The following is a 56,195-nucleotide window of genomic DNA, read 5'->3' as shown; positions in this document are numbered from 1 at the left end:
TCGCCGGCCGGCCCGGCCAGCAGGTACGGGGCGGTCGCGTACGCGTGGTCGCGCAGCGCGAGCGTCACGAGCTTGGGGGACAGCGGCTTGCCCGTGGCCCACGCGGGGCACTGGTCCTGGCAGCGCCCGCACTCGGTGCACGTCGAGAAGTCGAGCAGGCCCTTCCACGTGAAGTCCTCGATGGCGCCGACCCCGAGCCGCGCGTCGTCGGGCAGGTCCTCGAGCGCGGCCAGGTCGACGGGCGCGCCGTTCACGGTCATCGGCTGGAGCGGGCCGAGCGCGGGCGCGCCGGTCAGGTCGCGGCGGGCGTAGATGTTCAGGACCGCGAGGAACCGGTGCCACGCGACGCCCATCGTGGGCTGCAGGCCGACGACGACGAACCACGACATCGACACGAGGATCTTCACCGTCGCCGCGACCACGACGGCCGCCTCCAGCGCACCCGTCGACGCCCCGGCCCACGCCGAGCCGTACCAGGCGGTCAGCGGGAAGTGCAGCGCCGACGCGAGCGGCAGCCCCTCCTGTGCGGCGAGCGCGTACTCGAGCCCGCGGAGCACGAGCACCGCGAGCACGACGAGCAGCACGGTCGCCTCGACGAAGTACGCGGCGGGCGCGTTCGACCGCGAGAACGGGGACCGGCGCTGCTCCTCCTCGGACTGGCCCTTCTTGGGCTGGATCCGGATGCGGCGGGCGATCAGCGCGAGGATCCCGAGCAGCGACGCCCACGCGATGGCCTCGGTGAGCCACTCCCACGGCGCGAGGTGCCCGAGCAGCGGCAGCGCGAACCGCGGCTCGACGACCTGCCCGTACCCGGTCGCGAGGGTGAAGAACAGGACCGGGAAGGACACCATGACGGCCCAGTGCGCGACCTTCACGACCGGCGTGTGCTGGAACCGCCCGTGGCCCACCATCTCGCGCAGCACGAGGCCGACGCGCGGGCCGACGGGGCGCAGGCGGTCGGTCGGCGTCGGTCCGCCGACGCGCACCGTCCGGACGATCGCCGCGAGCCCGCGGGCGAAGACCGCGACACCGACGACGGTCGCGAGGACCACGAGCACGAGGCAGGTCAGCTGGAGGGCGTCCACGCGGTCACGCTAACCCGTCGGGGGGCGCGCGCCGAGGGACGTTCCGCGTCGCACAGCACCGTGCCCCCCGCCCGTCCATGGGCGAGGGGCACGGCACGTGGGGCCCGCCTGCGGTCAGGCGGCCTCACACGTCACGGAGGCCCCCGCCCCCGTGCCGCTGCCCTGGAACCCGAAGGTCGTGCTCTGCCCCGCCGCGACGCGCCCGTTCCAGGCGGCGTTCGTCACGGTGACCGTCCGCCCCGTGCCGGTGAGCGTCCCGTTCCAGGCCTGCCCGGCGGACGCGCCGTCGGGCAGCGTGACGCGGACGACCCAGCCGTCGAGCGCGGACCGCGCCGAGACGCTGACGCTCGCGACGAACCCGCCGGGCCACTGGCTCGACACCGAGTACGACGCGGTGCACGCGGACGTCCCGGGCGTCGGGGTGACCGTCGGGGTCGGCGTCGCGGTGGGCGTCGGCGTGGGAGTCGGCGTCGGCGTGGGGGTCGGCGTCGGGTCGACGCCGAGCGTCAGGTTCTTCTGCTGCACCCGCCACGGCGACCGGCACAGGCCGCAGTCCGGCCCGACGAAGGCGCGACCGGCCTGCGTGTCGCCCTTGAGCTGCCACCGGAACCACAGCTGCGCCGCCCGGCCGAACTCGCCGCCGTTCGTCTGGTGGTACGTCCCGCCGTGGCCGACGTCGAGGTTGCCCATGAACGCCGGCAGGCCCGCGGGGAGCTTGCCCCAGTCGTCCATCGCGTTCGGGTAGGCGATGTCGCTCGGCCCACCGATGATGTAGACGATCGGGTGGTCGAGGCGCCGGAGCTGGTAGTCGTCGGCGTCGTTGAGCAGGCCGCTGCTGAAGATGCCGGTCGTGGTGACGCGCGGGTCGCCCGAGACGGCGTACGCCTCGACGCCGCCGCACGAGAAGCCCGCGGCCCCGATCTCGCTGGTGTCGAGCCGGTTGTAGAGCGCGCTCCCCGGCCGGGCGTTCTCCGCGACCGCCCAGTCGATCGACTGCGTGAGCCATGCCGACGTCGAGCTGCCGCTGCCGCCCGGGTTGCCGTTGGAGATCACGAGGAAGCCGTGCGAGGCGATCTCCTTCAGGAAGTTCACCGCCGAGGTGCCGTCCGCCGAGCACGCGCCGTTGCTCCAGACGACGACGGGCATCCGCGCCGACGGCAGCGTCGCGGGCCGGTAGATCGTGTGGTTGGGCAGGCTCGACGCGGTGCTGTAGTCGGCCGGGTAGGGCCCCGAGCCGCCGGGCGCCGCGGCGGCGGGCGTGAGGACGGACGTGCCGAGCAGTGCAGCGGCCGCCACGACGGCGGTGAGCACAGCACGGGCGAGTGGTCGCTTCATCGGGACCTCCTGGTCGGGAGCGGGTGGAGCGGGTGGAGCAGGTGTGCTGGGCGAGCCACCGGCCAGGGCAGCAGCAGGGAGTCGCAGCCGCTGCCGCTGCCCTGGCCGGTCGAGGGCTACCGCTGCAGCGTCAGCAGGCCCGGCCGGTACGGCAGCCGGCCGTAGTCGCCACCCGAGCTCGGGGAGCGGCCCTGGTAGAGCAGCCGGAGGTTGCACGGGTCGACCGTCATGGTCTGGTCCGCGCTCACGCGCAGCAGCTCGCCGTGGCTGATGTCGTTCGTCCACGTCGCGCCGCTGTTCGCCTTGCCGGCGAACGGGTTGCTCTCGGTCGCGGCCTGCGGGGTCCACGTGCCGCCCAGGCTCGTGGCCGTGAAGGACCGGAAGTACCGGCCCTGCGACCCGATGGCCTCGACGATCATGAGGTACCGGTTCTGGCCCTGGAGCTTGTAGACCTGCGGCGCCTCGAACAGGTTGTTCGTCGTGTCGGTCATGATCGTCTGGTAGCTCGAGCCGAAGCTGCCGGGGAAGTTCCCGAGGGGCATGCTCGACCGGTAGATCTTGCCGTTGTCACCGGCGAAGAACAGGTACATGTTCTGGTCGTCGGCGATGAGGGTCTGGTCGATCGGGCCGGTGCCCGAGCCGGTGATGCTGCCCGAGAACAGCGTCTGGTGCGGGCCCCAGCTGTTCGGGTTCGACGGGTCCGTCGAGGTCCGGTAGGAGAACGCCGGGCCGCCCCACTGGTAGGCCATGACCCAGATGTTCTTCGGCGCGAAGTAGAACAGCGACGGCGCGACGGCCGTGAACGGCATCGAGTTCTGGCTCGCCGACGCCATCTCCGAGTAGTTCGTGAACAGCCCGAAGTTCATCGAGCCCCACGACGTCCCGTTGTCGTGCGTCGTGGCGTACACGAGCTGCTTGCCGTTGTACGGCGCGACGGTGAAGTCCTTGAGCGACGCCCAGCCGGAGCGCGGGGTCGCGAGCGAGCCCGTCGAGGACCAGCGGTACGACGACGGGAGGTTGCAGGTGCCGGGGTTGGGCGCCGGCGTCGTGGTCGTCGGGGTGGGGTTCGGGTTCGGGTTCGCCCCGCCGACCGGCACGAGCAGCCACTGCTGGTTCGCGCCGCCCCAGCTCGCGTACTGGACGATGTTCGCGCCGTCCGCGGTCGACGCGCCCTGCACCTCGACGGCCTTGTTCGAGTTGCGGTTGATCAGCGTGACCGAGCCGCCGGCCGAGTCCTGCAGCCGGAACTGCTGGTTGGTCTGGTTGCGGTCGGTGTACTGGACGATCGCGCCGCCGTCGGCGGTCGAGAAGTTGTAGACGTCCAGGACCTTGCCCGAGAGGCGCGACTTCACCCTGTAGTAGCCGTCGCCCGCGTCGACGAACTGCCACTGCTGCTGCGCGCCGTCGTTGCGCGTCCACTGCGTGATGCGCGCACCGTCGGCCGTCGAGAGGTTGTACACGTCGAGGGCCTTGCCGCTGCCGCGGTTGACCAGGACGTACGACGCGTTCGTGTCGATCGTCACGGCCGACGCCGCGGGTGCGGTCGCCACGGCCAGCACGGCCGTCGACGCGGCCGTCGCGAGCGCCGCGAACGCGGCGGCCCAGCGCCGTCCGCTCGCCCGTGCGGGGCTGGTCACCCCGGTGGCTGTTGTTCGTCTCACGTTGCTCTCCTTCGAGTCATGGGAGGGGGTTCAGGTCCTGCGGGGGTGCGGCCCCGGCCGGGCGGGCTGCCCGGCCGGGACCGCGGTGCGTCGGGTCAGCCGACCCGGACGAGCTGCCACTGCTGGTTGGCCCCGCCCCAGCTCGTGTACTGGACGATGTTGCCGCCGTCCGCGGTCGAGGCGCCCTGGACCTCGACGGCCTTGCCGGAGTTGCGGTTGACGATCGTCAGGTAGCCGCCCGACGACGTGACCCGGAACTGCTGGTTCGTCTGGTTGCGGTCGGTGTACTGGACGATCGCGCCGCCGTCGGCGGTCGAGAAGTTGTAGACGTCCAGGACCTTGCCCGAGAGGCGCGACTTGATCTTGTAGTAGCCGTTGCCGGCGTCGACGAACTGCCACTGCTGCTGGAGGCCGTCGTTGCGGCTCCACTGCGTGATGCGCGCACCGTCCGCGGTCGAGAGGTTGTAGACGTCGAGGGCCTTGCCGCTGCCGCGGTTGAGCAGCACGTACGACGCGTTGACGTCGATGGTCCCGTTCGTCGGGGGAGCGGTCGTCGGCGGCGGCGTGGGGCTCACCGAGTTCAGCGCGTTGAGCGTCGAGGTGTAGGCGGCCTTCTTGTTGCCCGCCCCGTCGAAGAGCAGCGGGTTGGTGCCGGTGCGCCACGAGTCGGTGTCCCGCACGCCCCACACCGTGATGCCGGTGCAGCGGGCGACCGCGAGGCACGCCCTGGTGACCTGCGCGTACGCGTTGGCCTGGTTCGAGCCCTGCTGGATGTCGAGCTCGGTGATCTGGACGTCGACGCCGAGGTCCGAGAACCGCTGGAGGTTGGCTTGGAAGTCGCCCGGCATGGTCGTGCCCAGGTGCGCCTGGAAGCCGACGCAGTCGATCGGGACGCCGCGCGCCTTGAAGTCGCGGACCATGTTGTAGATGCCCGTGGACTTCGCGTTGATGCCGTCGGTGTTGTAGTCGTTGTAGCAGAGCTTGGCGCCCGGGTCAGCGGCGCGGGCGGCGCGGAACGCGGCCTCGATCCAGTCGTTGCCGGTGCGCTGCAGGTTGGAGTCGCGGCGGCTCCCGCGGCCGTCGTCGGCGAACGCCTCGTTGACGACGTCCCAGGTGTGGATCTGGCCGCGGTAGTGCGTGGCGACCTGGGTGACGTGGTTGATCAGCGCGTTGCGCAGCGCGCTGCCGGACATGTTCTGCATCCAGCCGGGCTGCTGGGCGTGCCACGCGAGGGTGTGGCCGCGGACCTGCTTGCCGTTGGAGCGGGCCCAGGACACGATCCGGTCGCCGTTGGTGTAGGTGAACCGGTTCTGCGACGGCTCGGTCGCGTCCATCTTCATCTCGTTCTCGGCCGTGATCATGTTGAACTCACGGTTGGCGATGCCGATGTAGGTCGAGTCGCTCATGCGGCCCGCGGCGATCGCGGTGCCGAAGTAGCGCCCGCTCTGCGCGGCGGCGGCGCCGAGGGTGCTCGCGGCCGACTGCGCGGGGGCGGCGACCACCAGTCCGGCGACCGCCGTGGCGACGGTCAGTCCGGCGGCGACCAGCGCGTGCCGGGCGCGTCGTGAAGTCGTGTTCATGCGTACCTCTCTCTGAGGGCCGCCGTCGTCGTCGACGTCGGCGCCGCGGTCACCGCAGACAGTTCTCCATCGGTGTAGAAGCGCCGGTGCGGAGGCGGGGACCGTGCGAATGTTCGCGCTCACATTGGCACGGGATGGGCGCAGATCGAAGCGGTTCCGGGCGATATGAAACGATTCTCACGAGGGCAACCGGTGGCCGTGCGGAGGTGCGAGCGCTCCTACGCGGCCGCGCGCGAGCCGAGTGACCGGAAGCGGTTCCAGCCCGCTCCACCCGTGACCGGGTGCATTCCCGCAGGTCGGAGCGGGTCCTCTCCGGTAGATTGCCACCGGCCGAAGGCTCGCTCCAAGGGGCGCGGGGTGCCGGCGACGCGGGGGTCCGACGGGAGGCGCAGTGGCGACGATGGCGGACGTCGCGCGCCACGCCGGCGTGTCCGTCAAGACGGTGTCGAACGTCCTCAGCGGCTACCCGTACATCCGCGACACGACCCGGGCGCGCGTGCTCGCCGCGGTCGACGAGCTCGGCTACGAGATCAACGTGACCGCGCGCATCTTCCGCTCGGGCCGCAGCGGGGTCGTCGGCCTCGCCGTCCCCGAGCTCGGGCAGCCGTACTTCGGCGAGCTCGCCGACGAGATCCTCGCCGCCGGCCGCGAGCACGACCTCCAGGTGCTCATCCAGCCGACGGGCTTCACGCGCGAGGGCGAGCTCGCGGCGCTCAAGGAGCCCCGCCGCGGGCTCATCGACGGGCTCATCTTCAGCCCCGCCGCGCTCGTCCAGGCCGACGAGCACCTGCTCGAGGGCCTCGGCTACCCGCTCGTGCTGCTCGGCGAGCAGATGTTCTCCCCGCACGTCGACCACGTGACGATGCGCAACGTCGAGGGCGCCCGCGCGGCGACGGACCTGCTGCTCGACGACGGGCGGCGCCGGATCGCGGTCGTCGGCATGCTGCACGCCGAGACCGCGGGGACGTCGGCGCTGCGTTTCCGCGGGTACCGCGAGGCGCTCGAGGCGCGGGGGATCGAGGTCGACCCGCGGCTGCTCGGCTGGGCGGACGCCGGCTGGCACCGGGCCGAGGGTGCGCGGGCGATGGCCGACGTCCTCGACTCGGGCGCCGGGGTGGACGGCGTCGTCGCGTTCAACGACGCGCTCGCGATCGGCGCGATGTACGAGCTGCAGGTGCGCGGCCTCGCGATCCCGCACGACGTCGGGGTCGTCGGCTTCGACGACATCGGCGACGCGCTGTTCTCGGTCCCGACGCTCACGACCGTGGACCCCGGGAGGCGCGAGATCGCCCGGGTCGCGGTCGACCTGCTCCGCCGCCGGGTCCAGGAGCGGCTCGGCCCGGGCGCCGAGCGCGAGGCGCCCGTCCTGCACGTCGCGGGCATGCGGCTCGTCGAGCGCGAGAGCACGGCGCGCCGCACCGCCTGACGAGCGGCGCCCGGCGTCGACCGGCGTTGACCGGCGTCGCCCGGCGTCGCCTGGCACCGGCGTCGGCGACGTGCCTCCCCCACGCCGCCCGACGCCGGCGTCGGCGAGGCGCGGTCCCCCGTCGGGAGGGCCGTCCGGGACGCCCGCGGAGGCAGGTCACGAAATCGTTATCGACAGCGGTTGACAGTCGCGGCACCCGGTTGCCAGTGTGGCCGCTCGGACGGCCTCTACACCGGTGTAGAAACGCGACGACGCGTGCCGCTCCGCAGGGTGCCGACGAGTCGGCGCCGGCTGCATCACTCGACGAGGAGTAGGAAGGCAGCTCGGATGAACATGAGGAAGATGCTCACCGCATCGACCGCCGTGCTCGTGTGCGCGGCAGGGCTCACGGCGTGCGGCGACGGCGGCGGATCGGCGCAGGAGGACGGCGGCGACGTCTCCATGACGTTCTGGCACAACGCGTCGACGGGTCCCGGCAAGACGTTCTGGGAGGAGACCGTCGCCGACTTCGAGGCGGCCAACCCCGGCGTCACGATCGAGATCCAGTCGATCCAGAACGAGGACCTCGACGGCAAGCTCCAGACCGCGCTCAACTCGGGCGACGCGCCCGACGTCTTCCTGCAGCGCGGCGGCGGCAAGATGGCCGCGATGGTGCGCGCCGGGCAGCTGCTCGACCTCTCGGACCTCGTCACCGACGAGACCAAGGGCCTCATCTCGGAGGGCTCCTTCAAGGCGAACCAGATCGAGGGCAAGACCTACGCGATGCCGATCGCGGTCCTGCCCGGCGGCATCTGGTACAGCCAGGACCTCTTCACCGCGGCCGGCATCACCGAGCCGCCCGCGACGCTCGACGACCTCGACGCGGCGGTCACCGCGCTCAAGGGCACGGGCGTGGCCCCGATCGCGCTCGGCGCCAAGGACGCGTGGCCCGCGGCGCACTGGTACTACTTCTTCGCGCTCCGTGCGTGCAGCCCGGACACCCTGGAGTCCGCGGCCGAGTCCATGACGTTCGACGACCCGTGCTGGGTCGACGCCGCCGAGAACCTCGAGGCGTTCGTCGCGACCGAGCCGTTCAACGAGGGCTTCCTGACGACGGCCGCCCAGCAGGGCGCCGGCTCGTCGGCGGGCCTGCTCGCCAACCACCAGGCCGCGATGGAGCTCATGGGCGCCTGGAACCCCGGCGTCATCGGCTCGCTCACGCCCGACGAGAAGCCGCTGCCCGACCTCGGCTGGTTCCCGTTCCCGGAGGTCCCGGGCGGCGAGGGCGAGCCCGGCTCGATCCTCGGCGGCGTCGACGGCTACAGCTGCTCGGCGAAGGCCCCGGAGCAGGAGTGCGCCGACTTCCTCAACTTCATCGCGCGCACCGACGTCCAGGAGGGCTACTACAAGGCGTTCAACGCGCCCCCGGTGAACACCGAGGCGCAGGCCGTCATCGAGGAGCCGTACCTGAAGAGCGTGCTCGAGTCCTACAACTCGGCGCCGTTCGTCTCGCAGTGGCTCGACACGATCTACGGGCAGAGCGTCGGCAACGCGCTCAACGTCGGCGTCGTCGACCTGCTCGCGGGCAAGCGCGACGCCGCCGGGGTCGTGGAGGCCGTCAACGACGCCGCCGCGAAGTCGTAGGGGCAGCGACGCCCATGACCTCCACGCGCGAGAGCTCGCCCCCCGCGAACAGCTCGCCCGTCGGCCTGCCGGCCGGCGGGGGCGTCACCTCCTCGGTGACGCCCCCGCCGCGCCGCGGGCGCCGCGGCCTCGGGTGGCGCGAACGCCTCGAGATCGCGGCGCTGACGGGCCCGGCGCTCGTCGTCTTCCTCGGGTTCGTGATCTTCCCGGTCCTCATGGCCGCCTACTACGGCTTCTTCCGCTGGGAGGGGTACGGCGTCCCGACGGACTTCGTCGGGCTCAAGAACTACGTGACGATCCTGACCGACCCGCTGTTCCACGAGGCGCTGCTGCACAACGCGACGATCGCGGTGCTCTCGCTCGTGCTCCAGGGCCCGGCCGCGCTGCTCGTCGCGCTGCTGCTCAACCGCCGGATGAAGGGCCAGTCGCTCATCCGCGTGCTGATCTTCGTGCCGTACGTGATCTCGGAGGTCGTGGTCGGCACCGGCTGGAGCCTCATGCTGCAGAGCCGCGGCGCGCTCAACGACGTCCTCGGGCGGATCGGGCTCGGGGCGCTCGAGAGCGAGTGGCTCTCCGACCCGGACCTCGCGATCTGGACCCTCATGGGGATCATCACGTGGAAGTACATCGGCTTCGCGGTGATCCTGTTCCTCGCCGGGCTGCAGGGCATCCCCGAGGAGCTCCACGAGGCCGCCGCGATCGACGGCGCCTCGTACTGGCAGGTGCAGCGGAGCATCACGCTGCCGCTGCTCGCGCCGACGCTGCGGATCTGGGCGTTCCTGTCGATCATCGGCTCGCTGCAGCTGTTCGACCTCGTCTACATCATCTGGGGCCAGTACATCGCCTCGACCGCGGGCACCTCGACGATGGCGACCTACATGGTGTCGTTCGGGCGCAACGCGGGCAGCTACGGCTACGGCAACGCGGTCGCCGTCGTCCTCTTCCTCATCTCGCTCGCCGCCGCCCTCGTCTACCAGCGGACCGTGCTGCGCCGCGACACCGAGGGTGCCCTGACCGGAGGTGCCCGCTGATGGCCGCCACGCTCTCGGCCCCAACCCTGCCCGCCGAGCGCGAGCCGGTGCGCCGGCGCACGGGCGGTGCGCCGCGGTGGGGCAGCCCGGGCGTGTACGCGTTCGCGGCGCTGCTGATCATCGCGATGCTCGCGCCCGTCGTGTACATCGTGATCGGCGGGTTCCGGACCAACGCCCAGATCACGTCGGACCCCGCGGGGATGCCGAGCCCGTGGCGGCTCGACAACTACGCCGACGTCCTGAGCGGCGGCGTGTTCTGGCGCCAGGTGCTCAACTCGACGATCGCGGCGGGCGCGACGACGCTCGGGGTCGTCGCGCTCGGGCTCATGGTGAGCTTCGCGCTCGCGCGGTACCGGTTCCGGGGGCAGGGCGTGATGTACGCGCTGTTCGCGGCCGGGCTCATGTTCCCGCTGACCGTCGCGATCACGCCGCTGTACATCCTGGTCCGCACGCTGGGCCTGATGAACGACCTCGGCGGCGTGATCCTGCCGCAGATCGCGTTCGGGCTGCCGACGACCGTGATCATCCTCGTGCCGTTCCTGCGGGCGATCCCCGCGGAGCTGCAGGAGGCCGCCGCGATCGACGGGTGCAGCCGCCTCGGGTTCTTCTGGCGGATGGTCCTGCCGCTCTCGGTGCCCGGGGTCATCACCGTCGGGATCCTCGCGTTCATCGGCAGCTGGAACAGCTACCTGCTGCCGCTGTTCGTGCTCAACGACTCCAGCGCGTTCACGCTCCCGCTCGGCGTGCAGGCGTTCTCGTCGGAGTACTCGGTCGACACCGCGAAGGTGCTCGCGTTCACGTCGCTCGCGATGCTGCCGGCGCTGGTGTTCTTCAGCCTGTTCGAGCGGCGCATCGTCGGCGGCCTCACGGGCGCGGTGAAGGGCTGAGCCGATGACGCTGACCGCGACCCACCTGTTCACGATCGACGCCCTCCTCGGGCCGGTCGTGGACGTGGGGGCGACGCCGACGGGCCACCGCCGGGTCATCCCGATCCTCGGCGGCGTCGTCACGGGCGGCCTCGACGGGACGCTGCTGCCCGGCGGGGCGGACTGGAACCTCGAACGGCCCGACGGGTCGTGCGAGCTGTGGGCGCGCTACGAGCTGCGGCTCGGCACCGGGGCGGTCGTGTCGGTCACGAACACCGCGGTGCACGAGGCGGGCGCGCCCGCACCGGTCCTCACGACACCCCGGTTCGACGTCGGCGCGGGCGGTCCCGTCGAGCTGCGGACCGGGGTGTTCGTGGGGCTCCTCACCCTGCGGCCGGGTGCGCAGCGCGTGCTCGTCGAGGTGCACCGGGTCGGGGTGGCCGGGCGCGCGTGAGGCGCCGGTCAGCGCCGGGCGATCGCGTCGAGCGCGAGCCGGACGACCTCCGCGCCGGCCTGCACGACCCCGGGCGGGTGCGCCCCGAACGTGTCCCGGATCGCCGCCGCGCGGTCGAGCGACGGCGTCGGCGGCTCGGGGAGCGCCGCGAGGTAGGCGTCGAGCACCGTGGTCACGAACCACGTCGGGACGCCGAGCCGCGCGACGTCGCCCGCGTCCGCCGGCACGCCGTCGACGACCGCGCACGCGAGCGTCAGCGCGGTCATCGCGGTGTCGAGCGTGGCGGGTCCGGTGCGCGCGATCGCCCAGTCGATGACCACGGGCTCGCCGCGCACGAGCACGACGTTCGCGGGGTGCAGGTCGAGGTGCACGACGACGTGGCCCGGTTCGCGCGCGGGCGGCCCGAGGTCCGTGGGCAGGCCGTCCACGGGGACCCGGTGCAGGTCCGCGTGCAGCCGGGCGAGCAGCCGGCCGGCGTCCCCGGGCTCGACGGCGCCGGCGAGCGCGGCCTCGACGAGCGTCGGGCCGTCGAGCCGCTCGAGCACCATGCCGGTGAGGCGGCCGTCGGCGTCCGGGCGGACGGCGTGCACGTGCGGGACGCGCACGCCGTGCCGGGCGACGTGCCGCATGACCGTGACCTCGGTCGTCACGTCGCGCGCGTCGTCGTACCGGCGCAGCACGCGGCCGGGTCCGAGCTCGTGCACGGTGGCCTCGCGGCCGCGGGCGAGCAGCGGTCCGGGGGGTTCGTCGGTCACCGGCGGGAGGTCGCTCACCTGCGGACCGTAGGCCTGCGAGGGGTCCGCGGTCGACGCGTTTCCGGCGCGCGGCGGGCCGGGGCGCGGCACGCCGTCAGGGCGTGAGGTCCCACAGCAGCCGGTAGTACGCCGTGCGCTCCGGGTCGGGGGCGACGCCGTACGCGTCGAGCAGCACGTCGTCGAGCCCGGGGCCGTAGTTCCACTGCGTGCTCCAGGTCGCGATCGCGAGGTCGGCCCACCGGTCGGCCACGCCGAGCGTCCCGAGGTCGACGTGCGCGGCGAAGCGACCGTCGTCGTCCAGCAGCGTGTTGGGGACGCACGCGTCGCCGTGGCACACCACGAGCCGGTCGACGGTCGGGACGTCCGCGAGGCGCGCCGTCGCCTCGGCGACCGTGAGGTGCGCGTGGTCGGGGTGCCACGTCGCCGGGTCGTCGCGGCCACCGGTCAGCGCGCGGGTCAGGCGGTCGCGCACGTCCCACGCGAACGGGCAGTCCTCGACGGGCAGCCGGTCGTGCAGCGCGCGCAGCCCCTCGCCGAGCGCGCGGACCGCGACCTCCGGCCGGGCGACCCACCGCGGGTCGACGGCGCTGGTCCCGTCGAGCGCGGCGGTCACGAGCCACGAGCCGTCCGCGTCGGACCCCGCGTCGAGCACCCGCGGGACCGGCGTGAACGGCGCGGCCCACGCGAGCCGGACCGCCTCCGCGGACAGGTCGGCCCGTGCGCCCGCGGGCAGCCACTTCACGAACCGCCGCTCGCGCGCACCGGTGAGCTCGAACGTCAGCCCGCCGAGCTCGTTGCGCCAGACGGCGCGGACCGCGTCGCCGCGGGCGAGGTCGGCGACCACGGGCGGGACGGCGACGTCGTCGACCGGGATGGAGGCGATCACGGCGCCCAGCGTGCCATGCGGGCACCGGGAACCCGGCGTGCGGCGAGCCGCCCGCCGGGGGCCGCCACCGTCCACTTGGTAGACTTCACACATCCACCCGTGAGCGCACCGCTGCAGGCCTCCGTGCCGCGCGCGTGCTCGACCGATCCGCTGACAACACCACACACCGGTTCCGGCGCACGTCGCCGGGCGTGCCGGACCGACCGACCACCCGCCCCTCAACAGGACGGAGCCGGACGTGCTGCTGCTGCTCGCTGTCCATCTCGCCGCAGCCGTCGTCGCGCCCGTCCTCGTCCGGTGGATCGGGCGCAAGGCGTTCTGGGTGCTCGCGCTCGCACCCGCGTCGGCGACGGTGTGGGCCCTCACGCAGACGGCCGCGGTGCAGGCCGGCGAGGGCCCGGTCGAGGTCGTCCGGTGGATCCCGTCGCTGGGCCTCGAGCTCGCGTTCCGGCTCGACACGCTCGGCTGGCTCATGACGCTGCTCGTCGGCGGGGTCGGCGCGCTCGTGCTGGTCTACTGCTCGGCGTACTTCTCCCCGAAGGCCACGGGTCTCGGGCGGTTCAGCGGCGTGCTCACCGCGTTCGCGGGCGCGATGCTCGGGCTCGTCACGGCCGACGACCTGCTGCTCGTGTTCGTGTTCTGGGAGCTCACGACCGTCTTCTCGTACCTGCTGATCGGGCACTACAACGACCGCAAGGCGTCCCGGCGGGCGGCGATGCAGGCGATCGTCCTGACCACCGCGGGCGGCCTGACGATGCTCGTCGGCATCATCCTGCTCGGCGAGGCCGCGGGCACGTACCGGCTCTCCGCGGTGCTCGCCGACCCGCCGCAGGGCACCACCGTGACGGCCGGCGTCGTGTGCCTGCTCGTGGGGGCCGTGACCAAGTCCGCGATGATCCCGCTGCACTTCTGGCTGCCGGCCGCGATGGCCGCGCCGACGCCGGTCAGCGCGTACCTGCACGCCGCCGCGATGGTCAAGGCCGGCATCTACCTGATCGCGCGCTTCGCCCCCGCGTACGCGGACCTGACCGCGTGGCAGGTCGTGGTGCTGACCCTCGGGTGCGGGAGCCTGCTCGTCGGCGGGTACCGGGCGCTGCGCCAGCACGACCTCAAGCTCGTGCTCGCGTTCGGGACCGTCAGCCAGCTCGGCCTGCTCGTGGTGCTCGTCGGGTTCGGGACGCGCGCGACGGCGCTCGCGGGGCTCGCGATGCTCGGCGCGCACGCGATGTTCAAGGCGGCGCTGTTCCTCGTCGTCGGCGTGGTCGACGCCGCGACCGGGACCCGTGAGCTGCGCCGGCTGTCCGGCGTCGGGCGGGCGCTGCCGATCACGGCGCTCGCGGGCGGGCTCGCGACCGCGTCGATGATCGGGCTGCCGCCGTTCGCCGGGTACGTCGCGAAGGAGGCCGCGCTCGAGGCGATCGCGCACCACGAGGGCGGGCTCTCGGGGCAGGTCGTCTACTGGGCGGTCGTCGTCGGCTCCGCGCTCACCGTCGCGTACGGGCTGCGGTTCTTCTGGGGCGCGTTCGCCACGAAGTCCTCGGTCGCCCACCCGCCCGTGCACGACGCCGGCTCCGGCGCCGCCCCGGACCGCGCGACGGCTCCCGACCGCGACGGGCCCGCGGTCCCCGCGACGATCACGCGCCCGTCGCTCGTGCTGGTCTACCCCTCGCTCGTGCTCGCGGTCCTGGGGCTCGCCGCCGCGGTGCTGCCCGGCCTCGGCGAGCACCTGCTGTCCCCGTACGCCGACGGCTTCGCGGGCGAGCCCGGTCACCTGGTGCTGTGGGCGGGCGTGACGCCGACGCTGCTGACGACCCTCGGGATCGTCGCCGCGGGCGCGGGGCTGTTCGCGGCGCGCGGGCCGGTCGAGCGCCTCCAGGCGTCCGTGCCGCCGGTGCCCGAGGCCGACCACCTCTACCGGCGCCTCATGCGCAAGCTCGACGACCTCGCGGCCGACGTCACGGCGCTCACGCAGCGCGGTTCGCTGCCCGTCTACCTCGGCGGCATCCTGCTCGTCTTCGTCGGCGCGGTCGGCGGCGCGATGCTGACCGTGACGTCGCTGCCCGAGAGCACGCGCGCGTGGGACCACCCCGCGCAGGCGCTCTTCGGCGTGCTCGTCGTCGTCTCCGCGATCCTCACCGCGCGGGCCCGCCGCCGCCTCAAGGCCGTGATCCTGCTCGGCGTCAGCGGCTACGGCGTCGCGGCGCTGTTCCTGCTGCACGGCGCGCCCGACCTCGCGCTGACCCAGGTGCTCACCGAGACCGTGACGCTCGTCGTCTTCGTGCTCGTGCTGCGCCGGCTGCCCGCGTACTTCTCGGACCGCCCGCTCGCCGCGAGTCGCTGGGTGCGCCTCGGGATCGGGCTCGCGGTCGGTCTCACGGTCGGCGGGCTCGCGCTCGTCGTGCCGGGTGCCCGGGTGCACGTGCCCGTCTCCGACCTGTTCGCGGCCGAGGCGTACGAGTTCGGGGGCGGCAAGAACATCGTCAACGTGACGCTCGTCGACGTGCGCGCGTGGGACACGATGGGCGAGATCTCGGTGCTTCTCGTCGCCGCGACCGGCGTCGCGTCGCTCGTGTTCCTGCAGAAGCGGTCGGGCGCGATCTTCCGGGCGGACGAGGCCAACGAGGGCCGGCAGGTCTGGGCCATCGGCGGCCAGGACGCCGCCGCGGCGCTGCGCCAGCCCGCGCACGCCCCGCTCCCGCCGACGCCGTCGGGCGCCTACCCGGGGCTCGCGCACGGGGTGCGCCGCACGGGCGAGCGCTCCAAGGAGTGGCTGCGCGCGGGCCGCACGCTCGCACCGCGCCGACGCTCGGTGATCTTCGAGGTCACGACGCGCCTGCTGTTCCACACGATGATCGTGTACTCGGCGTACCTGCTGTTCTCGGGCCACAACGCGCCCGGCGGCGGGTTCGCGGCGGGGCTCGTGACCGGCGTCGCGCTCGTCGTCCGGTACCTCGCGGGCGGCCGCTACGAGCTCGGCGAGGCCGCGCCGGTGCAGCCCGGCCTCCTGCTGGGCAGCGGCCTGTTCCTCTCGGCCGGCGTCGGGCTCGTCGCGCTGCTCGCGGGCGGCTCGGTGCTGCAGTCCTGGATCGTCGACATCCACGTGCCCGTGATCGGCACGATCCACCTCGTGACGTCGCTGTTCTTCGACGTCGGCGTCTACCTCGTCGTCGTCGGCCTCGTGCTCGACATCCTGCGCACGCTCGGCGCGGAGATCGACCGCCAGGCCGAGGCCGGCGAGCACACGGGCGGCTCGGAGGACCACACGCAGGCCGGGTCCGCGGGGCAGGTGTTCGGCGCCGGCGCGCAGGGCACGGCCGACACCGACGGCATGATCCGCACCGCCGAAGCCGACCTGGAGGTGCAGCGCTGATGCCCCTGAACCCCGACACGAGCCCGAACCTCACGCTCGTCCTCGTGATCACCGCGCTCGTCACCGTCGGCGTCTACCTGCTGCTCGAGCGCAGCCTCTCGCGCGTCCTGATCGGCGTGATCCTGCTCGGCAACGCCGCGAACCTGCTGTTCCTCGTCGCGGGCGGTGCGGCGGGGCGGCCACCGCTGGTGGGGAGCGCGGAGCCGTCGGAGATGAGCGACCCGCTCCCGCAGGCGATGGCGCTCACCGCGATCGTCATCACGCTGGCCATGACCGCGTTCCTGCTGGCGATGGCGTACCGCTCGTGGCAGCTGCACCGCCACGACGAGGTCCAGGACGACGTCGAGGACCGCCGCATCGCCCGGCTCGCCGCGCGCGACGAGCGCGCCACGACCGACGCCGACACCGAGGACACCCGCTCGACGCTCGACGAGGAGGCCGCCGAGACGCGCGACGAGACCGACGACGCGCCGTCCGAGCGCACCACCCCGGTGGAGGTCCCGTGACCGGCGACCCGACCTGGCTCGTCCCGCTCCCGGTCGTCCTGCCGCTGTTCGGCGCCGGGCTGGCCCTCGCGCTCTACCGGCGGCCCCGCGCGCAGCGGGCGATCAGCGTCGTCGTGCTCTCGCTCGTGCTCGCGGTGTCCGTCGCGCTGCTCGTGCTCGCCGACTCGGGCCCGCTCGTGATCGACGTCGGCGGCTGGGCCGCGCCCGTGGGCATCGACCTCGTGGCCGACCGGCTCTCGGCGCTCATGCTGACGGTGTCGAGCGCGGTGACCCTCGCGGTCCTGCTCTACTCGCTCGCGGAGGGCGAGGCCGACGGTGACGAGGCGGCCCCCGTCTCGATCTACCACCCGACCTACCTCATCCTGACCGCGGGTGTCGCGAACGCGTTCCTGTCCGGGGACCTGTTCAACATCTACGTCGGCTTCGAGATCCTGCTCGCGGCGAGCTACGTGCTCCTCACGCTCGGCGGCACGGGCGAGCGCATCCGCGCGGGCAGCATCTACGTGGTCGTCGCGCTGCTGTCCTCGGTGCTGTTCCTCATCGCGATCGCGCTCGTCTACGCCGCGACCGGCACGGTCAACCTCGCGCAGCTCGCCGTCCGGCTCCCCGAGATCGACCCGGGCGTGCGGCTGCTGCTCCAGGTGATGCTGCTGCTCGCGTTCGGCATCAAGGCGGCGATCTTCCCGCTGTCCGCGTGGCTGCCCGACTCCTACCCGACCGCGCCCGCACCCGTCACCGCGGTGTTCGCGGGCCTGCTGACCAAGGTCGGCGTGTACGCGATCATCCGCACGCAGACCCTGCTGTTCCCGGAGGGCCGCGCGGACGACGTCCTGATGTGGGCCGCGCTCGCGACGATGGTCGTCGGCATCCTCGGCGCCGTCGCGCAGGACGACATCAAGCGTCTGCTGTCGTTCACGCTCGTGAGCCACATCGGCTACATGATCTTCGGGATCGCGCTCGCGACGCAGGCCGGGTGGAGCGCCTCGATCTACTACGTCGCGCACCACATCACGGTGCAGACCGCGCTGTTCCTCGTCGTCGGGCTCATCGAGCGGCACGGCGGGTCGACGTCGCTCGACCGCCTGGGGGGCCTCGCCAAGCTCGCGCCGGTGCTCGCGCTGCTGTTCTTCGTCCCGGCGATGAACCTCGGGGGGATCCCGCCGCTGTCCGGGTTCCTCGGCAAGGTCGGGCTCCTGCAGGCCGGCGTGCAGGTCGGCACGCCGCTCGCGCTCACGCTCGTCGTCGGCGGCGTGCTCGTGTCGCTGCTGACCCTGTACGCGCTGGTCAAGGCGTGGAACAAGGCGTTCTGGCAGACGCCCCCGGTCGAGCCGCCGCGCACGCCGCTGCCCCTCGGGATGATCGGCCCGACGGCCGCGCTCGTCGGGTTCGGTCTGCTGCTGACCGTCGGGGCTGGGCCGCTCTACGGCTACACCGACCGCGCCGCCCTGACCCTCCAGGACCGCTCGGTCTACATCGCGTCGGTGCTGCCCGACGGCGAGCGCGGGCAGGGCGAGTCGGCCGAGGTCGCCGAGGAGGCCGAGGACGCGGAGCACGACAACGCGCCGGGTGCGGGCGACGGGACGGCGGGCGACGGGACGGCGGGCGACGCGGCCGGGACGGAGGCGGCGGGGACCGCCGCCGACGGGCGCGTGGGCGCGGGTGCGACGACGGACGGGGGACGGCCGTGAGCGCGGGGCGGTGGTCGGTGCGCGCGCAGTGGGGCACGACGCTGTGGCTCGCCGCGGTGTGGGTCCTGCTGTGGGGCGACCTGTCCGTCGCGAACGTGCTCGTCGGGCTGCTGCTCGGGTACCTCGTGACGCACGGGCTGCGGATGACGCCCATCGACTTCCACGGCCGGCTGCACCCGGTCGGGCTCGCCCACCTCGTCGGGCGCTTCCTGCTCGACCTCGTCCGCGCGTCGTTCGAGGTCAGCGTGCTCGCGCTGCGGCCCCGGCACGTGCCGCGCGGCGCGGTCATCGGCGTGCACCTGCGCAGCCACTCCGACCTCTACCTGACGATGACCGCCGAGCTCTGCTCGCTCGTGCCCGGCTCGCTCGTCGTCGAGGCGCACCGCGTGACCGGGATGCTGTACCTGCACGTGCTCGACGTCGAGCAGTCGGGCGGCATCGAGGCGGCGCGGCGGGTCGTGCTCGACCAGGAGGAGCGCGTGCTGCGCGCCTTCGCGTCCGACGAGGAGCTCGCCGACGCGGGCCTGACCCGGCGCCCGGGCGCGCGCGGCGCGGCCGGACCCACGAGCACGGAGGTGCGCGCATGAACGACGTCGTGGTCGCCGTCTGCGCGGTGCTGCTCCTGACCGGGGCGGTCCTCGCGGTCGTCCGGGCCGAGCGCGGGCCGTCGATCCTCGACCGGACCGTCGCGCTCGACATCGTGCTGACCATCATGATCGCGGGCGGCGCGCTCTACGCGAGCCTCGAGCGCCGCACCGACATCGTCCCGGTCCTCGTCGTGCTCTCGCTCGTCGGGTTCGTCGGCTCGGTGACGGTCGCGCGGTTCGCCTCGATCGAGCCTGCCGGCGAGGGGCGCGTGCGCACGCGCGAGGAGATCGCCGCGGAGGAGGCCGAGCGCCGCCGGCTCGAGGAGGCCGACACACGGGGAGACCGGCGCGACCGGGGGGAGGTCCGATGAGCGCGGGCACGTGGGACACGGTCGCGGACGTCCTCGCGTCGGTGTGCATGCTCGCGGGCGCGTTCCTCGCGTTCGCCGCCGGCGTCGGGATCCTGCGCTTCCCCGACCTGCTCTCGCGGATGCACGCGGGCACCAAGCCGCAGACCCTCGGGCTCGTGCTCGTGCTCGTCGGCCTCGCGCTGCGGCTGCGCTCGGGCGGTGCGGTGTGGGCGCTCGTGCTCGTGGTGCTCTTCCAGATGCTGACCGCGCCGGTCGCCGCGCACATGGTCGGCCGCGCGGGCTACCGCACCGGCAAGGTCCGCACCGACCTGCTCGTCGTCGACGAGCTCACGCGCGACCAGGCCGACGCCAACGCGTCACGCGACGCGGCCGCCGCGGGGGGTGCAACGAACGCGGTCACCGCCGCGGAGAACCTCGACCCGCGCAGCCGCGAGCCGCACGGCGGCGAGCCCGAGCTGTACGGGATGGAGCCGCACCGCGGGGAGCGGCACCGCGCGGAGCCACCCCGTGCGGAACCATCCCGTGCGGAGCAGGACGGGGCGGAGCGGCCCGCCGAGCGGTAGCCGCGTCAGGTCAGCGGCTCGGTCCAGAGGTACAGGCTCAGGTCCTCGCGGTCCGCGACCTTGACCAGCGCCAGGACGTCGGTGAGCACCGAGAGCGCGTTCTCCGGTGTGGTCGCGAGCTCCTCGGACGCCGCCCACCGCTCGGCCACCTCGGAGATCGCGTCGGGGTCCTCGTGCGTCGCGAGCTCGAGCAGCACCTCGACGAGGAACGGCGGCAGCTCGACGAGGTTGTCGTAGTCGAGGTCGACCTCCTGGCACTCGAGGTCGCCCGTCCCGAAGTGCACGACGTCGCACGCGATCTCGCCCAGGATCTCGAGGTCGAGCGGCGAGATCTCGGTCAGCTCGAGCCGGGGCGCGTCCTGCGGGTCGGACCCGCCGTCGAGCGCGGTCGCGTGCGCCAGGGCACGGGCGTGGTCGGAGGCGAAGAGCTCACTCAGGACGGCCATGGCGACAGCGTGCCACGGCTCAGCCGCGCACCGACAGACGACCCTCGTCGACACGGTTCGCGAACTTGGCGGTGCCGCGCGTCGCGAGGACCCGCACGAGCGCGACGACGGCGCCGGTGATGACCGCGGCGACCGCGACCTCGACGAAGCGCGCGTCGCCCTCGTCCTCGGCGTCCGGCGGCTCGTGCCCGAGGATCGCCTTCCACGCCGTGCCGACCGCCTTGTGCGCGACCCACGTGGCGGCGAGCGCGGTGGCGCCGCCGGTGATCGTCGCGACGGTCGACTTCGTCTTCTTGGTGGCCACGGAGGTCCTCCTGGGAGCGGCTGGGGGTGGCTGCCAGGCTAACGCGGTGGCGTGCTCGCGTCCTGCGCTGGGGACGCGTCGGCGCAGGTGGGGACGTCGGCGCCCGTGCTCACCGGTCGCGCGGCTCGCCTCGCTTCTCCGGGGGCAGCTCGGCCCAGGCGCCGTCGGACATCCCCGCGTCGGGCACATCCGCCCCGGGTGCCGCGTCGGGCGCCACGGGCGGCGTCGGGGCGGAGCCCGGCTCGATCGGCGGCTCGCCCCCGTCGAGGATCAGCTGCCCCGCGCGGACCTTGGTCTCGTAGACCTCGGTGGACCAGAGCTCGCTGAGCGCGACGGCGTCCTCGTAGGTGTAGCCGGCGGCCCAGAACGCCTCGGCGGGGTCGTCGCCGACCACCGGCTCGCCGAGCCCGAGGTCGACGGGGGTGCGCGTGACGTCGCCGAGCGGGAGCGCCTGCCCGTCGAGCAGCAGCTGCCCGGCCTTGGCCTTGGTCTCGGTGATGTCGAGGTCCCACAGCGCGCTGAGCGTCTCGACGTCCTCGACGGTGTGCCCCGCGCCCCAGAACGCCTCGTACTGCGCGCGCGTGTAGCCGGCGGGCATGAAGGACCAGTCGACCCCGACGGCCTGCGCCACGTTCTCGACCGCGCGCGCGACCTCGGAGTACGGGTTCGACGCGGCGGCCGCACCGGCACCGGCGACGGCGATCGTCGACCCCACGACGCCCGCGAGGACGGCCCGGCCGCCACGCCGCCGGAGCGCGCTGACCGACGAGCCCGCCGGCCCCGCAGGTGCGTCGGCGAGGCGTGCCTCGATGCGCGCGGCCACGACCGACGGGTCGGGGTGGGTCGCCGCGCGGGCCCGCAGCGCCTCGGTGATCCGCCGGGCGAGCTCCTCCTCGTCGGAGGCGGGGAACCCGGGGCCGGGCGCGCCGGCGGGGCGGCGCGGGCTGTCGGGGGAGCCGTCCGTGCGGGCTCGGGGGTGGTCGCTCATGACGTCTCCGGTGAGGTTGTCAGGTCGGTGCGCCGCAGCGTCGCCAGCGCGCGCGAGGCGTGCGAGCGGACGGTCGCAGGGGTGGTGGCCAGGACGCTGCCGATCTCGGCGTCGTCGAGGCCCTCGTAGTAGCGGAGCACCAGGACGGTGCGCTGCCTCGGGGGGAGGCCCGCGAGCAGCCGCCACATCGCGTCGTCCTCGACGACGTGGTGCGCGTGGTCGCGCTGCGGGTCGGTGTGCGCGGCGAGGACCTCGTCGTCCGCGGGCCGCACGGTGCGCACGTGCCAGCGGCGGCGCCACGACAGGTGCTCGTTGGTGACCATGCGGCGCAGGTACAGGTCGGGCCGGTCCATGAGCGCGATGCGGGCCCAGCGCACGTGCGCGCGCAGCAGCACCTCCTGGACGAGGTCCGCGGCGGTGTGCCCGTCGCCGGTGAGCACGGTCGCGTACCGCAGGAGCCCCGGGAGGTGGGTGCGGACGACGTCGTCGAGCCGGCGCTCCGTCGTCCCCGCCCGCCCGGCGGTGGCGGGCAGGGCCGTGACGGACGCCAGGGCCGCGCCGTCCGCAGGGTCGTCGTCGCCCCCGTGGTCGCCGCCGCGCGGGCGGTCCCGCGCGGCGTCGCCGAGCGCGCGCACGGGCGGGCCGTGCTCCCCGTGGTGGCCGCGCACCGGCCGGAGCACGGGCACGGCGGCGCTGTCGGGTCCGGACACCCGCGTCCACGCCGTCACGACCGCACCCCCGCGAGGTCGAGGAGCGCGCCGCGCGGGTCCGCCGCCGCGCCCGCGTCGGGCCGGGGCAGCGGCCGGGGGTCGTGGCAGCGGGTCAGCAGCGCCTCGACGAGGGCGGCGCGACGCACCACGGCGTACCCGTCGACGTCTCCGGGCAGGATCCGCACCTCCAGGGTGTCGCGCTGCGGGCGAGGGCTCACGAGCTGGGTGAGGTTGACGTCGGCGTACTTGGTGAGCCCGGCGGACCGGGCCACGGCCTGCAGGCGCGCCCACCCGGTGCGGCCCTCGGAATCCTCCCAGGGCAGCTCGACGAGGTCGAGGAGCGCCTCGGGGAGCGGCGCGAGCCGCCGGCACGCGGGGTTGGTGCCCAGCGCGGCCCACAGCACCTCGCGCCAGTGCCCGAAGAGCCGGACGACGTTCGCGAAGCTCGCGGGCCGGCGGAACGGGGCGCCGTCGACGTGCAGGTGCACCGCGGCCTCGTGCGGCACGGTGAACCCGAGCTCGCGCGCGGGCACGAGCAGCCGTTCGAGCGCCTCGGCGTGCCCGGCCACGAGCGGCGGCGTCACGACCTCGCACGGACGCTCGCGCCCGGGCGGCAGCGGGAGGACGACCGCGACGCTCGCCCCCGTCGCGTCGTTGAGGCGTGCGGCGGCGGGGAAGACGTCGGCGCTGACCCCGAACAGCGCCGCCGCGCCGTCGAGCACCGAGCTCAGCGGCGCGTCCGGGTCGGCGTGCCGCTCGACGAGGCGCAGCAGCCGCGCGTCGTCGCACAGCACCCGGTACCAGCCCCGGTGGCCGGGCAGCCCGCGCACCCCCGCGAGGTCGGCCTCGATCGTGATGTCGTCGACGAGGCGCGCGACCGGCTCCCCCTGCGGGCCGACCACGTCGAACGCCGGCGACAGGTGCCGGAACACCCCGACGCCCGGGACGGCCGACGGCTCGCTGTCCCCGTGGAACGAGCGCCGCACCCGGCCCCCGCACCGTGCGGCGATCTCGTCGGCGAGCACCTGCCGATCGGAGCCGGGGGGCGCCAGCAGCTCGATCTCGAAGCCGGTCCGCAGCGTCAGCTGGTCCATGGGCTCGTCTCCTCGGGGGTCGGCGGCGGGGTGCCGGGTCGTGCGGTGGCAGGGCACCCCGCCGCGGGTCGGGCGGTGACGTCAGGACGCGGGCGTGCTGCCCGGCGCGATCGGCAGCTCCTGCTCGTCGAGGATCATCTGGCCCGCGCGGGCCTTGGTCTCGTAGACCTCGACGGACCAGAGCTCGCTGAGCGCGACGGCGTCGTCGTAGGTGTAGCCGGCGGCCCAGAACGCCTCGGCCGGGTCGGTCCCGGTCACGGGCTCGCCGAGCTCGACGTCGACCGGCGTCCGGGGACCCTCGAGCGGGAGCGCCTGCCCGTCGAGCAGCATCTGCCCGGCCTTGGCCTTGGTCTCGGTGACGTCGAGGTCCCACAGGGCGCTGAGCGCCTCGACGTCCTCGACGGTGTGCCCCGCACCCCAGAACGCCTCGTACTGGGCCTGGGTGTAGCCCGCGGGCATGAACGACCAGTCGACCCCGGCCTCGGCGAGCGCGCCGGCGACGGCCCGGGAGACCGACGAGGTCGGCGCGACGGCCATCGCGGCACCGGCACCGGCGACGGACAGCCCGGCGGCGACGACGCCGACCGTGACGAGGCGGCGGCGGCGCGGGCGGGAGTCGCGGGGGGTGGGGGTGGTGGTGGGGTTGCTCACGGTTCCTCCTGGGGGAGCGGGTGATCGGTACCCCCTTAGAACGCGGCTCGACGCCGTGCTGTGGAGCCGCGGGCGCGTCCGGTTCGTGACGGTCGTGCGGAGGAACGGCGAAGACGCGCGACGTGCGGACCCCGGGCGGTCGTCGCGTCCGCCCGGCGCCGTGCTCGCCGCGGGCGGGTCAGGCCTCGGTGGGCTCGACGAGCCGGGCGGTGCTGTTGCGCACCACGAGGCTCGTCGCGAGGTCCATGCGGGTGCTGACCGAGGCGCCCTCGCGGGCCCGCAGCACGAGGCGCGCGGCCTCCTGCGCCATGTTGCGCAGCGGCTGGTGCACGGTCGTGAGGGCCGGGCTCGACCAGCGGGCGACGGCGACGTCGTCGTAGCCGACGACCGAGAGGTCCTCGGGGACGCGCAGGCCCTGGCGCCGGGCGGCCTCGAGGACGCCGAGCGCCTGCAGGTCGCTGCCCGCGAAGATCGCGGTCGGGCGCCGGTCCGCGGGCAGCGCGAGGAGCTCGGTCGCGATGTCGTGGCCGCCCTGGACGTGGAAGTCGCCGAAGCGGACGAGCGTCGGGTCGACGCCGTGGCCGGCGTTGCTCATCGCGGAGCGGTAGCCGTCGAGGCGGGCGAGGGAGCACATCATGTCCTCGGGCCCGGTGATCATCGCGATGCGGCGGTGGCCCAGCTCGAGCAGGTGGCGCGTCGCGGCGAGGCCGCCGGACCAGTTGGCGGAGCCGACCGAGGGGACGTCGGGGTCCGGGTCGCCGGCCGGGTCGACGACGGCGAAGGGGATCGCGCGCGAGCGGAGCTGGTCCTTGACGCCCGCGGGCAGCGAGGAGAACACGAGCACGACGCCGAGCGGGCGGCGCTGCAGCACGCCCTCGAGCCACTCGGGGCCGGGGGCGTGGCGCGTGCCGCTCTCGGTGAGCACGACGCTCGCGGAGGCCTCGCGCGCGACGTCCTCGACGCCGCGGATGAGCTCCATCGCCCAGATGGTGTCGAGCTCGTGGAAGACGAGCTCGATGAGCGGCGCGGCGCTCGACGGGCTGGTCCGGCGCCGGTAGCCGTGCCGTCCGAGCAGGCCCTCGACGCGCTCGCGCGTGGCCTCGGAGACGTCGGCGCGGCCGTTGAGGACCTTCGAGACGGTGGAGATGGAGACGCGGGCCTCGGCCGCGACGGCCGCCAGGGTCACGCGGTCGGCCCGGGCGTCGATGGTCATGCGCCCCAGGGTAGCGGCCCGGACAGCACGGGAGCGGGAACTTTCGAGCGCGGACGCGTCCTTGACGCTGTTCCGCGGCGCTGACTACGCTCCGGGAGGTCTGGCAAGTTTCGGCGCGAGTCTCGAAACGTTCGACGGCCGACGCCGGGCATCTCCCGCTGCTTCCCCTGTGATGCGGAAGCGGTTCGACGCTCCCGCGTCGTACTGTCGGACCTCACGAGTCCGCTCGCTCCGCAGGGGTCGGTCGCGCCCGGGCACAGGCCCCGCGCACCGGCGGAAAGTAGCGTCATGCACACGAAGCACGAGAGCGGGACCCGCACGTCCCCGGCCACACCCACGGACGCGGCCGTGCCCGTGTGGGCCGACGCGTCGGTCCCCACCGAGGACCGCGTCGAGGCGCTCGTCCGCGCGATGACGCCCCGCGAGAAGGTCGCCCAGCTGGTCGGCGTGTGGGTCGGCGCGTCCGCGGAGGGCGGTGAGGTCGCCCCGCACCAGCACGACATGGAGGAGGGCGTCGACCTCGACGCGCTCCTGCCGGACGGGCTCGGCCAGCTCACGCGGCCGTTCGGCACGGCGCCGGTCGACCCCGCGCTCGGGGCCCTGTCGCTGCTGCGCACCCAGGAGCGGATCCGCACGTCGAACCGCTTCGGCATCCCCGCCGTCGCGCACGAGGAGTGCCTCGCGGGCTTCGCCGCGTGGGGCGCGACGGCGTACCCCGTGCCCGTCTCGTGGGGCGCGACGTTCGACCCCGACCTCGTGCGCCGCATGGCCGACGCGATCGGGCGCGACATGCGCTCGGTCGGCATCCACCAGGGGCTCGCGCCCGTGCTCGACGTCGTCCGCGACGCGCGCTGGGGCCGCGTCGAGGAGACCGTCGGCGAGGACCCGTACCTCGTGGGCACGATCACCACCGCGTACGTGCAGGGACTCGAGCGCGCCGGGATCGTCGCGACGCTCAAGCACTTCGCGGGGTACTCCGCGTCGCGCGCCGGCCGCAACCACGCGCCCGTCTCGATGGGTGCCCGCGAGCGCGCCGACGTCGTGCTGCCGCCGTTCGAGATGGCCGTCCGCGAGGGCGGCGTCCGCTCGGTGATGGCCGCGTACACCGACACCGACGGCCTCGCCTCGCACGCCGACCCCGAGCTCCTGACCGCGCTGCTGCGCGACGCCTGGGGCTTCACCGGCACCGTCGTCGCCGACTACTTCGGCATCGCGTTCCTCAAGCTGCTGCACGGCGTCGCGGGCACCTGGGCGCACTCCGCGGCGCTCGCGCTCGAGGCCGGCGTCGACGTCGAGCTCCCGACCGTCAAGACGTTCGGCGAGCCGCTGCTCACGGCGCTCGAGAAGGGCGAGGTCGACGAGGCGCTCGTGGACCGGGCGCTGCGCCGCGTCCTCGCGCAGAAGGTCGAGCTCGGGCTGCTCGACGCCGACTGGGACCCGGTCCCCGAGGTGCTGCGCGGGCGCGACCTGACCGACACCGAGGCGCTGCGCGGCACCGTCGACCTCGACCCCGAGGGCAACCGGGAGATCGCGCGCACGCTCGCCGAGGAGGCGGTCGTGCTGCTCCGCAACGACGGCACGCTGCCGCTCCGTCCGGACGTGCGTAAGGTCGCCGTCGTCGGCCCCACCGCCGAGGACCCGATGGCGGTGCTCGGCTGCTACTCGTTCCCGGCGCACGTCGGCACGCACCACCCCGAGCTCCCGCACGGCATCGCGCTGCCGACCCTCGCGGAGTCGCTGCGCGCCGAGCTCACGGGCGCCGAGGTGTCGGTCGCGCGCGGCTGCGACATCGACACCGATGACGCGTCCGGCTTCGACGAGGCGGTCGCGCTCGCGACGGGCTCCGACGTCGTCGTCGTGGCGGTCGGGGACCGCGCCGGGCTGTTCGGGCGCGGCACGAGCGGCGAGGGCTGCGACGCCGAGACGCTGCGGCTGCCCGGCGTGCAGCAGGACCTCGTCGACGCGCTGCTCGCGACCGGCACCCCGGTCGTCGTGGTGGTTCTCTCGGGCCGCCCGTACGCGCTCGGCGCGGCGACCGGCTCCGCCGCCGGCATCGTGCAGGCGTTCTTCGCCGGCGAGGAGGGCACGCCCGCGATCGCGCGCGTGATCTCCGGCGCCGTCGAGCCGCAGGGCCGGCTCCCGCTGAGCGTCCCGCGCTCGGAGCACCTGCAGCCGACGACGTACCTCGCGCCGCCGCTCGGGCGCCAGAACGGGGTCTCGAACCTCGACCCGACCGCGGCGTTCGCGTTCGGGCACGGCCTGACGTACACGTCGTTCGCGTGGTCGGAGGTCGAGCTCGACTGCCCCGACGTCCCGACCGACGGCGCCGCGACGCTGGCGTTCACGCTGCGCAACGAGGGCGGGCGCACGGGCACGGAGGTCGTCCAGGTCTACCTCCACGACCCTGTCGCCACGGTCGTGCGCCCGGTCCAGCGCCTCGTCGGGTACGGGCGCGTGGTGCTCGCCGCGGGCGAGGAGACGCGCGTGCACGTGCGGGTCCCCGCCGACGTCGCCGCCTACACCGGGCGGGACGGGCGCCGGGTCGTCGAGCCCGGCGAGCTCGAGGTCCGGCTCGGTGCGTCGAGCGCCGACACCCGCCTGACCGCGACCGTGACGCTCACGGGCGCCGAGCGGGCCGTCGGCCACACGCGCGAGCTGCACGCGACCGTGGGGTTCGGCGCGGCCTGACCCGCGACGGCCCGCGCCGGCCCGGGACCCCGCGCACAACGGGGTCCCGGGCCGACGTGCGTCCGGTCCGGCGCGGGGCGGCCCTGCTCGCCCGGCCGGCGGGCACCTCGGGCGCGGCGACTCGCGGGCGCGGCGACCTCGGCCGACCCGGGCACCTGCGGGTGTCGAGGGCGACCTCCGGCGGTCGCGGGCGCCGGCGCCCGGCCCGGTCAGCCCGCGATCCCGGTCGCGAAGCCGTCGAGCAGCCCGCTCCAGCCGTCGGGCGCCCCGAGCGACGCGCGCATCTCCGTCGCCCGCTCCCCGTAGGCCTCGAGGCCGCGGTGCTCGAAGTCGACCCGCGTCGCCGGGGCGCCGTCGGGCCCGCTCTCCGGCGTGAACCGGACCTCGATCTCGGTGACGAGCGCGGCGTCGAATGCCCAGTCGGCCCCGACCTGCCAGGCCAGGACGACGCGTCCGGGCGGCTCCCAGGCGATCACGTGCCCCCACTCGCACTCGGTGCCGGCGGCGTCGCGCTCGAACCAGCGGCCGCCCGCGCGCGGCTCGACGACGACGTCGACGAGCGGCTGCTCGCCCAGGTGGTAGTCGGCCCTCCACCAGCGCGCCATCCCTGCGGTGAAGACGTCGAACGCGCGCTCGGGCGGGGCGGCGACGGTCAGGGTGCGGACGATGGGGTCGACGGTGGTCGTGGTGCTGCTGACCTGCTCCTCGGTGCTCATGGGCTCTCCTGCGGTGCGGCGGGGTCGTGCTCGACGGCACGGGCGAAGGCGGCGAGCGAGTCGTCCCAGAACCGGTCCAGGTAGGCGCGCAGCGTCGCGAGGCCGCGGGCGTCCAGCCGGTACACGCGCTGGGTGCCGACAGCGGTGTCGGTGACGAGGCCCGCGTCCTTGAGCACGCGCAGGTGCTGCGAGACGGCGGGTCGGCTCACGGGCAGGCGGGCGGCGAGCTCGCCGACGGCGTGCGGCCGCTCGGCCACGAGCTCGAAGACGCTGCGCCGCGTGGGATCGGCGAGGGCGTCGAGCACGCCTCCGTAAGTCGTCACGAACGGTAAGTTACGGCTGACGAATGCGTGGCGTCAACGGGTCGGGGCGTCCGACTCTCGTCGAGGCGGCGACCTGGGTGAAGTCGACCGGGCCGCCCGCGGTGCGCCGGGTGACCTCGCCCACACGGCGGCCGCCGGGCCTCCGGCGTGCGGTACAACGTGACGCGTGACCACCCGGCCCGCCCCGCCCGCCCTGGACGGCGGTCCGCACGCGCCCGACGCGCACGTCTCGCCCGACACCCCCGGCGCGCGCGACCCGCACGGCGCGTCCGACGCCCCCGCAGCGCGCGACACACGTGGCGCGCCCGACGCGCACCGTCCCCTCGACTGGCCCGACGAGCCGGAACGCCCCGACGACGTCGACCGGCGGCCGCCCTCCCGCGCCGAGCGGCGCACCGCGTGGTGGGACCGTGCGGTCGCGACCGTCGGGCTCGCCGCGCTCGGGCTGTGCATCGGCGCGCTCGCCCTCACGGCCGGCGACCTCGCTCCGCGGGACGTCGCCCGTGAGCTGGCCGCGACCGGCGTGCGCGCCCAGGTCCAGCGGGTCACCGTGCGGCCCGCCGAGGAGCCGGGCGGCCGGCTCGCCGTCACGTTCGAGGCGGGCGGCGAGACCGTCGTCGCGAACGCCGTCGGCTCCGGGACGGAGCGGGCCGACGAGGACCCCGCGACGATGGTCGTGCTGCACGACCCCGACGACCCGACCCGCGCGATGCTCGAGGAGGACGTGCGTCACCTCGCCGACGAGGCGCTCCCGGACGGGCTCGCGACCGCCGCGCTCCTCGCCGCCGTGGCCGCGGGAGCCGCCGGGCTGCGGGTCGTGCGCGCCGCGCGGGCCCGGCGGCGCGGGGGCCACCTGCGCGCCGTCGACCCCGCCGCGGTGGCCGCCGTCCTCGTCGTCGCCGCCACGGTCTCGGGCGTCGTCGTGGCCGGTGAGCACGTGCCCGCGGCCTGGAGCTGGCTCGGGTTCCCGGTGTCCCTCGCGGTCACCGTGGTGGCCGTGCAGCTGGGTGTTAGGGTCGCGCTGAACGACAGGGGAGCGCCTCGGCCCACCCGCCCGTGACCGGCCACCACCGGCCCCCGGGCGGCCCGGGTCCCGGCGCTGAGAGTGCGGTCCGCCGCAGACCCTCGAACCTGATCCGGCTCGCACCGGCGTAGGGAGTCGGGCTTCTCAGTCCTCGCCGTCGCCGTGCCGCACGGCCGCCCCCGGGCAGCCGGACCGCGCCGGCCCGGCGACGACCCCCTCCTGCATCCCATGAGGAGGAGCACCACGCATGGCACGCACCACCCCGCGCACCCGGCTCGCCGCTGGAGCGCTCACCGTCCTCGCACTCGCCGGCTGCTCGGCGATCGGTGCGGACGACGGGCCCGACGACGCCACCGGTGACGCGACCGGCGCCTCCGATGGGACCGTCACGCTCGTCACGCACGACTCGTTCGCGCTGAGCGACGGCATCCTCGCGCAGTTCGAGGAGGAGACCGGGCTGACCGTGAAGCAGGTCGCCCCCGGCGACGGCGGCGCGCTCGTCAACCAGCTCGTGCTGACCAAGGAGAACCCGCTCGGCGACCTCGCCTACGGCATCGACACGACGTTCGCGTCGCGCGCGATCGACGAGGGCGTGCTGCTCCCGTACACCTCGCAGGCGCCCGCGGCGGTCGACGCCGCCCAGCACGCCGTCCCGGGCGACGACGAGGGGCTGCTCACCGCGGTCGACTTCGGTGACGTGTGCCTCAACGTCGACCACGCCTGGTTCGCCGAGCGCGGCGTCCCCGAGCCCGTGACCCTCGACGACCTGACCAAGCCGGAGTACAAGGACCTGCTCGTCGTGACGAACCCGGCGACGTCCTCGCCCGGGCTGTCGTTCCTCATCGCGACGATCGCCCAGAAGGGCGAGGTGCAGTACCAGGACTACTGGGCGAAGCTGCGGGCCAACGGCGTCAAGGTCGCCGAGGGCTGGTCGGACGCCTACTACACGGACTTCTCCGGAGCCGACGGCAACGGCCCGCGCCCGATCGTCCTGTCCTACGCGTCCTCGCCGCCGTCGACCGTCCCCGAGGGCACCGACGAGCCGACCACCGGCGCGCTGCTCGAGACGTGCATGCGCCAGGTCGAGTACGCCGGCGTGCTCGCGGGCGCCGAGAACGTCGAGGGCGCGCAGCGGCTGCTCGACTTCCTGCTCTCCGACGCCGTCCAGGCCGACATCCCCGGGTCGATGTACATGTACCCGGTGAGCTCCGCGGTCGACCTGCCCGCCGAGTGGGAGCGGTGGGCGCCGCTCGCGACCGACCCGGCGCCGATCCACCCGAAGGACATCGAGGCGAACCGCGAGACGTGGATCGCCGGGTGGACGGACGTCGTGATCGGCTGATGCTCCACCCCGGCCGCGACCACCCCCGCACCCGACGGAGCCGGCTGCCCGCCGGGTCCGCGGCGCTGTGGGTGCTCGCGGCCGGGCTGCCGCTCGCGTTCCTCGCGCTGTTCTTCGTGTGGCCCGTCGCGACGCTCGTGGCGCGCGGGTTCGTGGCCGACGGCGCGCTCGACCTCGGCGGGTTCGCCGACGTGTTCTCCCGCCCGCGGACCTGGCGGATCCTCGGGCTCACGCTCGCGCAGGCCGGCGTCGCGACCGCTCTCGCGGTTCTGCTCGGGATCCCCGGCGCGTACGTGCTGTTCCGGTGCCGGTTCCCCGGGCGCGGGGCGCTGCGGGCGTTCGTCAGCGTGCCGTTCGTGCTGCCGACCGTCGTCGTCGGCGTCGCGTTCCGCGCGGTGCTCGCCGAGGGCGGGCCGCTCGGGGCGCTGCACCTCGACGGCACGTTCGCGGCGATCGTCGCGGCGCTCGTGTTCTTCAACTACACCGTGGTCGTGCGGACCGTCGGCGGGCTGTGGGAGCACCTCGACCCGCGCGCCGAGCAGGCCGCCCGGGCGCTCGGCGCCTCGCCGGTGCGGGCGTTCGTCGAGGTGACGCTGCCCGCGCTCGGGCCCGCGATCGCCTCCGCCGCGTCGCTCGTGTTCCTGTTCTGCTCGACGGCGTTCGGGACGGTCCTCGTGCTCGGCGGCCTGCGCTACGGGACCATCGAGACCGAGATCTGGGTGCAGACGACGCAGTTCCTCGACCTGCGAGCCGCGTCGGTGCTGTCCGTCGTCCAGCTCGTCGTCGTCGCGGGTGCGCTGACGCTCGCCGCCCGGGCCCGCCGGCGGCAGGAGCGCGCGCTGCACCTGACCGCGACCGCCGGTGCGGCTCACCCCCTGCGGCTCGGGCGCGGGCACGGCGTCGACACCGCGGCCGCCGCCGTCACCGCGCTCGTGCTCGTGGGGCTCGCGCTGCCGCTCGTGACCCTCGTCGTGCGCTCGCTGCGCACGCCCACCGGCTGGGGGTTCGGGAACTACGTGGCGCTCGGCACGACCGGCGGGGGAGCGGGTGGGGGGAGCGCGCTCAGCGTCACCGTGTGGGACGCGGCGCTGACCTCCCTGCGCACCGCGACCGACGCGACGGTGATCGCGCTCGTCGTCGGCGGGCTCGTCGCGCTCGTCGTCTCCCGCCGCCCGCGCGCCCGCACCGCCCGGCGGACCGTCTCGGTGCTCGACGCGCTGTTCATGCTGCCGCTCGGGGTCTCCGCCGTGACGGTCGGCTTCGGCTTCCTGCTCACGCTCGACCGCCCGCTCGGGCTGCCCGTCGACCTGCGCACGAGCGGGCTGCTCGTGCCGATCGCGCAGGCCGTCGTCGCCGTGCCGCTCGTGGTCCGCACCGTGCTGCCCGTGCTGCGCGCGATCGACCCGCGGCTGCGCGAGGCCGCCGCGACGCTCGGCGCCGGGCCGGGCCGGGTCCTGCGCGCCGTCGACCTGCCCATCGCCGCGCGGGCGCTCGGGCTCGCGGTCGGGTTCGCGTTCGCCGTGTCGCTCGGGGAGTTCGGGGCGACGTCGTTCCTCGCCCGGCCGGACCGTCCGACGCTGCCCGTCGTCGTCTACCGGCTCATCGGGCGGCCCGGGGAGCAGAACTACGGCATGGCGCTCGCGGCGTCGGTGCTGCTCGCGCTGCTGACCGCGGGGATCATGGCGCTCGCGGAGCGGCTGCGCGGGTCGGTCCGGGGGGGAGAGCTGTGAGCGGCGGGCCGGGTGCCGGGGGCCTGCGGGTCGACGGGCTCGTCGTGCGCTACGGCGCGGGCGACCGCGCGACCGTGGCCGTCGACCGCGTGACGCTCGGGATCGCGCCCGGCGAGGTCGTCGCGCTGCTCGGGCCGTCGGGCTGCGGCAAGTCCTCGCTGCTGCGCGCGGTCGCGGGACTCGAGCCGGCCGCCGCCGGGACGGTCACGTGGGACGGCGCCGACCTCGCGGGTGTGCCCGTGCACCGGCGCGGGTTCGGGCTGATGTTCCAGGACGGCCAGCTCTTCCCGCACCGCGACGTCGGCGGCAACGTCGAGTTCGGGCTCCGGATGGCCCGCGAACCCCGCGCCGAGCGGGACGCCCGCGTGCGCGAGCTGCTGGCGGTCGTCGGGCTCGCGGGCTACGAGCGGCGCGCCGTCGCGACCCTCTCCGGCGGGGAGCAGCAGCGCGTCGCGCTCGCCCGTGCGCTCGCGCCGCGGCCCCGGCTGCTGCTGCTCGACGAGCCGCTGTCGGCCCTCGACCGCGCGCTGCGCGAGCGCCTCGCCGACGACCTGCGCGCCGCGCTGACCGCGACGGGCACGACCGCGCTGCTCGTCACCCACGACCACGACGAGGCCTTCGCCGTCGCGGACCGCGTCGCCGTGATGGACGCCGGCCGCCTGCTCCAGGTCGCCCCGCCCGCCGAGCTCTGGCGCCGTCCCGCGAGCCGGCGCGTCGCGGAGTTCCTCGGGTACGAGGCGTTCGTCGCGCTCGACGACCCGGCCGCCGCGCCGCTGCGGGCCGCGCTCGCGTCGGCCGGACGGGAGGCGACGGGTCCGGGGGGCTCAGCACCGCGACTGGCCGCGCTCGTCGAGGGCGCGCTCGTCGTCGCACCCGACGGAGGCGACCCCGGCCTACCGCGGGACGGTCACGGCGGTGGCGTTCCGGCGGGGTCGCGCCGAGCACGCCGTGGATGTGCCCGACCTCGGCCGGGTCACGGTGCTCGCACCGGCGGGCTCGACCGCCGCACCGGGGACGGTGCTCGCGCTCGCGGTGGACCCCGACGGGGTCGCGGTCCTCCCCAGCTGAGCCCCCGCCGAGTCAGCGGAGGGCGCGCTCGAGGAGCGCCCGGTGCCGCAGCATCCAGGACGCGTCGCGCGCGCCGGGCTTCGACGGCGCGAGATCGTCACCCGGGCGACGGCTCGGTGCGCTGGTGGGCGGCCCGCGCTACGGTCGGAGGAGCCCGCCGACTCGACGAGGAGTGCGTGATGACGACCATGCGCCTGGAGCACCGCCAGATCGTGTCCATCGACATCAAGGCCGACGCGGCCGTGGTGTGGGAGCACCTGCGCGAGCCCGCGAAGATCCGCCGCTGGTTCGGCTGGGACTACGACGGGCTCGACGCCGAGATCCGGCAGATCTTCGTCGACGAGGCGCGTCCCGCCGAGACGAGCGCGGTCGACGAGCCGGCCCAGCCGGTGCGCAGCCTCACCTGGAAGCACGGCGACCTCATCACGGTCACGCCCGTCGACGAGGGGCGCAGCCACCTGACGATCGCGCGCCAGCACGACGGGCTGCACCGGTACGACGGCGTGCGCGACGAGATGGACGAGGGCTGGATCGCGTTCGCGCAGCAGCTCCGCTTCGCCCTCGAACGGCACCCCGGCCAGGAACGCCGCACGCTGCGCGCCGAGGAGCTCGACGCGGGCGGCCCACAGGACCGTCTGCTCGACCGCGCCGGGCTGCACGGGGTGCGCGGGATCCCGCTCGGCGGTCACGTCGAGGCGCGGCGGCCGGACGGCTCGCCCCTCGGCGGGACGCTGTGGCACCGCACCGAGTTCCAGGTGGGCATCCAGCTCCACGGGCTCACCGAGGCGCTGCTCGTGATCGAGGAGACGCCCGCCGCGAGCCGCCCGCCGCACGGGCTCGTCACGGCGACGCTGTCGCTGTACGGGGCCGACGACGCGCTCGTCGCGGAGGTCGAGCGGCGCTGGTCCACGTGGTGGGGCGCGCGCCGGGCCTGAGCGCCGTTCGTGCACGTCCGCCGACGTCGGGTCAGCCGAGCTTCGTCTGCCACTCGCCCGAGCCGCCGGCCGGGCGGAACCCGAGCGTGACGTTGATCGAGAGCATGAACGAGTTCTCCTCGGCGTTCCACGTGCCGATGCGCCGTGCCTCCGGCTGCTCCACGGCGAGACGCTCGAGGTTCGCGGTCTTGACGAGCATCCCGAGGCGTCGCCCGCGGTGCTCCTTGAGCACGAGGGTGTCCTCCTGGTGGACGTACTCCCGGTTCCAGGCCGGCGAGCCGAACGAGGTGTACGCGGCGAGCGTGTGCGTCGGCACGTGCTCGGCGGCGGTGACGCGGAACTCCATGCCGCGCTCGGCGAAGTCCTGCTCGTAGACGCGGATGCGCTCGGCGTCCCACGCGTCCTCCTCGAGGTCGAGCCCGCCCGCCGGGGCGTCGGTGCTCATGCGCGTGTTGAGGACGGCGAACTCGTCGACCCACTCGTCGGGGCAGTGGTTGCCCCACGTGACGATGCGGTACTCGTCGCCGGCCACCGCCTGCGCCGCGGCCCGGTGCTCCGCGAGGAAGGCCGGGTCGACCGGCACGTCGAGCACCGAGTAGCGGGCGACCTGCTCGAGCGCGAACCCGTGGGCGACCGCGAACCGGACCCCCGCGTCGTCGGCGCGCACCCGGCCGGTGCCGGTCGAGGGCGCGAGCGTGCCCGGGCCCTCGTCCGGCTCGGACCGCTGGTCCGTCGACGTCTGGAGCGTCGTGCGGCCCGCGGCGGTGGCGACCTCGACGACCGCGTCGTACAGCGCCGAGCCGATCCCCCGGCCGCGGGAGCCGGGCCGCACCGACACGAAGAAGATGCCGAGATGGAGGTTGTCGGCGAGCGGCAGGAGGAGGATCGCGGTGCCGAGGACGCGCGCAGGGTCGCCCGGATCGGTGTCGTCCCCGGTCACCGCGACGAGGCGCACGCGGCGCACGTACTGCTGGTGACGCATCGCCGTGAGGATCTCGTGCGGGCTCTGCGCGTGGTCGAGGTTGCTCCACGCGTCGCGCACCGACTCGTGATCGGCCTCGATCGACCCGTGGAGCAGCCACGCCTCCGGTGCGTCGAGGGAAGCCGGGACGGGGACCTCGCGGATGCTCCAGTCGCTCATGCCGCCAGGGAACCACCGGCGGTTCGCCGGGGTCCACGCAATTGCGGACGGTCGGGGAACGGCTGCCCGTCGGGGCGGCCGGCGGGGCAGCACCTCCCGCGCGTCCGGTGGCCGCACGGCCGCGCTGCTACCCGGCGCGCGGCCACCGGCGGGCGGGCGGCGGCGGGTCACGGGCCGGTCGCGGCGAGCCGTCCTTCGAGGTGACGGCGCTCGACCGGGTTGTGCACGAGCGCGAGCGCCGCGCGGAACGACGCGGCGGCCTCGGCCGGCCGGCCGGCCCGCGCGAGGAGCTCGCCGCGCACGGAGGGGACGCGGTGGTGCGTCGGCAGAGCGGCGTCGAGCCCGTCGAGCAGCGCGAGCCCGGCCTCGGGACCGGCGGCCTCGGCGACGGCGACCGCGCGCGCGAGACGGACGACGGGCGACCCGGTGAGGGCCTCGAGCTCGGCATACAGGTCCGCCACGACGTCCCACCGGGTCGCGTCCGGGGTCGGCGCCGTCGCGTGCTCGGCGGCGACGAGCGCCTGGAGGCGGTACTCCTCGGCCTGCCCGGCGCCGGGCAGGACGCTCCGCAGCACCGCGACGCCCTCGGCGATCTCGTCGGCGTGCCACCGGCCCCGGTCCTGGTCGGGGAGCAGGACGAGCGCGCCCGCGTCGTCGAGCCGGGCGTCGCGGCGCGAGTGCTGGAGCAGCAGGAGCGCGAGCAGCGCACGGACGACCGGGCGTCCGGGGAGGAGCGCGTCGAGCACGCGCACGAGCCGGATGGCCTCGTCACCCAGCGCGGTGCGCAGCGGGTCCGGCTCGTCCGTCGGGTGGTACGCGGCCGTGAACACGAGGTAGAGCACGGTCGCGACGACGTCGAGGCGCTCGTCGAGCCGCTCGGGCGGGGGCGTCGCGAACGGTATGCCCGACGCGGCGAGCCGCTTCTTCGCGCGCGTGAGCCGCGCCGCCATCGTCGACTCCTGCACGAGCAGCAGGCGGGCGATCTCCGGCGTCGCGAGCCCGGCGACGAAGCGCAGCGTGAGCGCGATGCGGGCCTCGGGGGCCAGCGCCGGGTGGCAGCACGCGAACACGAGCCGCAGGCGGTCGTCGCTCACGTGCGCCCCCGGGTCGGTCGTCTCGGCGGCGAGCGCGCGGGTGCGCTCGTCGACCACCATCAGCGGCTCCTTGCGCCGGTGCACCGCCTCGGCGCGCAGCCGGTCGAGCACGCGCCGCCGGCCCGCCGTGAGCAGCCACGCGCCGGGGGAGGACGGGACGCCGTCCTCCGGCCACCGCCGCGCGGCCGCGACGAACGCGTCGGCGAGCCCGTCCTCCGCGAGGTCGGGGCGGCCGAACTGGCCGATGAGCAGCCCGAGCACGGGCGACCAGTGCTCCCGCCAGGCACGCTCGACGGCGTCCGCGACGTCGTCGGCGACGGCGTCGGGCGTGACGGGGACCGGCGTGCCGGCGCCCGCGGCGTGCGGCGTCGGACGGCTCCCCGCCGCCGACGCCGCACGCCCGGCCCGGGGTCCGCCGGTCACCGGGGCGCCACCGGACGTCACACCTCGATCGTCGGGCGGATCTCGATCGTGTACTCGGGGAGCAGCCGCACGAGCTCGCTCACCACGTCGAGGTCCGGCGCGTCGACCAGGTAGAAGCCGCCGAGCTGCTCGGCGGTCTCCGCGAACGGGCCGTCCGTCACGGTCACGTCGTCGCCGTGCCGCCGGATCGTCGTCGCGGCGTCGACCGACGCGAGCCCCTCGCCCCCGGCGATCGTGCAGCCGTGCGCGGCGACCGCCGCGGAGAACGCGTCGTGCTGCCGGAACACCTCGGCACGCCCGTCCGCGTCGAGGCCCGCCCAGGCCCGCTCGTCCTCGTAGAGCAGGACGAGGAACCTCATGCGTCCGCCGTCGCGCGCGCGGCGACGTCGGCGCCGGCCGCCTCGGTCTCGCCCTCGGTGACGACGGGACGGATCTCGACCGTGCCGTCCTCGGGGCCGAGCAGCAGCCCGGCGACGAGCCGCGCGAGGTCGTGCACGTCGTCGGTCCGGACCTGGTAGTACCCGCCGAGCTGCTCGACGGTCTCCAGGAACGGGCCGTCGGTCACGACCGGGGCGCCGCCGACCTCGGGGACCCGCACGAGCAGCGACGTCCCCGCCGGCGCCAGCTCGGCGCCGCCCGTGATGGTGTGCCCCCGCTCCTCGCACTGCTCCACGAACCGGCCGTGCGCGGCGTACGCGGTGGCCCGGGCGGCCTCCTCGGCCTCCGCCCACACCCGCTCGTCGCCGTGCAGCAGGACCACGTACTCCTGAGCCATGATCGGTCTCCTCGCGTCCGCGGGTGCTCGGAGGGCACCCGTCACCAGCATGACGCGCGAGCCCCCGCCGGATCGACAGCCCGGCGCACCGGATCTCGCGGCGCCCCCGACCTGGGGTCAGCCGCGCAGCGAGCGGGCGAACGTGCGGATCCGCTGCGCGTCCCCGGGGAACCACGACGACCACAGCGGCGTGAGCGGGTGCCACACCGCGGCGTGGCCCGACGTGCTCGTGAGCTCGGGGCGCCCACCGAGGACCGCGGCGAACGCGAGGCACAGCGTCGGCGCCCACCCGGACCGGTACGCACGGGTCGTCGCCGCGGCCGGGGCGTCGAGCAGCGTCGGCTCGAGGTCCGTGAGCTCGACGACCGAGCGCAGCGCCGCATCGCGTGGGGTCTCGCCGGGCTCCACGGCGCCGCCGGGCGGGACGAGCCCGCGCCACGGGTGCTCGACGAGCACGACGTGCGTCAGGGACCGGTCGAAGACCCACACCTCGGCGTGCAGCGCGGGGCGCTCGCGCAGGAACGACGTGCCCGGCGCGTCCTGGGCGGACGCGGAGGCGTCCTCCCCGGTGGGCCGGGAGCCGGTGCGCGCGGCGGACGCCCGGCCCGCGGGCAGCGAGCCGGGGCCGGACGCCCGGCCCGGGTCCGGCGTCGGGCCGGCGGTCCGGGCGGACGGGTCGGAGCCGGTGCCGCCGGGCGCCGGACGCGGGTGGGGGGTCAGGGTCTTCGACGCGCTCACGGGCTCCCTGTCGGTCAGGTCGGTCGTGCGGATCGGTCGTGCGGCCGGCGCGGCGCTCCCCTCGCCACAGCCCGGCGCGACGACCCTAGGCCATCCGTGTGACGGTCGCGGAAACCTCGCCCGGGCCGTCGGCGCTGTCCGGTTCGGCCGGGTCTATCCTGAATTGCTCACGGGCATCGTCCCGGTGCCCGTACGACGGGGAGGTCGTGCGATGAGGCGGACATCCGTGCTCGCGATCCTGCTGCTGGTCGGCTCGTTCCTGCTGGTCCCGGCGTCGCCTGCCGGGGCCGCGCCCTACTGCGGCATCCGCTGGGGCTCGCTCACGAAGTCCACGCTCTCGCTGGCGCCCGCGCACGTCGTCGACGTCCGGACCGGCCGGCACGCCTGCTTCGACCGGCTCGTCGTCGACCTCGACGGCGCGAGCGGCGGGTACCACGTCGAGTACGTCGACGAGGTCCGGGCCGACGGCTCCGGGAACGTCGTACCGACGCGCGGCGGCGCGTCGCTCCAGATCACGGTCGGGAACCCGTCCTACGACGACGACTACAACCTGACGTACGCCCCGGCCGACCCCTCGGAGCTCCGGGACGTCAGCGGGTACCGGACGTTCCGCCAGGTCGTCTCGGCCGGCACGTTCGAGGGGAACACCGACATCGGGATCGGCGTCCGCGCCCGGCTGCCGTTCCGGGTGTTCGAGCTCGCCGGGCCCGGCGCGGGGACGAGGATCGTCGTGGACGTCGCGCACCGGTGGTGACGGCGGCGGGGCGCGCGGCCGGTCTCGCGCCGGCGCGCGGGGGGCCGGCCGGGCGGGGGCGCCGGCTGCGTGTGGGTGGCGCCCGCTAGCGTCGGCGGTGCTCGAGGGTGGCGTCCGTGCGGCTGCTCGCAGCAGCACGGACGGCGTCCGGCGGCGGGGTCCGACGACGGTGCCCGGCGGCGGTCTCTGAGGACGGTGTCCGGCGACGGCAGCTGACGGCGCCGTCGAGCGGCCGTGTCCGGCGACGCCGGCGCGTCGGCGGGACGACACAGGGGAGCGTGGCGCGTGCGGTTCGGGTTCGTGGGGAGCTTCGGCTCGGTGGCACAGACGGTCGCGCTCGCGCAGGAGGCCGAGGCGCACGGCTGGGACGGGTTCTTCACGTGGGACGGCATCAGCGTCGGTGAGCTCGACACGTGGGACCCGTGGACGCTGCTCGGTGCGCTCGCGGTGAGCACCGAGCGGATCCGGCTGGGGGCGATGATCTTCCCGCTCGCCCGGCGCCGACCCTGGAAGGTCGCGCGCGAGACCGTCACGGTCGACCACCTCTCGGGCGGCCGGCTCGTGCTCCCGGTCGGGCTCGGGGCGGTGGACGACGGCGGGTTCGCCGGCGTGAGCGGCGAGACGACGAGCGCCCGCGGGCGGGCCGAGCGGCTCGACGACGCGCTCGCGATCCTCGAGCGTGCCTGGAGCGGTGAGCGGTTCTCCTACGCGGGGACCCACCACACGGTGACCGACCTGGTGTTCCGCCCCCAGCCCGTGCAGCGCCCGCGGATCCCCGTGTGGGCGGTCGGCGCGTGGCCGAGCGAGCGGTCGATGGGCCGGGCGGCGCGCTGGGACGGCGTCATCCCGCAGGGCCGGACCGGGCCGGTGACACCGGACGACGTGCGCGCGCTCGTGGCGTGGACCGACGAGCGGCGGCGCGCGCTCGCCGCGGCGGAGCCGGAGCGGTTCCTCGGGGACTTCGACGTGGTCGTCGAGGGCGTGCTGCCCGAGGGCCCCGACGCGGCCGCGGCGCACGCACGCGCGTACGCGGACGCCGGTGCGACGTGGTGGGTCGAGTCCCGGTGGGACGCGCAGCGCGACACCCCGGAGACGTTGCTCGACCGCGTACGTCAGGGGCCGCCCCGGCTCTGAGCCGTCCCGGATGCGGACGTGCCCGGATGGGGGGGCGGACGGGTGTCGGCGGTGTGCGGGTGTCGGAGCGGTGCCGGGTCTCGGCAGGCGTCCGGTGGCGGGCACGCCGACCGCCGGTGGCTTCCCGTCCGCGTCCTGCTGCGCCGGCCGCCGCCCTGCTCGCGGCGTCTCCGCCCGCCGCCGGCTCGGGTGCCGTGCCAGTCGTTGCTCGCCTGCCGGTGGCGGCCGGTTCACCCGGGCGCGTCTGGTTCCGTCGGCGTGTCCGGTGGACCGGTGCGTCGTCGTCCTCAACTTCCCGCCGCCCCCGCCGATGAATTGAAGCATCAAGCAGCACATGCGGCGCGGCTCTTTCCGGGGCCCGGGCGCCTCGGACCGAGTGGGGGCAGAGATGACGAACGGAACGATGGTCGAGCCAGGCCGGACGGTGGCCGGCGTGCAGATGCTGACGCCGCGCGAGCGGGTCGTGCTCGCCGAGCTCGCGGAGGACGTGACGCTCGAGGAGATCGCGTCGCGGCTGTGGGTCAGCCGGAACACGGTCAAGTCCCAGCTCCGCACCGCCTACCGCAAGATCGGCGTCTCCACGCGCGCCGAGGCCGTCGCCTGGGTCGAGGCCTCCGGCCTGCGCTGAGCCGTCACCGGGCGCGCCGTATCACCGCGCGCCCGGCGCCCTCCTCCTGCGTGAGTCGCCGACCACGGCAGGAGACGGACATGCCGCTCACGCACGGCTACGGCGTCGTCATCGGGACCCGGCACAGCTACTACCGGGACCCGGTCAACGACCACGGCCAGTACTTCCACGGCAACCTGCGGGTCGCGACGCCGGCAGGGCTGTACCACTGCGCGATCGACGTCGACAGCAAGTCCGTGCCGAACGGCATTCGCTGGAAGCTCGTCGAGCTCGACGGGTCCCGGCTCAAAGACCTGCACGCGCTCGCCGACGGGTGGCACCCGCTGGCCCCGACGCCGGCGTCCGGCGCGCTCGACTACATCCGCAACCCCGACCTGCGTCCCCGTCGGCTCGGGTGCCTGCTGGGACCGCTGCTCGAGAAGGTCCGGTTCGTCGTCGCGCCCACGAGCGAGCTCCCGTGGAGCGGCGGGACGAGCCTCGACGCGCTCGCGGTGCTCGAGCCGCTGATCGCGCAGTCGGTCCGGGTGCTCGTCCTGGGGGAGCCGTTCCACGACGGCACCCGCGGCGTGCACAACATCCACCAGAACCAGGGCGACCCGATCGGCTCGCCGTGGTCGCGCGAGAACGGCATCTGGCAGGACGGCGCGACGGTCGTGCGCCGCGGCGACGGCACCTACGCGGTGTTCTGCACGAAGTTCTCGACGCAGGTGGACGTGACCGACGACTCCGGGCGGCCGTTGCCGTGAGCCGGCCGGCCGCTGCTGCGGCCGAGCAGAACATCTCCGCGCGGGTTGTCCATCTGCGCCCTGCCCGTTCGTCGACCAGGTGTCGGCCGAACCGCACCGCGCGGCGCGAGGCGCCCCGTCCGGGCGTCGACGGCCGTCTCGCGCAACTCACGTGCGCGGTGCACTTGACCGGTACAGACAGCCCCGCTACTTTAGCGGTACAGACACGTTCGAAGGAGACCACGATGATGGAGAGCCCGCAGCTCGCCCTGCTCCTGTCCCGCAGGGCGGTCCTGCACGAGTCCCACAGCGCGCGCCCCGACGCGCCGGTCGTGCCGCCGCGTCCGCGCCGCGAGCGTCCGCCGGTCGCCCGCCGGACCCGGGGCGTGCTCGCCACGGCGCTGCACCATCTGGGCGACGCCGTCGCCCCGCGCTGCACCCCTTCCGGTGCGCACCCCGCGCACTGACCCGTCGGGCCCGGGCGCACGCGCGACCGCGACGGCCGCGCGCGACCCGGGCCCGTCGGGCGCCACCGCGGCGACCTACCCTGGACCCCATGACGGGGAACCGGGTGGCGCCGTGGGGCGCGTGACGCTCCAGACGGTCGCCGAGAAGGTCGGCGTCAGCAGGATGACCGTCTCCAACGCCTTCTCCCGGCCCGACCAGCTCTCGGCCGAGCTGCGGCGCACGATCCTCGCCGCGGCCGACGAGCTCGGCTACGTCGGCCCCGACCCGGCGGCCCGCGCGCTCGCCCGCGGCACGACCGGCGCCGTCGGCGTCCTGCTCACGGAGTCGATCGGGACCGCGTTCCAGGACGAGATCGCCACCGGCTTCTTCGGGGCCCTCGCCGAGGAGCTCGCGCCGACCGGGCTCGCCCTCGCGCTGCTGCCCTCGACGGGCTCCGCGGCGATGATCCCGGCGCGCGACATCCCGATGGACGGCGCGCTCGTGTACTCGTGCGCGGGGGACACCCAGGCGCTCGACTGGCTCGTCAAGCGCCGGCTCCCGCTCGTGTTCGTCGACCAGCAGCCGCTCCCCGGCTCGGGCAGCGTGCTGCTCGACGACGTCGGCGGCGCGCGGCTCGGCGCCGAGCACGTCCTGGCGCTCGGGCACCGCTCGGTCGCCCTCCTCACCCAGGGGTACGGAGGCACGCAGGGGCTCGTCGAGCCCGAGCAGGCCGGCACGACCTACGTCGACACCGCGCGCGTCGAGGGCTGGCTCTCGGTGCTGCGGCCCGCGGGTGTGCAGGTCAGCGCCGCGCAAGTGCCGGGGAACACCGAGCCCGACGCCTACGAGGGTGCCCGGCTGCTGCTCGACACCCCCGACCGCCCGACGGCGGTGCTCTGCTTCTCGGACCTCATGGCGCTCGGCGTCGTGCACGCCGCCCAGGACCTCGGCCTGCGCGTGCCCGACGACGTCTCCGTGGTCGGCTTCGACGACAGCGCCCTCGCGAGCCGCATGCGCCCCGCGCTGACGACGGTCCGGCAGGACCTCACCGCGAAGGGCCGGGCCGCCGCCGGTGCGCTCACCCGCGCGATCGAGCGGTCGCGCGCGGGGGAGCCCGCCGAGCCCGAGAGCGTCGTGCTGCCGACCGAGCTCGTCGTGCGCCGCAGCACCGCGCGGCCCCCGGCCTGACCGGCCCGGTCCGGCGTCCCCGCCACCCCGCGCGGTGTGAGGTGTGTCTCGTTCCTGAGAACCGCCGCACGGCTTTCCTGTGAACCGGCCCCCGAGCGGTCGCCGCGCCGCGCGCCCGCGCGGACAGTGAGGGCATGAGCGACACCTACGACGTCCTCGTCATCGGCGCCGGTCCCGCGGGCACCTCGGCCGCGCTGCGCGCCGCGGAGCTCGGTGCGCGGGTCGCGGTGGTCGAGGCGCGGCGCACCGGCGGCACGTGCGTCAACACCGGGTGCGTGCCGACCCGGGTGCTCGCCAAGACCGCGCGCCTCATGCGTGAGGTCCGCACGGCCGACGCGTACGGCATCACGGTCACCGAGCAGACGATCGACTGGCCGACCACGGTCGCGCGCGTGCGCTCGACCGTCGAGCGGGTCCTGGCGGCGAAGGACGAGCCGGACCGGCTCCGCGCCGCCGGCGTCGACCTCGTGCTCGAGGGCCGCGCGAGGTTCGTCGGCCCGCACGAGGTCGAGCTCGAGGCGTCCGGGCGGACTCTGCGCGCCGAGCAGGTCATCCTCTGCGTCGGCGGCCACTCGCGCCGCCTGCCCGTCCCGGGCGCCGAGCTCGCGACGCTCCCCGAGCACGTGCTCGACCTGCCGCGGCTGCCCCGCCGCGTCGCCGTGGTCGGCGCCGGGAACACCGGCGCGCAGCTCGTGACGATCTTCAACGCGTTCGGCAGCGACGTCACGCTGCTCGAGGTCGCGCCCCGGATCCTCGCGCAGACCGACGCTGCCGTGTCCGCGGCCGTCGCACAGGCGTTCACCGAGCAGGGCGTGCGCGTCGTCACGTCCGTCGAGGGCGTCGAGTCGCTCCGCCAGGCCGACGACAGCTCGGGGATCGTCCTGACCTGGCGCGCCGAGGGTGCCGAGCACCGCGGCACGTTCGACGACGTCATCATGGCGACGGGCTGGCCCGCGTCGGTCGAGGGCCTCGGGCTCGACGCCGCGGGCGTCCAGGTCGAGCGCGGGCGCATCGTGGTCGACGAGTACCTGCGCACGAGCGCGGCGCACGTCTTCGCGGCCGGCGACGCGAACGGTCAGGCGATGCTCGTCCAGGCCGCGCACGTCGAGGCCGAGGCGGCGGCGCGCAACGCGGTGCTCGGCGCGACCCGGCGCACCCCGCACCACCTCCTGCCGGCCGGCGGGTTCACCGACCCGGACTACGCGGGCGTCGGGCTCACCGAGGACCAGGCGCGCGCCCGGGACCGCGACTGCGTCGTCGCGCACGTCGCCTACGACACCATGGAGCGGCCGATCATCGACGACCGCCCGCGCGGGTTCCTCAAGCTCGTCGCCGACCGCCGCCGCGAGCTGCTGCTCGGCGCGCACGCGGTGGGGGAGAACGCGGTCGAGGTCATCCAGGCGGTCACGACCGCGATGGCCGCGGGCGTCGACGTCGCGACGCTCGCGCGCGTCGAGTTCGCGTACCCGACGTACAGCGCCGTCATCGGCGTCGCGGCGCGGCAGCTCCTCGCGGTCACGCCCGCCGAGGTCCTCCTCGCCGGCGCGGGGGCACGCGGCTCCGCCTGACGGCGCGCCGCGGCGGGAGCCCACCTCGCGACGGCCGGGTGTCGATCGGCGTCGACGCCGCGCGTCATGCTGGTGAAGGGCACCCACCGAGCGCCCTCGGAGCGAGGGGACACGACATGACCACCGAGTACACCGTCCTGCTGCACGGGAACGAGGCCACGTGGGTCGCGATGGACGACGAGCGCGCGGCGACCATCGACCGGCAGCACGAGGACTTCACGGCCGCGTGCGCCGAGCGGGGCCACCGCATCACGTTCGGCCGTGAGCTGCGGCGCGCGAGCACCTCGACCCTCGTGCGGCTGCCGGCCGGCGAGACCCGGCACGTCGTCACCGAGGGCCCGTACTCCGAGACCGTCGAGCAGCTCGGCGGGTTCTACGTGATCGAGACCGAGGACCCCGCGGACCTCGTCGAGCTCGTCGCGGGCCTCGTCTTCCCCGGCGACGGCACGGTCGAGCTGCGCCCGGCCGTGCGCGACGAGGACCGGGTCGCGTCGGCGTAGGGCGACACCGCGGGCGGCGGCCCGCCCGGACGCGGCGATGACGACGGCGGGGCTGTCGCGCCGGGGACGACGACTGCGCGGCCACCGGGCCGGGGGGCGACGACCACGCAGGTCCAGCGGGGGAACCGTGGCACGGTGACCGGACAGGGGCGATGACAGCGCGGCAGCCGTCCTGGGGACGACTGCCGCGCTGCCGGGTCCGACCCGGTCAGCCCTCGGGCGCCGGGGGCGGCGGGGTGCTGCCGGTGCCGGGCTCGCCCGCGAGCACGAGGTAGAGCTCGCGCCGCGCGCGGTCGATCACGGCGAGCGCCTGGGCGGTCTGCGCCTCGTCGCCGGTGCGGGCGACCTGCCCGGCGGCGGCTCCGAGCGCCTCCAGCGCCTCGCGCAGGGCCCGGCCGGGGTGCACCGGGCGGTCCTGGGCGTCCTGCCACGGGCTGCCGAGCTCGTCGGCGTGGTCCGTGACGTAGGCCTGGCCCGCGTCGGTGAGCCGGGCCAGCTTGCGGCCCTGCTCCGCGGTGATCGTGACGAGGCCCTCGTCCTCGAGCATCGCGAGTGCCGGGTAGATCGCGCCCGGGCTGGGACGCCACCGCCCGCCGGTGCGCTCGCCGATCTCCTGGATGAGCTGGTAGCCGTGCATGGGCTGCTCGGCGAGGAGCAGCAGGACCGCGGCGCGGATGTCGCCGCGACCGGCCCGTCGGCCAGGACCGCGGCCCGGTCCGCGGCCGCGCGGGTGCGGGCCGAAGCCGTGCTCGGGTCCGAAGGGACCGCCGCCGGGGTGGCCGTGGCCGAAGGGCCCGCCGGGCCCGCCGCCGTGGCCGAACGGTCCGCCGGGGGCGCCGTTGAACGGCCCGCCGGGCCCGCCGGGCCCGCCGAACGGTCCGCGGAAGGGTCCGCCTCCGCGCCCGCCGAACGGGCCGTCGCCGCGATCGGGGCCGCTGCGCCCGCCGGGTCCGCCCCGACGGTCGGGCTCGGCCGCGGAGTCGTCGACGGGGAAGCCGGGGAACCCGCCGCGGTTGCGGCGCGCGCGCCACGTCCGCCCGGTGACGGCGTCGGCGGGGTCGGGGCCGCGACGCTCGGCGCGGTCGGAGGGGAGGTCTCGGTGATGGTGGTGATGGTGTCGCACGGGATGTCTCCTGGGGGTTCGTGGGTGCCGCGGACCGGGTGGTCGCGTCGGCGGGTGCGGCGCGGGGCGCGAGCGTGGTCGCTCGGCTGCCTCGGGCGCCGGAAGGGAGCGGGTGCTCCGTCCATGCAGTAACGATATATCGGTGACAGAACGCTGGCAAGTCTTTCGACCGCGCGGACGTCCGCCCTGCGGAAGCCGTGGGCTCTGCGTCGCCCGATCGGCGCAGGCCGGCGCAGGACCACCCGTTCGCCGAGGGGCAGGTCGCTCACGTCGGAGCTGCACTGCCGATGAGGCGTGCGCACGTCCGCACCCGAGGAGCCCCCATGACACCCCGCCGCACCTGGACCGGAGCCGCTGCCGCGGCCGCGCTCGTCGTCTCGATCGGCCTGGTCGTGGTCGGCGGCGGGGGTGACGCCGTCGCGGTCGCGGGGGACCACGGCGAGGGCGACGGCCTGAACCGGTACGTCGTCGCGCTCGCAGGGACGGACGCCGTCACCGCCGCGGCGCAGGCGCTCCCACCGGCCGCGGTGCCTCCGACGCCGCCGGGCCCGGACGTCCCCGAGGTGCCGACCGGAGTCGCCGACCACACAGCCGTCCTCCCGGTGCCCGCGGACGCCGGACGCGAGCCCGCCCCCGTCGTGCCCGGCCGGTCGCAGGGCACCGGCGCCGTCGACCTCGCGCGCCTCGGCACGGCAGTCGGCCTGCTCGGGTCCGACGGCCGCACGGCGCACGTCGACGGGCGCTCCTACTACGTGGTCGGCGACGGGGCGGTCGACGTGACGCCCGGCGCGAGCGGCGAGGTCGTCCCCGCGCCCGCCGAGCCCCGTCCGGCGCCCGCGAGCCCCGCGCCCGCGAGCCCCGCCCCCGCGAGCCCCGCCCCCGCGAGCCCCGCGCCCGCGACGACCGCCGCCGCACCCACGACCGCCGCCGGACGCAGCACCGCCGCGCCCGCCTCGACCGACCCGTCAGCGCCGACCGGCGCGCCGGAGCCCGCGCGGACCCCCGTCGACCCCGGGGTGCTGGCCGCGCTCGAGGCGCGCCCCGGTGTCGCCTCCGCCCAGGTGCTCCACGACAACCGCGTGCTCGTCGCCACGTCGCTCGACCTCACCGGGGTCGCGGCGCTGCCCGAGGTCCTCGAGGCCGAGCCGTCGGTCACCGGCACGGTCTTCGCCGAGGACCCGATGTACGCGCCGTACGGCTGGAACCTGCGCAACACCGGGTCGAACGCGTACGGCCAGCAGGCCAGGGCGGGCGCGGACGTCGACGCCCCGACGGGGTGGGCGGTCGCCCAGGGCCAGGACACCGTCGTCGCCGTCGTGGACACGGGCTTCGACACCGACCACCCGGATCTCGTCGGCGCGCTGTGGACCAACCCGGCCGAGGCGTGCGGCTCGGTGGACACCGACGGCAACGGCAAGGCCGGCGACTGCCACGGCTGGAACTTCTACGCGAACAACGCGGACCTCGACAACGGGACGATGGGGTCGCACGGTGTCGGCGTCTCCGGCGCCGTCGCGGCCCGCAGGGACAACGGCCACGGCACCGCCGGTGTCGCACCCCGGGCGCAGATCATGCCGCTCGTGGTCGGCGGCGGCAGCAGCGTCGACATCAACGCCGCGATCGCGGCGTTCCGGTACGCCGCGGACCACGGGGCGGACGTCATCAACGCCTCGTTCGGGGGTGCGTTCGGCGGGGCGACCCTCGCCGCGATGCAGAGCGCGGTCGACTACGCGACGTCGAAGGGCACCCTCGTCGTCGCCGCCGCGGGCAACGACTCCGGCGACCGGGACACGAACGTGTTCTACCCGGCGAGCCTCACCAACCCCGGTGTCATCACGGTCGGGTCCTCCACCGCGACGGACACCGCCTCGACGTTCAGCGCGTACGGGCGGACGTCGGTCGACCTGTTCGCCCCCGGCGAGCTGGTGCTCACGACCCATGACGACGGCGGCTACCGCCTGGTGAGCGGCACGTCGATCGCCGCACCTCACGTCGCGGCCGCTGCCGCGCTGTACCGCAGCATCGACCCCGGTCTCACCGTCGCGGAGCTCAAGGCACGCATCCTCGCCGACGCCGAGCGCCTCCCGGCCTTCACCACGCGGTCCGTGACGGGTGGGCGGCTGACCGTGGGCAGGCTCGCCGGCCCGAGCGCCGACGACGTGGAGTACACGTTCTCGGGCATGGTCGCCGAGGCCGGCACCGTGGAACCGCGCGTGGAGCTCGCGTCGACGGCCGGGGCCGGGACGTACGCGGTGACGTTCGGGCTCGCGATGCGCCACGAGGGCCAGGTCTGGGCGGTCGCCGACGAGGACGTCACGCTGGACGGCACGACGCTCACGACCGACGACGCCGGCCAGGTCACCTTCGACCTCGGCAGCAAGCCGTTCCTCGGCACGAGCACCCTCACCCCGTCGCTGACCCTCGGGGCCGGCGAGTTCGCCCTGACCGCGCACGTGCTCAAGGACGGGCGGCCGCTGACCCGTCCGCACGCGGCACCGCTCGTCGTCGCGCCGCCCCGCGTCCCCGCCACGCCGGCGCCGACGACGCCTCCGGCCCCGGGTGCGACGCCCGCACCGGGCACGACCCCGGCGCCCGGCGGAGGCCAGCCCGCCCCCGGTGGTGCGACTCCGCGGCCGACCGCTCCCGGTGCCACCCCGGCCCCGGCCCCGAGCACGCCGCCGGTCGGCGGTCCGGCTCCGGCACCCGCGGGCCCGCGCCCGACCCCCGGTGCGACATCGACCGCGACGCCACGCCCCGTGCCGACCTCCGCGCCCGCGCCGGGCACGAGCCCGGCCCCGAGGGCGACACCGCGACCGAGCTCGGCGCCCCCGACCGGCCCGACCCCGGCACCCGGGGCGACGGCGACCCCCCGACCCGCCCCGTCGGCGAGCAGCTCGCCGACCCCCGGCCCGGCGCAGCCGACGGTGCCCGCACCCGGCTCGGACGCGAAGCACTACGACGCGGTCGGGGCCTTCCAGGTCACGCGGATCTCACCGGTGCACGTGAGCACCGCCGGCGGGACGACCGTGACGGTGAGCGGCACGGCGCTCGAGGCGGGCGTCAGCGTCCGGATCGGGGCGACGCGCGTCGCCGACGTGCTGAGCAGCTCCGCGACGGCGGTCGTCTTCCGGGCGCCCGCCGCCCTGGCAGGGACGTACGACGTGACCCTGTTCAAGAACGGCCGCTCGAGCGTCCTCAGCCAGGCGCTCGTGTACGGGGACGGCGCAGGCCCGCAGCCCGGCGGCGGCACGACCCCCGCCCCCGGGAGCGGTCCGTCACCCGCTCCGAGCACCCCTGCCCCGGCGCCGACGAGCCCGCCGGGCGGCGGCACACCGGCTCCGGGCGTGACCCCGACCCCTGCGGGACCGACGCCGACGCCGACGCGCCGCGGCCCCAACGGCGAGCGGCTCGTCCACAACGACTCCCTGGCGGCGCTCGCGGGCCTGTGGGCGACGGACTGCTCGGCCGGCTGCCGCGGCGTCCAGGTCTAGCTCCCGCACGCGCACCCACCGGGGCCGGTCGCCTCCGGTGGGTGGGTGCGTCGCGGGGGGCTGCGGGGGCTCAGCCGCGCAGCAGGGCCAGCACGTCCTGCGCGCCCGAGCGCGCCTGCGCGAGGACGGCGGTCCCCGCCTGGCTGAGCACCTGGGAGCGGACGACGCGCGACATCTCGAGCGCCACGTCCGCGTCCTGGATGCGGCTGCGGGCCGCCGCGAGCTGCTCGGCCGCAGCGGCCGCCGCGTCGGCGGCCGGCTCGAGCCGGTTCTGCGCCGCACCCAGACCGGCGCGGACGGTCGAGACGGTCTCGATCGCCCGGTCGATGGCCTCGAGCGTGAGCAAGGTCCCCGACGTGACGACCGTGAACCGCTCGCCGGCGGACGTCGGGGCGGTCACGGAGAACGCGCCGTCGGTGCCGACCGTGACCTGGGCCCGGGCAGGTGCTGCTCGAGCGCCGACCGGAGAGCCGTGGCCACGGTCGACGGATCGGACCCGGGCGCGAGCGAGGTGCCGACCGTGGCCAGGTCGAGAGCCGGTCCGCCGCCGAGCGCGATGGACCCCGGGAGGTGCGCGAGGTCGACGACGCCCCGGACTCCCGCGGGTGTGCCCGGCACTGCCGGGACGGTCGGCTCACCCGGCGCCGACACGCTCGGGACCCCGTCGACGACGACGGGTGCCGGCACCGGTGCGACCGCGCGCAGCACGAACCCGCCGGGCGCGACCTCGGCGACGACGACGCCGTCGAGCTGCGGCGTGCCGTTCACGGCGGCGACCAGACCGGCGACGCCCGTGACCCCGGCCAGGTCGACGGTCACCCCGCCGACGCGGAGCGGTGCCCCACCCTGCTCGGCGGCCGCGACGAGGGCCCCGACCGCGGCGTCGTCGATCTCGACCAGGGCGGTCGACGGCGTGCCCGGTCGCCCCGGGACCTCCGCCACGCCCGGGGTGAGCCTCGCACCCGAGATACTGCGGCCCGGCGCCGCTCCGGCTGCCGCGCCGGGCCTGGGTGCTCGACGTCGCGGGTCCCGCCGGCGCGTGCAGCATCGCCGCCCGCTCGCTCGCGGACCTCGCCGTCGTGGGCGCGGTCGCCGGGTGGCCGCCACCGCCGGGCTGGCCGGCACCGGCCCTCGTCGTGCGCCCGCGACCGGGGCCCCGGGGCAGGTAGGCGCCGCGGCGCGGACCGGTCGTGTCGGTCGGTCCTCGTACCGTGCTCGGCACAGGTGGCAGCCGCGGCACCGGGGGGAGCCGCGCGCCGCGTCGCGTATCACGGGCCCGCGCCCGGCGTCCTCCCTGCGTCGCCGCCAGACGACGCCCCGACCGTCCGCCCAGTCCAGGAGCCGAGCATGTCCAGCACACCCGAGAAGGCCAGGTTCTGCACCGACCGCATCCTGTTCCGTGACCAGCAGCGCCTCCAGCGCACCGTCGACGTCGACGGGCGTCTGCAGGCGATCACCCTGCTGCACAAGCTGTGGATCACCGGGTCCACGCTGCACGTCCGCTTCCTCGGCGGGACGCCCGCGCAGCGCCAGGTCGCCCGCGAGCAGGCCGGGTGGTGGACGGAGCACGCCAACATCCACTTCGTGTTCGACGACGCGCCCGACGCCCAGATCCGCATCGCGTTCGACCCCACCGACGGCGCGTGGTCCTACGTCGGCACCGACAACGTCACGATCCCGCCGGACGAGCCGACGATGAACCTCGGCTTCCTCGACGGGGGCACCGCCGCGCACGAGTTCGGGCACGCGCTCGGCCTCGCGCACGAGCACCAGAACCCCGACGGCGGCATCCGCTGGAACGAGCCCGTCGTCATCAAGGACCTCATGGGCCCGCCCAACAACTGGAGCCCGGAGACGATCCGGCACAACGTGCTGAAGAAGTACACGGCCGACCAGGTCAAGGGCACGAAGTTCGACCCGAAGTCGATCATGCTCTACTTCTTCCCCGCCCGGTGGACCCTCGACGGGGTCGGCACCGAGGCCAACGAGGTCCTCTCCGAGGTCGACAAGGCGTACATCGGCAGCACCGACGCGTACCCGAGGACGATCAAGCCGCCGGAGCTCCAGGCGACCGAGCTGCTCGTCGACGCGGCCAACCGCACGCCCGCCTCGATCGGCGCGGCCGGCGAGGAGGACCTGTACAAGTTCACCGTCGCGACGGCCGGCACGTACGTCGCGAACACCCGCGGGCCGACGGACCTCGTGATGGACCTGTTCGGGCCCGAGGACCCGACGAGGCTCGTCGCGTCCGACGACGACAGCGGCGTCGGCCTCAACGCCCGCATCGCGACCGCGCTCGACCCGGGCACGTACTACCTGCGCGTGCGCCACTTCGACGAGAAGACGGGCACGGGCACGTACACGATGAAGGTGCGCTCGGCCTGAGGCCCGCTCACCGTCCGGCCGGGCTGGCGTCCGCCGCCCGGCCGGCGTCGTGCCCGCCGTCGGCCGGCGCACCGTCGGCGCCCGGGCGCACCACGACGGGGCGCACCCCGACCGGGCGCACCACGACCGGCCGCTCGGTCGCCGGGCCGAAGCCGCGCAGCCGGGCCCGCACCGCCGCCGCCACGAGCCCGGGGCGCAGCAGCAGCCGCGGCGGTCCCATGAGGTGGTACACCGCCGACGTCGTGCGGTGCGCGAGCTCGTCGCCGTGCACCGCGAGCAGGCCGACCTGCCGGGTCCAGCGCCCGAGCAGCGCCGACACCGGGGGCGGGCTGCCGTCGCTCGTCGGGAAGCGCAGGTCCTCCCCGGTCGCGATGGCCCACGGCACGGCCGCCTCGCGCGCGAGCCTGCGCAGCACCCGGCGCTCGCGCCCCGGACGCAGCCCGCGCCGCAGCGCGTCCCGCAGCACGAGGGCCTCGCACGCGGCGACCGTGACGCCGTGCCCGTACACCGGGTTGAACGCGCACAGCGCGTCGCCGGTGACGAGCAGCCCGGCGGGCCAGTCCCGCACGTCCTCGTAGTGGTGGCGGCGGTTGCCGGTCTGCCGGTGCACCGCGACCTCGCCCTCGGGGACCCCGGCGTCGTGGATCTCGGCGAGCGCGCCGTCGCGCAGCCCGCGCAGGTGCGCGACGAACCCGTCGTCGTCCCGCGGGGGCCGCTGCGCCCCGGACCCGACGCCCGCCACGACCCACCGGCCGCCCTCGACCGGGAGCGCGAGCCCGCCGCGGGGCTCGCCGGGCGACTGCTGCACGACGACGCCGGTCGGGGCGACCCGTCCCGGCGCGAGCGCGTACAGGCGTGAGGCGTACCCGACGCGGGCGTCGATGTCGGTGACCCGCGCGGGGGTGACGCCGAGGGCGTCGAGCCACCCGGGCAGCCGCGAGCTGCGCCCGGTCGCGTCGACCACGAGGTCCGCGGCGACGCTCGTGCCGTCCGCGAGGTCGACCCACCACGCCGGACCGCCCGGCCCGCCGCGGCGCAGGCCCTCGACCCGGACGCCGTCCCGGACCTCGACGCCGGGCAGCCCCGCGACGCGCCGCCGCACGACGTCCTCGAACAGCGGCCGGGTCGCCGAGAGCAGCGCGAACTGCGGCCGCCCGGTCGGCTGCCACCCGAGCTCGCTGTTCCAGGCGAGGTCGCCCGTGTCGATCTCGACGGCCCCGGCCGCGCGGAGGTCGTCGCGGAAGCCCGGCAGCAGCTCCTCGACCGCGAGCAGCCCGCGCAGCAGGAACACGTGCGGCTGGCGGCCCTGCGGGACGCCGCTGCGGGGCCGGGGCGACGCAGGGAGCTCGTCGCGCTCGAGCACCGTGACGGTCCGGCCGGGGGCGGACGTCGCGGCCGCTGCGGCGGCGAGCGCCCCGGCGAGGCTCGCGCCGAGCACGACGACGCGGCGGGGCTGGTGCTGCGGCGACGGACGCGAACGGGTCGGCGTCACCCGGCCTCCTGGGACGAGGGTGCGCCGGCGTCGGGCCGTCGTCGGCTGCGCGACCACTGAAGACCACGGACCGCTGGGACGTCAACGGCCCGGACGCGGACGCGGGACGGGCGGGGCCGTCGTCGACGTGCCCCGCCCGTCCCGCGTCGCTGCCCGGCCGACGGCGTCACCGACGCCGCGGCCCCCGGCTCACTGCTGCTGGGCGCGCGCGATCAGCCGCTGGCCGAGCTGCGCGGCCGTCTGGTTGTCGAGCAGGTTGGTCTGCGCCTCGACGACCCGCGCGAGCGCGGGGTCGTGGCGCCCCATCTCCGAGGACTGCAGCAGCACGGTGCCCGCGCCGGTGAAGTCGTACTGGCGCTCCTCGCCGGACTCGCGCCCGAGCATCGCCTGGACGCCGGACATGAGCGAGTACGCCATCCAGTTGTAGTCGTAGTGCTGGCTCGGGGACGGGCAGTCGGCCCAGCCCAGCAGCGCGTCGGGGTCCGCGCGGAACGGCGGCTCGACGAAGATCGCCGGGCCGTTCGACGACGCGAGGAACTTGCCGGTGCCGATGAGCGTGACGAACCCGGGGACGATCGACTGCTTGAGCTCGAGGCCGGTCTCGAACGCCAGCAGGTTGACCTGCTTGATCGTCAGGTTGCCGTTGTCGAGGTCGTAGGAGTTGATGTCGTTGCCGCGGTCGCCTATGACGAGCTTGCCGCGGCCGCTCGCGACGACCCAGTCCTGCGCGTACAGCGGCGAGGAGAACCGGGCCGCGACCCACGCGGCGCGCGACGCGAAGGCGCTCACGCCGGAGAAGTCGATGGTCCCGTAGTAGGCGATCATCGCGCCCTTGGACGTGAACCACTCGCCGTTCAGGTCGATGCTGAACGCGTAGGCGTTGACGTTGTCGTTGCTGGGCAGCGTCTGGGCGTCGAGGACGGCCGCGTCGATCCCGGTGATCATCAGAACTTCGCCTCCGAGGCCTGGACGTAGACGGTGCCGTGACCCGACACGTGGAGCTGGAACGCCTCGCCGGACCCGCGCCCGACGAGGTCACGCATGCCGACGCTGGCCTTGAGGTCGACCTGGAGCGCGCCGACGTGACCGACGTACGCCTGCGGGTCGACGCCGACGACGTCGCCGGTGAGCTGCAGCGGGAACGTGCCGCCGTGCGAGAGCAGCGCGACCGAGCCGTGCCCGCCGATCCGGGTCGTGAAGAGCCCCTGGCCCGTCATCGCCCCGCGCACGGCCGAGCGGACGCCGCCCTGGCCGATGAACTCGACGCTGGTCTGGAGGTTCGCGTCGTGCGCGAGGAGCCGGTCCGCCTCGACGGTGAGCGAGTCGCCCGTGAGCTCGATGACCGTGACGTGCAGCCCGCGGAACCCGTAGAGCACCGAGCCGGTGCCCTCGGTCGCCATCATCGGGTTGGACTCGCCGGACATCGCGGCGCCGACCATCCCGCCGACCCCGTGGCCCTGGCCCTGGATCGGCCGGAACGTGACCTGGCCGTCGTAGCCGAGCATCGCCCCGCGCCGGGCGAGGACCGGGCTCTGCTGGCTGACCTGGGCGCGGACGACCTTCTTGTTGA

The 56,195-nt window shown here is 75.3% G+C and carries 52 protein-coding genes (2 of these 52 only partly in view); 26 read left to right on the top strand and 26 right to left on the bottom strand.

Annotated features, from left to right (window positions below; translation table 11 throughout):
- The 4 genes from CCE01nite_RS04095 to CCE01nite_RS04080 form a co-directional block, all read right to left on the bottom strand.
- Positions 1-1,085: the start of a (Fe-S)-binding protein gene (locus CCE01nite_RS04095; RefSeq protein WP_034633721.1), read on the bottom strand. Its footprint begins 1,183 nt before the window's first position; the window shows 1,085 of its 2,268 coding nt (coding positions 1-1,085); the start codon lies at positions 1,083-1,085; its stop codon lies beyond the left edge, outside the window.
- A gap of 114 nt (positions 1,086-1,199) precedes the next feature.
- A complete protein-coding gene (locus CCE01nite_RS04090) occupies positions 1,200-2,420 on the bottom strand; it encodes a cellulose binding domain-containing protein (RefSeq protein WP_034633715.1) in 1,221 nt (406 codons plus the stop codon).
- Positions 2,421-2,536: 116 nt separating this feature from the next.
- Positions 2,537-4,081, bottom strand: a complete 1,545-nt coding sequence (locus CCE01nite_RS04085; protein ID WP_246056313.1) for a non-reducing end alpha-L-arabinofuranosidase family hydrolase — start codon at positions 4,079-4,081, stop codon at positions 2,537-2,539.
- A gap of 95 nt (positions 4,082-4,176) precedes the next feature.
- Entirely contained in the window at positions 4,177-5,661 is a 1,485-nt protein-coding gene (locus CCE01nite_RS04080; RefSeq protein WP_141372002.1) for a glycoside hydrolase family 10 protein, read from the bottom strand.
- Between the two features lie 400 nt (positions 5,662-6,061).
- Between CCE01nite_RS04080 and CCE01nite_RS04075 the strand changes: the two genes are divergently transcribed.
- From CCE01nite_RS04075 to CCE01nite_RS04055, 5 genes are all read left to right on the top strand, one after another.
- Positions 6,062-7,087: a LacI family DNA-binding transcriptional regulator gene (locus CCE01nite_RS04075; protein WP_034632104.1), complete on the top strand. Its 1,026-nt coding sequence runs from the start codon at positions 6,062-6,064 to the stop codon at positions 7,085-7,087.
- A 327-nt stretch (positions 7,088-7,414) separates the two neighbouring features.
- Entirely contained in the window at positions 7,415-8,710 is a 1,296-nt protein-coding gene (locus CCE01nite_RS04070) for an ABC transporter substrate-binding protein (RefSeq protein WP_034632062.1), read from the top strand.
- Between the two features lie 14 nt (positions 8,711-8,724).
- Positions 8,725-9,741 carry a carbohydrate ABC transporter permease gene (locus CCE01nite_RS04065; protein ID WP_034632067.1) on the top strand — a complete coding sequence of 339 codons (1,017 nt, stop codon included), beginning with the start codon at positions 8,725-8,727 and terminating at the stop codon, positions 9,739-9,741.
- Positions 9,741-10,628: a carbohydrate ABC transporter permease gene (locus CCE01nite_RS04060; RefSeq protein ID WP_084142804.1), complete on the top strand. Its 888-nt coding sequence runs from the start codon at positions 9,741-9,743 to the stop codon at positions 10,626-10,628. Before CCE01nite_RS04065 ends, CCE01nite_RS04060 begins: the two co-directional genes overlap by 1 nt.
- Positions 10,629-10,632: 4 nt before the next feature.
- Positions 10,633-11,061 (top strand): DUF3237 family protein, encoded by a 429-nt coding sequence (locus CCE01nite_RS04055; RefSeq protein WP_034632073.1) that lies wholly within the window; start codon positions 10,633-10,635, stop codon positions 11,059-11,061.
- Positions 11,062-11,069: 8 nt separating this feature from the next.
- Here the strand turns inward: CCE01nite_RS04055 and CCE01nite_RS04050 are convergent, their stop codons facing one another.
- Both CCE01nite_RS04050 and CCE01nite_RS04045 read right to left on the bottom strand, forming a co-directional pair.
- Complete coding sequence (locus CCE01nite_RS04050) at positions 11,070-11,834, bottom strand: phosphotransferase (RefSeq protein WP_169744040.1); 765 nt, start codon at positions 11,832-11,834, stop codon at positions 11,070-11,072.
- Between the two features lie 76 nt (positions 11,835-11,910).
- Positions 11,911-12,702, bottom strand: a complete 792-nt coding sequence (locus tag CCE01nite_RS04045) for an aminoglycoside 3'-phosphotransferase (RefSeq protein ID WP_246056312.1) — start codon at positions 12,700-12,702, stop codon at positions 11,911-11,913.
- A 238-nt stretch (positions 12,703-12,940) separates the two neighbouring features.
- Here CCE01nite_RS04045 and CCE01nite_RS04040 point away from each other — a divergent pair, with 238 nt between their 5' ends.
- From CCE01nite_RS04040 to mnhG, 6 genes are read left to right on the top strand one after another with little or no spacing between them, the layout of a single operon-like run.
- Positions 12,941-16,072, top strand: coding sequence for a Na+/H+ antiporter subunit A (locus CCE01nite_RS04040; protein WP_084142806.1), 3,132 nt, complete (start codon positions 12,941-12,943; stop codon positions 16,070-16,072).
- Positions 16,072-16,578 carry a Na(+)/H(+) antiporter subunit C gene (locus CCE01nite_RS04035; protein WP_034632079.1) on the top strand — a complete coding sequence of 169 codons (507 nt, stop codon included), beginning with the start codon at positions 16,072-16,074 and terminating at the stop codon, positions 16,576-16,578. Before CCE01nite_RS04040 ends, CCE01nite_RS04035 begins: the two co-directional genes overlap by 1 nt.
- Entirely contained in the window at positions 16,575-18,266 is a 1,692-nt protein-coding gene (locus tag CCE01nite_RS04030) for a Na+/H+ antiporter subunit D (RefSeq protein ID WP_084142807.1), read from the top strand. Before CCE01nite_RS04035 ends, CCE01nite_RS04030 begins: the two co-directional genes overlap by 4 nt.
- Positions 18,263-18,853, top strand: a complete 591-nt coding sequence (locus CCE01nite_RS04025; RefSeq protein ID WP_034632085.1) for a Na+/H+ antiporter subunit E — start codon at positions 18,263-18,265, stop codon at positions 18,851-18,853. The genes CCE01nite_RS04030 and CCE01nite_RS04025 overlap by 4 nt, the downstream gene beginning before the upstream one ends.
- Positions 18,850-19,224, top strand: a complete 375-nt coding sequence (locus CCE01nite_RS04020; protein ID WP_034632090.1) for an MrpF/PhaF family protein — start codon at positions 18,850-18,852, stop codon at positions 19,222-19,224. The genes CCE01nite_RS04025 and CCE01nite_RS04020 overlap by 4 nt, the downstream gene beginning before the upstream one ends.
- Positions 19,221-19,787 carry a monovalent cation/H(+) antiporter subunit G gene (mnhG, locus tag CCE01nite_RS22580; RefSeq protein WP_371861011.1) on the top strand — a complete coding sequence of 189 codons (567 nt, stop codon included), beginning with the start codon at positions 19,221-19,223 and terminating at the stop codon, positions 19,785-19,787. Before CCE01nite_RS04020 ends, mnhG begins: the two co-directional genes overlap by 4 nt.
- Before the next feature lie 5 nt (positions 19,788-19,792).
- Here mnhG and CCE01nite_RS04010 read toward each other — a convergent pair whose 3' ends face one another.
- The 7 genes from CCE01nite_RS04010 to CCE01nite_RS03980 form a co-directional block, all read right to left on the bottom strand.
- Entirely contained in the window at positions 19,793-20,233 is a 441-nt protein-coding gene (locus CCE01nite_RS04010) for a hypothetical protein (RefSeq protein WP_034632093.1), read from the bottom strand.
- Between the two features lie 19 nt (positions 20,234-20,252).
- Entirely contained in the window at positions 20,253-20,537 is a 285-nt protein-coding gene (locus CCE01nite_RS21995; protein ID WP_034632096.1) for a DUF4235 domain-containing protein, read from the bottom strand.
- Between the two features lie 109 nt (positions 20,538-20,646).
- Positions 20,647-21,525: a hypothetical protein gene (locus CCE01nite_RS04000; RefSeq protein ID WP_034632100.1), complete on the bottom strand. Its 879-nt coding sequence runs from the start codon at positions 21,523-21,525 to the stop codon at positions 20,647-20,649.
- Positions 21,522-22,253: an RNA polymerase sigma factor gene (locus tag CCE01nite_RS03995; RefSeq protein ID WP_246056311.1), complete on the bottom strand. Its 732-nt coding sequence runs from the start codon at positions 22,251-22,253 to the stop codon at positions 21,522-21,524. Before CCE01nite_RS03995 ends, CCE01nite_RS04000 begins: the two co-directional genes overlap by 4 nt.
- Positions 22,250-23,329 carry an amidoligase family protein gene (locus tag CCE01nite_RS03990; protein WP_141372001.1) on the bottom strand — a complete coding sequence of 360 codons (1,080 nt, stop codon included), beginning with the start codon at positions 23,327-23,329 and terminating at the stop codon, positions 22,250-22,252. Before CCE01nite_RS03990 ends, CCE01nite_RS03995 begins: the two co-directional genes overlap by 4 nt.
- Positions 23,330-23,410: 81 nt before the next feature.
- Positions 23,411-23,980, bottom strand: a complete 570-nt coding sequence (locus tag CCE01nite_RS03985; RefSeq protein ID WP_141372000.1) for a hypothetical protein — start codon at positions 23,978-23,980, stop codon at positions 23,411-23,413.
- Positions 23,981-24,158: 178 nt separating this feature from the next.
- On the bottom strand, positions 24,159-25,193 hold the full coding sequence (locus tag CCE01nite_RS03980; RefSeq protein WP_141371999.1) for a LacI family DNA-binding transcriptional regulator: 1,035 nt from the start codon (positions 25,191-25,193) through the stop codon (positions 24,159-24,161).
- A 288-nt stretch (positions 25,194-25,481) separates the two neighbouring features.
- On the opposite strand from CCE01nite_RS03980, the gene CCE01nite_RS03975 reads away from it, so the two are divergent.
- Positions 25,482-27,881, top strand: a complete 2,400-nt coding sequence (locus CCE01nite_RS03975; protein WP_141371998.1) for a beta-xylosidase/alpha-l-arabinosidase — start codon at positions 25,482-25,484, stop codon at positions 27,879-27,881.
- Positions 27,882-28,090: 209 nt separating this feature from the next.
- Here CCE01nite_RS03975 and CCE01nite_RS03970 read toward each other — a convergent pair whose 3' ends face one another.
- Together CCE01nite_RS03970 and CCE01nite_RS03965 are read right to left on the bottom strand one after the other, a co-directional pair.
- A complete protein-coding gene (locus CCE01nite_RS03970; protein ID WP_084142997.1) occupies positions 28,091-28,597 on the bottom strand; it encodes an SRPBCC family protein in 507 nt (168 codons plus the stop codon).
- Positions 28,594-28,920 carry an ArsR/SmtB family transcription factor gene (locus CCE01nite_RS03965; RefSeq protein ID WP_034635383.1) on the bottom strand — a complete coding sequence of 109 codons (327 nt, stop codon included), beginning with the start codon at positions 28,918-28,920 and terminating at the stop codon, positions 28,594-28,596. The genes CCE01nite_RS03970 and CCE01nite_RS03965 overlap by 4 nt, the downstream gene beginning before the upstream one ends.
- 166 nt (positions 28,921-29,086) lie before the next feature.
- Here CCE01nite_RS03965 and CCE01nite_RS21185 point away from each other — a divergent pair, with 166 nt between their 5' ends.
- The 4 genes from CCE01nite_RS21185 (at position 29,087) to CCE01nite_RS22480 (ending at position 35,019) form a co-directional block, all read left to right on the top strand.
- Complete coding sequence (locus tag CCE01nite_RS21185; protein ID WP_034635385.1) at positions 29,087-29,980, top strand: hypothetical protein; 894 nt, start codon at positions 29,087-29,089, stop codon at positions 29,978-29,980.
- 211 nt (positions 29,981-30,191) lie between these two features.
- The gene (locus CCE01nite_RS03955) at positions 30,192-31,286 is read left to right on the top strand and encodes a thiamine ABC transporter substrate-binding protein (protein ID WP_034635388.1); all 1,095 of its coding nucleotides are present in this window, start codon (positions 30,192-30,194) and stop codon (positions 31,284-31,286) included.
- Positions 31,286-33,016, top strand: a complete 1,731-nt coding sequence (locus CCE01nite_RS03950) for an ABC transporter permease (RefSeq protein ID WP_052104517.1) — start codon at positions 31,286-31,288, stop codon at positions 33,014-33,016. The genes CCE01nite_RS03955 and CCE01nite_RS03950 overlap by 1 nt, the downstream gene beginning before the upstream one ends.
- A complete protein-coding gene (locus CCE01nite_RS22480) occupies positions 33,013-35,019 on the top strand; it encodes an ATP-binding cassette domain-containing protein (protein ID WP_307722714.1) in 2,007 nt (668 codons plus the stop codon). Before CCE01nite_RS03950 ends, CCE01nite_RS22480 begins: the two co-directional genes overlap by 4 nt.
- A gap of 31 nt (positions 35,020-35,050) precedes the next feature.
- Here the strand turns inward: CCE01nite_RS22480 and CCE01nite_RS03935 are convergent, their stop codons facing one another.
- The 5 genes from CCE01nite_RS03935 to CCE01nite_RS21710 all read right to left on the bottom strand — a co-directional run bounded on the left by CCE01nite_RS03935 (position 35,051) and on the right by CCE01nite_RS21710 (position 39,190).
- On the bottom strand, positions 35,051-36,160 hold the full coding sequence (locus tag CCE01nite_RS03935; RefSeq protein ID WP_034635391.1) for a GNAT family N-acetyltransferase: 1,110 nt from the start codon (positions 36,158-36,160) through the stop codon (positions 35,051-35,053).
- Between the two features lie 167 nt (positions 36,161-36,327).
- Complete coding sequence (locus CCE01nite_RS03930) at positions 36,328-37,698, bottom strand: RNA polymerase sigma factor (RefSeq protein ID WP_371861010.1); 1,371 nt, start codon at positions 37,696-37,698, stop codon at positions 36,328-36,330.
- Positions 37,695-38,036, bottom strand: a complete 342-nt coding sequence (locus CCE01nite_RS03925) for a YciI family protein (RefSeq protein ID WP_034635199.1) — start codon at positions 38,034-38,036, stop codon at positions 37,695-37,697. Before CCE01nite_RS03925 ends, CCE01nite_RS03930 begins: the two co-directional genes overlap by 4 nt.
- Positions 38,033-38,452: a YciI family protein gene (locus CCE01nite_RS03920; protein WP_052104500.1), complete on the bottom strand. Its 420-nt coding sequence runs from the start codon at positions 38,450-38,452 to the stop codon at positions 38,033-38,035. The genes CCE01nite_RS03925 and CCE01nite_RS03920 overlap by 4 nt, the downstream gene beginning before the upstream one ends.
- Positions 38,453-38,569: 117 nt before the next feature.
- Entirely contained in the window at positions 38,570-39,190 is a 621-nt protein-coding gene (locus tag CCE01nite_RS21710; protein ID WP_211254614.1) for an NUDIX hydrolase, read from the bottom strand.
- Between the two features lie 211 nt (positions 39,191-39,401).
- Here CCE01nite_RS21710 and CCE01nite_RS03910 point away from each other — a divergent pair, with 211 nt between their 5' ends.
- From CCE01nite_RS03910 to CCE01nite_RS03875, 8 genes are all read left to right on the top strand, one after another.
- Complete coding sequence (locus CCE01nite_RS03910; RefSeq protein ID WP_034635200.1) at positions 39,402-39,944, top strand: AMIN-like domain-containing (lipo)protein; 543 nt, start codon at positions 39,402-39,404, stop codon at positions 39,942-39,944.
- Positions 39,945-40,262: 318 nt separating this feature from the next.
- Positions 40,263-41,078, top strand: a complete 816-nt coding sequence (locus CCE01nite_RS03905; protein ID WP_246056310.1) for an LLM class flavin-dependent oxidoreductase — start codon at positions 40,263-40,265, stop codon at positions 41,076-41,078.
- A 388-nt stretch (positions 41,079-41,466) separates the two neighbouring features.
- Entirely contained in the window at positions 41,467-41,706 is a 240-nt protein-coding gene (locus CCE01nite_RS03900) for a helix-turn-helix domain-containing protein (RefSeq protein ID WP_246056309.1), read from the top strand.
- Between the two features lie 80 nt (positions 41,707-41,786).
- Positions 41,787-42,452: a DUF2278 family protein gene (locus CCE01nite_RS03895; protein WP_034635207.1), complete on the top strand. Its 666-nt coding sequence runs from the start codon at positions 41,787-41,789 to the stop codon at positions 42,450-42,452.
- 224 nt (positions 42,453-42,676) lie between these two features.
- Positions 42,677-42,898, top strand: a complete 222-nt coding sequence (locus CCE01nite_RS03890; protein ID WP_034635210.1) for a hypothetical protein — start codon at positions 42,677-42,679, stop codon at positions 42,896-42,898.
- 121 nt (positions 42,899-43,019) lie between these two features.
- The gene (locus CCE01nite_RS03885) at positions 43,020-44,066 is read left to right on the top strand and encodes a LacI family DNA-binding transcriptional regulator (protein WP_246056308.1); all 1,047 of its coding nucleotides are present in this window, start codon (positions 43,020-43,022) and stop codon (positions 44,064-44,066) included.
- Between the two features lie 134 nt (positions 44,067-44,200).
- Positions 44,201-45,634 (top strand): dihydrolipoyl dehydrogenase family protein, encoded by a 1,434-nt coding sequence (locus CCE01nite_RS03880; RefSeq protein WP_052104501.1) that lies wholly within the window; start codon positions 44,201-44,203, stop codon positions 45,632-45,634.
- 116 nt (positions 45,635-45,750) lie between these two features.
- Positions 45,751-46,134 (top strand): YciI family protein, encoded by a 384-nt coding sequence (locus CCE01nite_RS03875; protein ID WP_034635216.1) that lies wholly within the window; start codon positions 45,751-45,753, stop codon positions 46,132-46,134.
- 208 nt (positions 46,135-46,342) lie between these two features.
- Here CCE01nite_RS03875 and CCE01nite_RS03870 read toward each other — a convergent pair whose 3' ends face one another.
- The gene (locus CCE01nite_RS03870) at positions 46,343-47,257 is read right to left on the bottom strand and encodes a PadR family transcriptional regulator (RefSeq protein ID WP_141371997.1); all 915 of its coding nucleotides are present in this window, start codon (positions 47,255-47,257) and stop codon (positions 46,343-46,345) included.
- 323 nt (positions 47,258-47,580) lie between these two features.
- Between CCE01nite_RS03870 and CCE01nite_RS03860 the strand changes: the two genes are divergently transcribed.
- Positions 47,581-50,748, top strand: coding sequence for a S8 family serine peptidase (locus CCE01nite_RS03860; protein ID WP_170223933.1), 3,168 nt, complete (start codon positions 47,581-47,583; stop codon positions 50,746-50,748).
- Between the two features lie 70 nt (positions 50,749-50,818).
- Here CCE01nite_RS03860 and CCE01nite_RS03855 read toward each other — a convergent pair whose 3' ends face one another.
- Positions 50,819-51,148, bottom strand: a complete 330-nt coding sequence (locus tag CCE01nite_RS03855; RefSeq protein ID WP_052104496.1) for a flagellin — start codon at positions 51,146-51,148, stop codon at positions 50,819-50,821.
- Positions 51,145-51,690 (bottom strand): hypothetical protein, encoded by a 546-nt coding sequence (locus tag CCE01nite_RS21175; RefSeq protein WP_034635152.1) that lies wholly within the window; start codon positions 51,688-51,690, stop codon positions 51,145-51,147. Before CCE01nite_RS21175 ends, CCE01nite_RS03855 begins: the two co-directional genes overlap by 4 nt.
- 405 nt (positions 51,691-52,095) lie before the next feature.
- On the opposite strand from CCE01nite_RS21175, the gene CCE01nite_RS03845 reads away from it, so the two are divergent.
- On the top strand, positions 52,096-53,133 hold the full coding sequence (locus CCE01nite_RS03845) for a M12 family metallopeptidase (RefSeq protein WP_034635150.1): 1,038 nt from the start codon (positions 52,096-52,098) through the stop codon (positions 53,131-53,133).
- Between the two features lie 7 nt (positions 53,134-53,140).
- Here the strand turns inward: CCE01nite_RS03845 and CCE01nite_RS03840 are convergent, their stop codons facing one another.
- The 3 genes from CCE01nite_RS03840 to CCE01nite_RS03830 all read right to left on the bottom strand — a co-directional run.
- On the bottom strand, positions 53,141-54,625 hold the full coding sequence (locus tag CCE01nite_RS03840; RefSeq protein WP_174774676.1) for an NAD(P)/FAD-dependent oxidoreductase: 1,485 nt from the start codon (positions 54,623-54,625) through the stop codon (positions 53,141-53,143).
- 189 nt (positions 54,626-54,814) lie between these two features.
- Positions 54,815-55,570, bottom strand: a complete 756-nt coding sequence (locus CCE01nite_RS03835; RefSeq protein WP_052104495.1) for an AIM24 family protein — start codon at positions 55,568-55,570, stop codon at positions 54,815-54,817.
- A protein-coding gene (locus CCE01nite_RS03830; protein ID WP_034635148.1) for an AIM24 family protein crosses the window boundary here: on the bottom strand, positions 55,570-56,195 show its 3' portion. The gene runs 16 nt beyond the window's last position; only the last 626 of its 642 coding nucleotides appear in the window; its start codon lies off the right edge, out of view; its stop codon occupies positions 55,570-55,572. The genes CCE01nite_RS03835 and CCE01nite_RS03830 overlap by 1 nt, the downstream gene beginning before the upstream one ends.

Origin of the sequence: Cellulomonas cellasea (assembly GCF_006538745.1) — a bacterium.
GTDB classification, from domain to species: Bacteria; Actinomycetota; Actinomycetes; order Actinomycetales; family Cellulomonadaceae; genus Cellulomonas_A; species Cellulomonas_A cellasea.
The sequence above is the reverse complement of the archived record's forward strand: the minus strand, read 5'-3'. Positions and strand labels throughout refer to the sequence as shown.

What these genes read in the sequence shown, in the direction of transcription:
- CCE01nite_RS03890 (WP_034635210.1), top strand. Translation starts at nt 42,677, where the DNA reads ATGATGGAGAGCCCGCAGCTCGCCCTGCTCCTGTCCCGCAGGGCGGTC.
- CCE01nite_RS03980 (WP_141371999.1), bottom strand. Translation starts at nt 25,193, where the DNA reads ATGACCATCGACGCCCGGGCCGACCGCGTGACCCTGGCGGCCGTCGCG.
- CCE01nite_RS04065 (WP_034632067.1), top strand. Translation starts at nt 8,725, where the DNA reads ATGACCTCCACGCGCGAGAGCTCGCCCCCCGCGAACAGCTCGCCCGTC.
- mnhG (WP_371861011.1), top strand. Translation starts at nt 19,221, where the DNA reads ATGAGCGCGGGCACGTGGGACACGGTCGCGGACGTCCTCGCGTCGGTG.
- CCE01nite_RS03920 (WP_052104500.1), bottom strand. Translation starts at nt 38,452, where the DNA reads ATGGCTCAGGAGTACGTGGTCCTGCTGCACGGCGACGAGCGGGTGTGG.
- CCE01nite_RS04080 (WP_141372002.1), bottom strand. Translation starts at nt 5,661, where the DNA reads ATGAACACGACTTCACGACGCGCCCGGCACGCGCTGGTCGCCGCCGGA.
- CCE01nite_RS03950 (WP_052104517.1), top strand. Translation starts at nt 31,286, where the DNA reads ATGCTCCACCCCGGCCGCGACCACCCCCGCACCCGACGGAGCCGGCTG.
- CCE01nite_RS03880 (WP_052104501.1), top strand. Translation starts at nt 44,201, where the DNA reads ATGAGCGACACCTACGACGTCCTCGTCATCGGCGCCGGTCCCGCGGGC.
- CCE01nite_RS04035 (WP_034632079.1), top strand. Translation starts at nt 16,072, where the DNA reads ATGCCCCTGAACCCCGACACGAGCCCGAACCTCACGCTCGTCCTCGTG.
- CCE01nite_RS04075 (WP_034632104.1), top strand. Translation starts at nt 6,062, where the DNA reads ATGGCGGACGTCGCGCGCCACGCCGGCGTGTCCGTCAAGACGGTGTCG.
- CCE01nite_RS04000 (WP_034632100.1), bottom strand. Translation starts at nt 21,525, where the DNA reads ATGAGCGACCACCCCCGAGCCCGCACGGACGGCTCCCCCGACAGCCCG.
- CCE01nite_RS04055 (WP_034632073.1), top strand. Translation starts at nt 10,633, where the DNA reads ATGACGCTGACCGCGACCCACCTGTTCACGATCGACGCCCTCCTCGGG.
- CCE01nite_RS03935 (WP_034635391.1), bottom strand. Translation starts at nt 36,160, where the DNA reads ATGAGCGACTGGAGCATCCGCGAGGTCCCCGTCCCGGCTTCCCTCGAC.
- CCE01nite_RS04020 (WP_034632090.1), top strand. Translation starts at nt 18,850, where the DNA reads ATGAACGACGTCGTGGTCGCCGTCTGCGCGGTGCTGCTCCTGACCGGG.
- CCE01nite_RS03875 (WP_034635216.1), top strand. Translation starts at nt 45,751, where the DNA reads ATGACCACCGAGTACACCGTCCTGCTGCACGGGAACGAGGCCACGTGG.
- CCE01nite_RS03990 (WP_141372001.1), bottom strand. Translation starts at nt 23,329, where the DNA reads ATGGACCAGCTGACGCTGCGGACCGGCTTCGAGATCGAGCTGCTGGCG.
- CCE01nite_RS03895 (WP_034635207.1), top strand. Translation starts at nt 41,787, where the DNA reads ATGCCGCTCACGCACGGCTACGGCGTCGTCATCGGGACCCGGCACAGC.
- CCE01nite_RS03925 (WP_034635199.1), bottom strand. Translation starts at nt 38,036, where the DNA reads ATGAGGTTCCTCGTCCTGCTCTACGAGGACGAGCGGGCCTGGGCGGGC.
- CCE01nite_RS04090 (WP_034633715.1), bottom strand. Translation starts at nt 2,420, where the DNA reads ATGAAGCGACCACTCGCCCGTGCTGTGCTCACCGCCGTCGTGGCGGCC.
- CCE01nite_RS03975 (WP_141371998.1), top strand. Translation starts at nt 25,482, where the DNA reads ATGCACACGAAGCACGAGAGCGGGACCCGCACGTCCCCGGCCACACCC.
- CCE01nite_RS03860 (WP_170223933.1), top strand. Translation starts at nt 47,581, where the DNA reads ATGACACCCCGCCGCACCTGGACCGGAGCCGCTGCCGCGGCCGCGCTC.
- CCE01nite_RS04010 (WP_034632093.1), bottom strand. Translation starts at nt 20,233, where the DNA reads ATGGCCGTCCTGAGTGAGCTCTTCGCCTCCGACCACGCCCGTGCCCTG.
- CCE01nite_RS03910 (WP_034635200.1), top strand. Translation starts at nt 39,402, where the DNA reads ATGAGGCGGACATCCGTGCTCGCGATCCTGCTGCTGGTCGGCTCGTTC.
- CCE01nite_RS03955 (WP_034635388.1), top strand. Translation starts at nt 30,192, where the DNA reads ATGGCACGCACCACCCCGCGCACCCGGCTCGCCGCTGGAGCGCTCACC.
- CCE01nite_RS04070 (WP_034632062.1), top strand. Translation starts at nt 7,415, where the DNA reads ATGAACATGAGGAAGATGCTCACCGCATCGACCGCCGTGCTCGTGTGC.
- CCE01nite_RS03835 (WP_052104495.1), bottom strand. Translation starts at nt 55,570, where the DNA reads ATGATCACCGGGATCGACGCGGCCGTCCTCGACGCCCAGACGCTGCCC.
- CCE01nite_RS03845 (WP_034635150.1), top strand. Translation starts at nt 52,096, where the DNA reads ATGTCCAGCACACCCGAGAAGGCCAGGTTCTGCACCGACCGCATCCTG.
- CCE01nite_RS04060 (WP_084142804.1), top strand. Translation starts at nt 9,741, where the DNA reads ATGGCCGCCACGCTCTCGGCCCCAACCCTGCCCGCCGAGCGCGAGCCG.
- CCE01nite_RS03970 (WP_084142997.1), bottom strand. Translation starts at nt 28,597, where the DNA reads ATGAGCACCGAGGAGCAGGTCAGCAGCACCACGACCACCGTCGACCCC.
- CCE01nite_RS03900 (WP_246056309.1), top strand. Translation starts at nt 41,467, where the DNA reads ATGACGAACGGAACGATGGTCGAGCCAGGCCGGACGGTGGCCGGCGTG.